We start from the raw sequence: 42,483 nt of genomic DNA on the forward strand, positions 1-42,483 counted from the left end.
AGCTGTCAAGCTCATCAGGATCATCGAAAATGATGTTCGTCCGGAGGTTTGTGTAGTTGCGATGGAATATATACATGTATTTCTCCACACCATTGCAGGAAATGTCTTCAAGCATGCTGTCAAGCATTAGCGGAGTTATTTTGTCGTAGTAAAGAAAGTCCCTCATGATGTAGTACCATATTTTGTAGTAAGATCTATCTTCCAGCTCGAATCCGACGGCATCGATCAATTCATCAAAAGTCTCTTTGAGAATGAGTTCCTTAGCAACCTTCTCATCCTCAAAAAACTTCTCCTCAAGCCTCTCCTTAAGCAGAACAGAAAGGTGACCGTAAACCTCCGTTTCGTATGGGTCAAGCCTGGGTTCAACGACTTGGTACCTATACTCCTGCTCCTCCTCATTGTAGATGATAAAAGCCTTGCAGTAAGGCTCAAGCAACCAGTACTCTTCAATAACACTCCATCCAACTGGAGGAGAGTATTCTACGAGTTCTCCATGCTCTTCAACACTGTACTCCTTTCTCTTGGGCAGTCCTATTTTCTTTTTCTTCTCTCGCTTGGCTTTGATTACCTCTTCCTTCTGCTTTACTTCCTCTATTGCTTCTAAGGCCTCTTTTTCGTAATCTTCAAGTTTTTCGGTCTCTTGTTCCAGCTCCTGCTCTTGGTCATCCTGTTCCTTGCCTCTGAGTCTCAGTCGTTTAGGTTTCAACATTATCATAATGTTGACATAGGAAATAATTAAAATTTTCTCCATTTTTTGCGAAGATTCTGGTCAGCCTTCCAGCAACTTCTGAGCAGCATTCTCTGCCTTTTCGATTACTTTATCCTCCTCGACGTTTACGAGAATTCCATCCTCCATCACAAGCACACCATCCACCAATACATGAATCGCCTGGTTTTCAACAAAAAGCATGGCAGCGGGATTGTGCATAGGGGAGTTTCTGCAGGTTTTGCCGAAAACTGCAATGTCAGCGAGGTAGCCTTCGGCAATTCTCCCGCCGTTGAGTTTGTAAGCCTTGTATCCGTTCTCAGTTGCCATTTTCAGCCACTGCACGGGATTCAGACTTTTACCTCTCAAATTCTGGAGCAAGGCTCCGATTCTCGCATCTGACAGCACGCTGAGCATGTTGTTGCTCGCAGCGCCATCGGTGCCAATGCTCACGTTAATGCCAATCTCAATAAGCTCCGCTACCTTCGCAATTCCGGATGAAAGCTTCAGGTTGCTTGTCGGGCAGTGCGCAACGCTGGCTCCCCTCTCAGCCAGAATCTTCATCTCTTTGTCGGATAGCCAAACTGCGTGTGCCAAAACAGTGTTCGAGTCGAGAAAGCTCAGGGAATCCAAAAACTCCACCGGCCGTTTTCCGAATTTTTTCTTTGTCTCCTTAACCTCCCAGAGTGTTTCGGAAAGGTGTATGTGCTTCAAAAGATCCTTCTCCCTTGAAATCTCGGCAACTTTTCTTAAAAATTCCGGAGAGCAGGTGTATGGTGCATGAGGAGTTAGCATGGTGGTAATTCTTCCCTCAAAGCTGCCGTTCCACTTTTCGGCAAAGTCGACACCAATTTCAAGCTCTTTTTTTGCCCTCTCCTCATCTCCTCTGTCCGCCATTCCGTAGCCGAGAACAGCTCTCATCCCTGTCTCTCCCACAGCCTCAGCTACTGCATGCATGTGGATGTACATGTCCGAAAAAGCTGTTACGCCGGATTTCAGCATCTCAACGCATGCAAGCATCGTCCCCCAGTAAACAGCCTCATCGTCAAGCCTTGCCTCAAGCTCCCAGATTTTCTCAAGCCACTCTCTGAGCGGGAGACCCTCAGCATAACCTCTCATCAAAGTCATTGCCGCATGCGTGTGAGCATTGAAGCAGCCGGGCATTACGATGCAGCCATAAGCATCAATCTCTATCTCCCCCCCCTCAACTTCCTTGGCCACGTGCGTTATCTTGTTCCCATCAACACCGATGCTGCACTCGATAAATTTGCCCTCAATAAAACAAAGACCGTCTCTGATGACAATATCGTGCATGTAATGCTTTCAAACCCTAAGATTAATACCTTTCGCTGAAAAGTAAACGAGAAGTTAATATGCCAGCCTTAAGGAAAATCCAGACATGGCTGCAATAGTTGTCCTTGAAACCTGCAACGGGTGTGGGAAATGTGTGGATGTATGCCCTTTCGCTGTTTTCGTGATAATCGATTCCTATGCTGTTCCTGAAAGAAGTGATGACTGCGTTGAGTGCTGTGCGTGCGTTGAAGCATGTCCGGAGAATGCTGTAGTAATGGATGCCTGTTGAGTTTTGATTTTTGAACTTCGGCAAATTTATTACGCAAAATTTTTAATTCTTCATAATAACTTATAATGTGAACTGGAAAAAGCTCCTTGAAGAACTGCCTGCTGGGGTCGCAATCCTTGATGAGAACTTTAATGTGGTAATGCTCAATAAAAGAATAGCTGAAAAAACCGGCCTAAGTGCTGGAAGTGTAGCCAATCCGCTTCAAACCGTGCATCCTGAAGATGTGCCAAAAGCTATTGATGCCTTCAGAAAAATCGCAACGGGAAGAGAAGATGAGGTGGAATACCCTCTTTTGTTAAGAGTTATCAGGAAAGGCGGTTACCAGTGGAACGAGATAAGGTGGAGGGTTGTTGAGGATGAAGGAAGGAAGTATTACCTTATCGTATTCACAGACGTCACGGAAAGGGTTGAAATGCAGAAAAGGATTGAGAGTCTTCTTGAATATGTCAGGTTGCTCAATAGCATTCTCAGGCATGATATACTCAACATTCTGACAACGATTAGTTCCTATGCAGAACTGCTGGATGAGGAATTCAACAGAAAATTTCTGGATAAAATAAAGGAAGCGGTGTCTAAAGGAGTATCTTTGATAAAGAAGGTAAGGGCGCTTGAATTATCAACAGGGGATAATCTGAAGCCTTACGATTTGAGGAGTGTTATCGAGGAATCGGCAAAAGGATATGACGTTGAGGTTAATGTGGAGGGAAATGCCGTTGTTTATGCGAACGATAGTATATACAGCGTCTTCGAGAACCTCATTGGCAACTCTGTCAAGCACGGAGGGGCAAGCAAAATAGATGTGAAGATTGAAACCTCTGACAGAGTGTATGTAATCTACAAGGACAACGGAGCAGGAATTCCAGAAAACGTGAAAAACAAAGTGTTCGAAAGGGGTTTTTCGACATCAGGAAGCACAGGTATGGGGCTTTTCATCGTTAAAAAGCTTGTGGAGAGCTACGGTGGGGATATAAGGATTGAAAAATCTGGTAAGGAGGCGGAATTTATACTCTCGTTTCCAGTCGTGAATCGGACTTAGCCATCTCTCAATCCCATTTAGGTTCTCTCTTCTCAAAGAATGCCTTAATCCCCTCCTTAGCATCATCTGTGGAGCTGTAAAGCGAAATTGCTTCTGTGGCATAGGCAAGGGCCTGAAAGTCTTCCATGAATATCTGCTTGTAGAAAAACCTCTTTCCAGATTCGAGAGTGTTGAGACTGTAGAATGCAATACTCTGTGCGAGCTTCATGGTTTCTTCCTCAAGCTTCTCATCTTCAACCACTTTGTTTACGAGCCCGAACTGCAAAGCTTCATCAGCGGTTATAAACTCTCCCGTAAAGCCCATTTCAAAGGCCTTCTTTCTCCCCACCGCCCTGCTGACGAAAGTTATGGGGGTGAAGCAGAAAAGTCCGATTTTAACACCTGGGGTGGCAAAGAGGGCAGATTTTGCTGCAACTGACAAGTCACAGGCTGCAACGAGCTGACAACCAGCTGCGGTGGCAATGCCGTGGACCATGGCTATGTAGGGCTGAGGGGCATCTCTGATGGCAAGCATCACTTTGAAACATTGGTTGAAGAGCTTCTCAACCTCAATAGGATGTCTGTCGATAATCTCCTTCAAATCGTGTCCGGAGGAGAATGCTTTGCCCTCTCCCTTTACTACTACAACTCGAACCCTTCTTTCTCTGGATATTTTTCCAATAAGGTCTTCGAGTTCCTGCAAAAGCTCCAGAGAAAGGGCGTTCCTCGTTTCAGGGCGATTTAGGGTTATAATGCCAACTTTCTCCTTTCCCTCGTATTTCAGATTTTTCATGAGGAATGAATGTTATAATTAATTAAAAAGTTTACTCGCCAAATTTCAGCAACTTTAACATATCACCCTCAGCTACAACAACCTGCTCCTGCGTTTCGAGGTTCTTTATGGCAACATTCCCCTCTTTAACTTCCTCTGGAGCTATGATGACTGCATATTTTGCCCCAATCTCGTTTGCGAAGCTCATCTGCTTTTTCAGACTCCTTTCCATAACATCGACAACCGCAGTGATGCCAGCATCTCGAAGCTTGCTGGCGATTCTGAAAGCATGGCTTTCAAGTCCTTTGAATGAGATGACTGCGACAACATCCCTCTTCTTCTCTCCAACTCTGCAAACCTCGCAAACCCTGTCGAAGCCTATTGCAAACCCAGTTGACGGAGTCACAGGCCCACCGAAGAGTGAGGAAAGTTCATAGCTCCCTCCACCGCAGACCTGCTTCTGCGCTCCGAGACCTTCAGCGTAACATTCGAAGACAACACCCGTGTAGTAGTCCAGCCCCCTCGCTATGCCCAAGTTGAGCGTGAAGTCAACGTCAACATCTCTCAGCAATGAGGAAAGCTTTTCAAGATAGCTGAAATCGTAATCAACTATTTCCTTTGCCTCATCAATTACTGATTCGTCGCCTTTTAACTCAACCAAGCTGAAAATTTTATCTCTCAAATCATCCTCAACCCTTATCTCTTCGAGGTACCTTTCAAGCCCCTCCCTATCCTCCTTATCTATCAGCCTCATGATTTTCGATGCCCTCTCCTCACCAACCGGTTTCAGAAGGTGTCTCATTATTCCTACATGCCCTATTTCAAGGCTGAACTTCACACCGACCTCTTTCAGAATTTTGTCTGCTAAAATTATCACTTCGGCATCTGCAAGGTAGGATTTGGAACCGATAAGCTCAACACCAAACTGCCAGAACTCTCTGTATCTGCCCTTCTGCGGTCTCTCGTAACGGAAGCAGTTGGCGAAGTAGTAAAAGCGAAGCGGTCTTGGCATCACACTGCACTCGTTTACGAACATTCTCATTACAGGAGCAGTGAGTTCAGGTCTTAAAGCGAGGTCTCTCCCAGACTTGTCCTTGAAAACGTACATCTCCTCCACAATCCCCTCTCCGGACTTCCTTGTGAAGAGTTCGAGGTGTTCGAAGGTCGGTGTCATCACTTCTCTGTACCCAAAGCTTTCCGCAATTTTTCTCATTTTTCTCTCAATCTCTCTCCTTCTTTCCATCTCTTCTGGCAGAAAATCCCTTGTTCCTCTCGGTCGTTCAATTTTCACGTTCCAGCTTTGGTGAGGGTGTTTAAAAAACTTTTACGTTTTTCATAACTTTGCTGAAAAATTGATTTTTCTCTCGGCTGTAACTTTTTCAGGAGAAATTTTAGCGTCCCGACAAACGGAAGAGATTTATTTGTCTGGGTTGCACAACTATGCATGAACCTTCGTGACGCTCTTGCCCTGATTAATCCCGTTCAGATTGAAGAGGAGTTGAGACACTATGAGGTGGTGGAGTTTCTCAAATCCCGCAATCTCCTTGATTCTCCAGTTTTACTGAACGTCGAGGGGAAAAAAGTAGCCAAGAACTTCGTATCGTCGAGGCAAATGCTCGGAAAATATTTAGGCGTGGATGCGTACAGTATAGCCAAAGAGCTGTCGAAGATTGAAGACAGGGAAGCTGAGATACGCGTTGAGCCCTTCTCCGCCCTCAACATGAAGAAAGTTGATGTCAACCTCCATGAGCTTCCCGTCATAAAGTACTTCCCGCGTGATGGTGGTAGGTACATCACCGCCGGAGTTGTAATTGCTAAGAGAAATGAGGTTTTCAACGCGAGCATCCACCGCATGCTTCTTCTTGATGAAAGAAGGGTTGCTGCACGTCTTGTTCCACCGAGACACACCTACCTGATGTGGAGGGATGCGGTGGAGAGTGGAGAGGAGCTTGAAATAGCTGTTGCCATAGGCACTCACCCGCTATTCCTCTTTGCCTCCGCCACGAGAGTTGGTGAGGGGGAGGAGTTCAGCTACGCTGCAAGCCTGATGGGTGGTCTAACTCTCTATGAAAAGAAAGGTCTGCTCGTCCCCGATTCCGAGATAGTTTTGTTCGGAAGAATCACGGCTGAGACTGCTAAGGAGGGGCCGTTTGTGGATATCACGGGCACGTATGACATTGTTAGAGATGAGCCGGTCATTGTTTTCGACGAGATGTACGTTAAGGACGACTTCATATATTACTCCATAACTCCCGGCGGAAAGGAGCACCAGATGCTCATGGGAGTGCCGTATGAGCCGGTAATCTACAAGTTTGTCTCGAACGTCTGCAAGGTTAAGAATGTCGTCATGACTCCGGGAAGCTGTCACTACTTCCACTGCATTGTTCAGATTGAAAAGCGTTCGGAGGGGGATGCCAAGAACGCCATTATGGCTGCACTTTCAGCAAATCCGAGCATGAAAGGGGTTGTGGTTGTTGATGACGACATCGACATTCTGAATTACGAAGACGTGGAGTTTGCTATAGCGACAAGATTTCAGCCGGACAGGGACTTGGTGGTGGTTAAGGGGGCGAGAGGAAGCAGTCTTGACCCATCAGCGGACGGAACTACTTCGAAGTGGGGAATCGATGCCACAAGGCCGTTGGGAAAGGAGGGCTTCGAGAGAGTTATTTAGCAAAGAGTTAAAAGTGTTTAAGAATAGGAGTGAAAGGTGGCGGGAATGGAAGTGGAGAGAGACCTTGAGATGCTGGAAGATGGTAAGTTCCGCTACTTTCAGAGAGCAGAAGGTGAGTTGAGGGAGCTTTATTACGATTACAAGTGGTGCAACGGTTGCGGAATTTGCGTTTACGCCTGCCCGGTAGGAGCAATCGAGCTTGGGCCTGTGCACGACATCGCAATAGGGCTCGATATGCCCCCTGTTATTATAGACCACCTGAAATGCGCTTACTGCGGAATATGTTACTCATTCTGCCCATTCAACTCCTTCGATTTTTACATAAACGGAGAGAAGGTGGACAAGTCAACTCTCACACTCTCACCAGTGATGTATACCTACAAGTACGAAACCTGCAGGGAGTGCACTCTCTGCTACAAAGTCTGTCCGACGAACGCCATAAAAAGAGAGGTTAAGATTACACGCCAGCAAATTGAGGAGAAGAATGAGGGGATAGAGGGAAAGGTTGAGATTGACAGGGACAAGTGCAATTTATGCGGCATTTGTGCAGAATTCTGCGAAGTCTTCAAGATGGTCGAGAAGGAGCCCCATCCGGAAGATGTTATGCCCTATTCTGACATTCTTATTGACGAGACTGCCTGCGACTACTGCAAGCTCTGTGAGGAGGTTTGCCCTGAAGAAGCAATAAAAGTAGAGGGTAAGCGCATTTCCTTCCAGCTTCCGGAAAAGATTGCAGAGATAACCATAGATCAGGAACTCTGCTCACACTGCGCTTACTGTGAAGAAGTCTGTCCCTACGATGCTGCAAAAACAATCAAGCCGATGGAGGGAAAACTTGAACTTTTTGAGGCGAGAATGGCTCGCTGCGACCCGGTAGGCTGTGCAGCGTGCATAATCATCTGCAAACACAACAGAGTGTGGTATATCTCGAAGGACAAGGGGAGGGTGCACTTCAACGAGAAGTTCTGCATTTACTGCGGTGCATGCGAGAACGCCTGCCCCTACGATTTGATAAAGGTCACAAGAACAAGCTACTACACGAAGGAAGTCGCAACGGATGCACCGTGGAGAGAAGCATGGGAGGAAGCGGTTGAGAGGATTGTTGAAAAGAAAAGGGTTGAGGAGCCATTCAAGTTCTTCATAGGGGAGGAGGAGCTTGAGGTTGAGGAGGAGGAGCTTGAAGTTCGGCCAGTTGATGAGGAAAAGCTTAGGGCTTTGCAGGAGAAAGTCGAGATTTTGGAGAATGTCTTAAAAAAGGCGAGGTATAGAAGGGCCCTGGAGAGTGGGGACGCAGAGGTGTTTGTGAGAGGTGTTAAGCGTGCACTTGGAGAGGATAAAGGGGAAGAGAAGCAGAAAGCTTGAGAGGAGAAAGATTGTACTTGGGGTTACTGGCAGTATTGCAGCAATTGAGACTGTCAAGCTTGCGAGAGAGCTCGTGAGGAGGGGGGCTGATGTTACTGCGGTAATGAGCGAAGCAGCCAGAAAGATAATACACCCATACTCTCTTGAGTTTGCAACTGGCAAGAGGGTGGTTACGGAAATAACGGGAAGCATTGAGCACGTCAACCTTCTTGGCGAGTACGGGGATGCAGACCTCTTTCTTATCGCCCCCTGCACAGCTAACACAATTTCAAAAATAGCTCAAGGTATCGATGACACTCCTGTAACAACATTCGCAACCACAGCGTTGGGTTCAGGAAAACCTATAATCATCGTTCCGGCAATGCACGAGGCCATGATGAGGAACAAGGCAGTTCTGGAAAACATACAGAGATTGGTGAGCATGGGAGTTGAGTTTGTTCAGCCGAGAATTGAAGAAGGGAAGGCGAAGTTCCCCCATATTGAGACAATCTGCCTCCACGTAGAGAGGGAACTGTATCCGAAGGAGATGAGGGGTAAAAGAGTTATTGTAACCTCAGGCCCCACTTATGAGCAGATTGACCCGATAAGGTTTATCAGCAACAAAAGTTCAGGCAGAATGGGGCTCGAAATTGCCCTCGAATTCTGGAGGAGAGGAGCTGAGGTTGTTCACATAACCTCAAAACCTTCCGGCATGAATCTGCCGAACTACAAGGAGATAAAAGTGTGGTCGGTGGAAGATATGATGAAAGCCGTCCTCTACGAAGTCGAGAAGGGATGCGACCTCTTCGTCTCTTCCGCCGCAGCTGCCGACTTCATAGTCGATGCGGAAGCTAAGAAGATAAAGACAGCCCCAGAACTGGTATTAAAGCTGAAAGAATCCCCAAAAATCATAAAGGAAGTAAGGAAGATTTACAGTGGGCCTATTATCGGTTTTAAGGCTGAAACCGGACTCAGCGATGAGGACCTTTTGAGGGTAGCAGAGGAGAAGATGTCGGTTGACAGGCTGAACATGGTTGTTGCGAACGACGTGCTTGAGAGAGGGATGGGAACGGAGGACACAAGAGTGCTTATTTTGACACCAAAAAGGCAGGAGTGGGTTGAAGGGTTAAAACAGCACGTTGCGGAGAGAATTGTTGAGGCTTATATCGAAGATTGCCTATGATTTTTGCTCCTGCAAGCATAACCTGCATTTTCTCTCCTAATGTGGAGAGTGATCCGAGGAGGTCGGGTAGTGTTGGTGTGGGATTTACGATTTCAAAGGGTTTGACGGCTGAGAAAAGCAGCAGAACCACAATCAATGGCGAGGAGTGGGGTTTTCCCACTCTCGAACACGTAATTGAAAAGGCTGGCTTGAAGGGTGTGAAAATTGAATCGGAGCTGCCATTTGGATGTGGATTCGGCATGAGTGGAGCTGCAGCATTGGCTACGGCAAATCTTGGAGATATGAGTTACATTGATGCTGCAGACCTCGCCCACATTGCAGAGGTGAAAAACTTCACGGGTCTTGGTGATGTCGTGACACAGACATTTGGCGGTTTGGTGGTGAGGAAGAACGCCGCATGCCCTTCTATGGCAAGACTGGAGAGGTTTTTCTGGGATGTTGAGTTTGATTTTGTTGTAATGGGAGAGGTTTCCACAAAGGACATAATTGGAGACGATGTTCAGCGAAAAAGAATTGCCGAGGCAGGAAGGACCTGGACAAAGGAGTTTCTGAAAAAACCGACGCTTGACAATCTCTTTCATTGCTCCAACGGATTTGCTAAGGAAACGGGTCTGCTGGAGCTTGTTGGAGATGCCATTGAGGCAGTTGAGAGTGCTGAGGGGAGGGCTGGAATGGTTATGCTTGGCAGGACGATCTTTGCGGTAGATGGGTATGATGCCCTGAAGGAGTTTGGTGAGCCCTTCAAAGCGAGATTGGACTGCTGTGGTGTGAGGAGAGTATGAGGTTAGCTGCGATACAGTGCAGGATTGGTGATTTGGGAAGTGCGGAAAAGGGAGCGAGAGAGGCGGCTGAGAGAGGGGCGGAGATATTGCTGTTCCCCGAATACTTCTCATACTCTAAGCTGGCTCCAGAGGTGCTGGACGAAACTCTCGCCTTTTTGAAGAGAGTGAGTTCAGAGTATGGTGTTGTTGTTTCGGGAAATGCTGTCGTTGATGATAATGGATATAAAAACAGATCCTTCCTTTTCGATAGTGGAGAGCTTATTGGAGTTCAGGACAAGATTCATCCAACGAGAGTTGAGAGAAGCCTTGGAATTCAGTGTGGGAGTAAGCTTGAGGTTTTTGAGGTGAGGGGAGCATTGGTAAGCACTTTGGTCTGTGCGGACATTCTGTATCCCGAAATATGTCGAGTTGCCGCTCTCAAAGGAGCGGAAATCGTTCTGAATCCGGTAGTATCGTTCAAAAAGTCCGAACTGCCGGGTCAGGAGTACAGACACTGCCTTTACTTCACCAGATCGTTCGACAACGCCTACGCAATTGTCAAGGCGGGAGGAGTCGGGAGGACTTTTACAGGCAGTGAAGCGGTTGGAAGAAGTCTCATCGCAAGCTTCGATGGGATTCTGGCAAAGTTTAGCGACGAAAATGCGGATGAGGTTGTTGTCGCTGACGTTGATTTGGAGAAAATAAGGGAGTATAAAACTATAAACTACTCTCTTGTTGACAGAAATGTCAGAGCATACGAAGAGTTGCTTAACAAAAATTTTAAATCATAACAGTCTTTCAAAATTCATGGAAAACAGTCTTGCTAACATCAATCAAGTCGAAATCCCTTCAAAATTCTGGCGACTTCTTCGCCCTGTGGCGTGGCTCTGCTTCCTTCTTCCCTATGCTGTCGGATTTGGGTTCGGTATAACTCCAAACACGAGTCTTCTGCATGCAGTTCTCGGCATTCTCTCTTTCATCTTCTGGATGAGCTTCAGCTTCACGATCAACGCCCTCTTCGACAGAGATGTCGACAGACTGCACGACGGGAGAGTGAAAGATCTAAATCTTTCCCTTCAGCCCCTCGTTACGGGGGAGATATCAGTAAGGGAGGCGTGGCTTTACTGCTTTATCTTCTTCGTCCTCTCATTGGCAACCGCTGCAGCGATAAATGAAAAGTTCTTCATTGCGATGCTTTCGGCAAATGTTGTCGGTTATGTCTATTCTGCCCCACCACGATTCAAGGCAAAGCCGGTTATGGATGTGGTGTGCAACGCCCTCGCTGCTACGCTGGCATTTTACGCTGGTTTGAGCATTGGCGGGGCAGAAGTACCGACGGCGATTTATCTGGCAGCCTTTTTCCTTGCGGCAACCTTCTACATTCCCACTGCCGTCTCAGACTACGAGTTTGACAAAAAAGCGGGTCTGAAAAATACGCCGGTTTACTTCGGCCCTGAAAGGGCTTTGAAGTCGCTGTATCCTCTTTCAGCTATCACCATTGCTCTTTGGGCTTATGTATTTGCCATCTCGGAGAGAGTTGAGGTGAAGCTGATATCTCCCCTTATAATCCTCTATACCATAGCTTACACTATCGTAATAAATTCGAAATGGGATGGCAGAAAGCTTAACGTCACTCCAAACATCATCCTGACACCGTTTGGCATAATCTCGGCCCTTTTCATTGCGTATGGTTTTGGAGTAATTTCGGTGTTGGGCTAAAAGGTAGAAACAGCAAAAGAATTTTAATTAAATTATCCAAGTAATTATCATGGCGCTCAATCCGATGGACATTTACAAACTTTTGCCAAAAACCAACTGCAAGAAATGCGGTGAGGCAACCTGCATGAGCTTTGCCTTCAAACTCCTCAACAGGGAAAAAAAGCTTGAAGACTGTAAACCGCTTTACGAGGACAAAAAATACGAGAGGCAGAGGAAGAAGCTTGAAGAAATGCTGAAGCCTCTTGAGGAGGCAACCGAAACGGGTCTGATTGTTGATGAAAGCTTATGCACCGGTTGCGGTAACTGTGTCGTTGTCTGCCCGGTTCATGTGGAGAAAGACCCCAAAGGGGCGGCAGTGGGCAACGGCCCTACCATTGATGATCCAATTCTGAGAGTTGAAGATGGCGTTGTTAAGGTTATAAACATGCAGGCTTGCAGGAGATACGGTAAAAATCGCGTACTGTGTGTGGTTTGCAGGGAGAACTGTCCGAGTGACGCGATAAGATTTCTGGAGGGATGATTATGATCTGCCCAGGTTGTTCGTGTCTTTGTGATGATGTATACATCAAAGAAGGAAAGGTTTTCAACGCGTGCAGAAGGGGGAAGGAGATTTTTGCAAAATACAACGAAAACAGAGCGGTAGCGAGGGTTGACGGCAGGGAAGTTGACGTTGACACAGCGATCGAGAAGGCAGTTGAAATTCTTAAGGAAGCGAAGAATCCCGCTATCTACGGCCTCGACACGACGGTTGTTGAAGCTCAGAAGATCGCAATAGATGTTGCGGAGAAGCTGAATGGATACATTGATGACAACTCTTCCTTCTGCCTTGGCGAGTTAGTTGAGGCTGTTTTGAAAGGAGAGATGCCGACAACAACTCTTGACGAGGTGAGGGACAACGCGTACGTGCTGGTTTACTGGGGGACAAATCCCTACCACAGCCTTTCAAGGCACCTGTCGAAGTATACGTATTATCCGAGGGGGAAAAAGAGGCCGAGAGGTTATGATGAGGATCGCTTTCTGGTCGTTGTCGATGTGAGAAGGAGTGAAACCGCAGTTCTGGCGAAGAAGAATGCAAGGTTTATCAGGGTCGATGACGATGCGGAGTTGGTGGATTCCTTCGTAAAGGTCGTTGAAGGCAAGGCGGCAAAGTACGCAAAGGATGCGGGAGTGATAATAAATGAGATGAAAAGGGCAGATTTCAATGTGATTTTTGGCGGTCTTGGCCTCAAGTATGGACTGAAGGACTTAAACCAGTTCAAGGAAATGGTCAAAAAGCTGAATGAAGTCGCTCCCGTTTACTTCATCCCCGCTGGATTCCACGGCAACATGAGGGGCTTCAACGAGACTCTTTTCGAGAGAGTGGGGCATGTGAACAAGTATAGCTTCAGGGACGGCAAGAGTGACGAGGAGTTCGCTTTCACAGAGCTTTTGAAGAACGAAAAGATTGACGCCGCTCTGATTGTAGGAACGGATCCAGTTTACTCTCTCCCCTTCGAGGTGTCGTCAAAGCTCGGAAAAATCAACACCATAGTTGTCGATCCGAGAATGAGCTTCACCGCAAGGATTGCTGACGTGGTGATTCCTTCGGCCATATCTGGCGTGGAGGCTGGAGGGACGATGGTAAGAAGTGATGGAGTGAGGGTAAAGCTTGAGCCTCTGGAGGAGAAGGAAGTCAACGACGTTTACATCCTTAACAAGATAAAGGAGGGATTGTGATGATGCGCTTTTCCAAGTTTTTGAAGGTAGAAGCTGACATCGTTGTGGCGAGGCACGCTCTGGTTATGGACGAGACAAAAAGCAAAGCGGAGCCAGTCATCTTTCTCCATCCAGAATTTGCCAAGAGGAGCGGAGTTAATGACGGCGATGTGGTCGAGGTTGAAGCCAACGGCAGAATTGTTAAGCTTAAGGTAAAACTATCTGATAAAGCACCTGAAAGTGGTGGAGTAATCCCGAACGGCATCTACGCGAGCTACTTGACAAACTTCGATGGCTTTAAGAGGTTCAAGGCGAACATCGAGGTGTCGGAGGGAGAGCTGACAAGTGTTGAGGAGTTGCTGGGAAAAATAAAGAGTTAAGAAACTTTTATTTCTTTAACTACCAGTGCGGCAATCTTGTAGTCTGGAGTGAGAACAGCCATTTTTACTGTGTACTCACCAGGACTGCTGAAGGACATTGTCGTGGTCTGACCCATCCTCATCCTGCCGTTGCTGAATAACCATATTATCTGTTTGTACTCTATACCCTCCACATAAGCTTTGAAGGTCACCCTCTCACCGACCTTTGGATTTTCCGGTGTAAAGGTGAAGTCAGCTACAATCTTTTTCTTAGTGTACTCGTAAACCCCAATATTTCCTGCCAGGTCTTCCATTGTTATCGTTATTTCTGAGTCAGATATGCTGCATGTCCAGACTTCACCTTCTTTCTGCATTTCTATGCCATTGGCCTTTGCCCACTTCAGCTCCTCTGACGGTTTTACTGTCAGCGTATTTCCATCCAATTCAACGCTGACAACTTCTGGCGGTTTGGTGTCGAGCGTGAAGCTGAGCTTTTCGCTCTCAGTACCAAAGGCCCTGACCCACCATACGTGCTCTCCATCTGAAAGCTCAAGGTTAACAGCAATCTCGCCTGAGCCAGTTCCCTTGTAAACTTCTTTCCCATCAACGTATATCGAGTAACCTGCCTCATACGGCAGAATGAATCTCATCTCAGCAGTGTTTGTTAAACCACTCGGAGCAATAAGCTGTATGTTGACTTCAGGGACAACTATTTGCATTGTCTCGTAATTTCCAGCCCTGTCAGTTGCTTGGAGTGTTACAGTACTTCCAGACTTTACAAGAACGACCCAGTTCAAACCGTCTCCCTGTATGCTACAGTCTCCTCCTTCTGCAGTGATTTCCACTTCCTCAGAGGTCTTCAGCGTAACTTTGTAACCTTCGGAACTCCACTCTGCATCTATTAGGGTTATTTCCGGCTTTGTTACGTCAACTGTGAAACTTAACGCAGCTTCAGCAGCATTCCCGTCATAATCAGATGCCCGGACCTTTATTTCGTGCAACCCCTCTGAGAGCTTAACAGTATTTTCCACCTCTGAGCCATCAAGGTAGTAGACAACCTCAGAAACACCCGTTTCGTTGTCGAAGACTTCAGCATTTATCTCAAGTTCGGTGTAGTTTATGTACTCACCGATTTCAGGAAGATGTATCTTCGGTGGAGTTATGTCCTTCAGCGTTATGTTGTAATATCCGTCCTTTTCAGCAGTAAAAGTGTACTCTTCATAACCTTCAGCCAAGACAGTTACCGTCGCATTCTTTTCCACTTCAACAACGTAGTATCCGGAATCATCTGCTGAAACGACCATGTCAGGAGTTACTATCTCTGCCTTAACCGCCATCCCTACGGAGTTTTTAACATATCCCTGAACTGTAACTGTCGCCTCGTAAACTCTCAGAGTGGTGGATGTGGAGTTTGTCAGTCCTTTATCATCGCATGCTGTTATTGTTATCGTGTATTCTCCCGGTTTCTCGTACACGTGGAGCAATCCAGGCCCAACTCTGGACTCACCATCACCGAAGTCCCACCTGACCCACGAAATCTTGCCATCAGGGTCGTAGGAGAGTGATTTGAAGAGAACTTCTTCCCCTGCAACAGGCTTTTCAGGGGTGATTTCAAAGAGAACCACTGGCGGTTGATTTTTCTTAACTTCAATGTTCATGGCCGCGGTTAGGGCCCTGTAGGCATCTACAAGTCCACTGCCGGACTTGACGTCCTTTCCAGCCTCTTCTATGTCGGTGGCAGATTCCTCTATTGCTCTTTTGACATCATTCGGGCTCATATCCGGGTTGAATTGCAGAAGAATTGCTGCAATTCCCGAAACGTGTGGTGTGGCCATCGATGTTCCAGAAAGTGATGCGTAACTGCCATCTCTCCACGTTGAAACTACAGAAACACCGGGTGCGACTACATCAGGCTTTATGTACTCTTTCTCGTAACCAACTGGCCCCATGCTGCTGAAGTAGGCGACTTTTCCGTTTTTGTCAGCTGCTCCAACAGTTATTGCCCTTTCTGCCGAACCTGGCGAGGCGATACTCCTCTCTCCAAGCTCTCCAGAGTTGCCTGCTGCAACGACCGTAACAATACCTCTGCTTACAATTTCATTTACAGCTTCGCTGAGCAGGTCGTGGCCGTTGGATGGGTAGACGACATATGCTGTGACATCAACCTCCACCTTCTTTGTCGAGGAGCTTGAGAGCCTGATTGTCCAGTTCCCCTTCTCAAGAACATTTGAAGGTGAATACTGGCAGTCATAATATGAGGTGGTGACAACGCAGTAGGGTTCAACCGCACTTCCGGATGGGCTTATCAATTCGAAATCAAAGCCTTCTGGAATTTCTTTGGATAAGGTGTGAAGAACTATGAACCACCCGCTTGCATTCCAGCCACTGTTTCCGTTCTCCACATCGTCATAGAAGTCGTATTCGGGAATGGCTATGTTGTCAAGCCAGATGTAGTTATCACCCTGCGACTCAAATATAAGCTTTCCACCAGCATCTGAGGATAACTCGAATGTTTTCCAGGTGTTGTAGCTTGATGACGAAATTCTCAGAAGCTCTCTGACTTCTCCATTGTTTTCGAGCTTTACGGCAAACTCTCCGTTTACGTATCCTATTAAATCAAATTTCAAAGTAAAAGGCCCCTCCACAACTCTCTCCAGCACTCTGGCACCGCCGTATGGTGGTGCAGCCCATACGTAGTTCACTGTATCCGGATTTATCCTCATCTTGATGTAGCTCGGAACGAAGTTGTCCATCTCATCGTAGATTTCTCCAAGAGATGAGTAAACCGGCAGCTGGATTTCGGCAACTTCATTACTGCTGATAATTCTGCTGAAGCTCCCTCCTATGCCGGGAAGTGCACCAAGACTCATGCTCACAACATCAGCACCATTCTCGTAAGCCCACTGAATACCCATAAGGACAGTAGATAGCTTACCGCTTCCCCTGCTATCGAGTACCTTTACAGCTAGTATTTCTGCTTCCGGTGCAACACCTGTCCTCGACCCTGCAATTATTCCAGCAACATGTGTTCCGTGACCATGGTCGTCGTAGGGTTCTGTTTTACCGTTTACAAAGTCTGCAAATCCTGTTATTCTGTTTCCAAAGTCGGGGTGCGGTGCGATGCCTGTGTCTATTACTGCCACTTTTACACCTTTTCCTGTGTAGCCCATCTCCCAGACTCCTGAAACGTTAACGAAATTCAGGTTCCACAGGTCTTCAGTACCATCTGATGTGGCTGTTGACGAGAACAAATCCGGCATTGAAAGCATCTGGATTTCATCTACAGCCTTTACATCCACGTCGTAGTAAATACCAAGCACTGCTGGATTCTCTGAAAGTTTCTTGATTTCTTCGTAGCTCAAATCCGCAGAAATTGCATTGAACAGCTCTATTTTCTTTGCATTTTTTATTGAATTGGCGATTTCATCTAAGTGGCCTTCCGAAACCTTTATTATAACCGGCATCGCTGCTGCACTCTGCATACTGAAGGCAATTATTAAGCTCATTATTATTGTAATTGTTCTCATCATATATCAAATTCACCTTTTGCAAAATAAATTTTTTGTTGCAAAATAGAAAATTTCAGAAAATTTAGAATTCTAAATTTAAGAATTTAAATTAGAATATTAATTCGATTTTTTAAAATATATGTCTTTTCAAAAATAAATTATTAGGAGTAATTCATTTTTCTCTGCAATAGTAAAGCACACCTCCGTGCACGAAGAAAAACACTTTTTTGTCCCTGTCATAGAAAATGTGTTCGAGGTTCTCATTTGCAGCCTTGAATATGTCTTCAACAGTCTCAACCTCGACTTTTTCAAGGTTCGTTTCGGGTATTTTTGCAAATGATGCGCTTTTAATCAGTCTATCTCTTTTTGCAGCCTCAATCTCTTTTTCAAGGAATTTTACGTCTTTATAGACGATCCTAAGCAAAATTGAAGCAATAAGAAATGCTGCGGACAAAATCACAAATGCAGCAGGAATCAAGGTGGCGTAAAAAGGCTTGGGAACGTTTATAATTCTTTTTTCAGGTATTGTAAATTCCTTGGTCTCGTTTAATGTGGAGAATGAATAATAGGTGCTCTGTACATCTACAGGTATTGTGAAGGTAAGTGTTTCGTCAACCTCCCTTCCTTTAATGATTCCACTATATTTGACTTTTTCAATCACCTCAGCGCCCGTTTTACCAAGGAAGACGCCAAAGGAGTTTTGCGCATCATTTATCCTGCTTTTAAGATCGGACACGTTTATCTCGAAAATAGTCCTTATCTCTCCCTTTGAGCTGTTGGTGGCAGTAAAATACACTTTCTTCCATACAGGCACGTCATTTACTTCGTAGAAGTAAACCACACTCGTTTCGACGGTAATATCCACATCACTTTTCGGTGACGTCGTAAAGTAAAATTCTCCTCTGTATTCAGGAGTCAGAGAGTAAGAATAGACGGGAAGAGTCACAAAACTTCCATTTGGCCAGATGGGGTTATCTTTTTTAACTTCAGCACCACCCCTGAAATACGCTAGGGCGGAATAGTGGTTAATTAAAACCTCAGTTTCCCTAGTTTCGGGTTTTAAGCCGTTGTAAAGCATATAGGAAGATATTATCAGGGTTAACAGTGAAGCGACTATAACGACCTTGTAATTTTTTCTCATGTTCAACTTAGCTTCCATGTATATTTCTCACCTCCATTCATATATATTTCTTTTGTGTTTTATAATACAACGGTTTTAAGAAAAATGTGACGATCGAGGCCATAACGAATTGGATGAAGGGGAGTATCCCATATTTGTAGGCTGGATATAATATTAAAAGGGGTAAAAAGGCATTTATGACTGTAAAATCTTTGATTTCTACTTTTTCATTGGGTTTTAATACTGTGTAGTATGGTGGGGTCTCGTGGAAAACGTAAACGTCAAAGAATCCATTATTGGTAACAACACCGTTTTCTTCGGTTAGCGATGGAGTTGATAGCAGTGAAACCACAATCAACGAGCCAGCAAAAATGATTGTGGCTTTCCAGATAGAAAAATGCTTTCTGTATTTTCTTAATTTTATCTCCTTTAATCTCGCCTCTCTTCTCAACTCTTTATCGTTTTTTGTAAGAGTTTTGAATTCAGAGACCATAAGAACTGATGCAGGAAGCAGGATGAAAAGGAAATACATAAGAAAATTTCTGCTCTTGAATTCATGGAAGAGGTATCCTATGTAGGGAATTCCGAATTTAAAAGTACCGTAAATATCTTTCTTGCTGACGTTAAACGGATCCGGGTCTTCTACAGCATCACCTTTAGTTTTAATTCTTTCATCTTCCACTTCGATGATCCTGTGAGTAATTAGCACTTCCTTTTTACCCGAAGGATCGGAAAAAGCTATTACATCGCCAACCTTAACTTCCGAATTCTTTTTCACGATGATGAGGTCGCCGGGGTACATCAGAGGCTCCATACTGCTGCTCAAAACAACGAGTATTCTGACATCATCCGTGAGAATCTCGTACCCGGAAAAAAGGATGAAAAAAACCACCAAAGCAGTAAAAATCCGGTTCATATTATTCCTCCAGAGTAATCGTTACGGGAATTTCCAGAACTTTATATGGATAGGAAGGGTAGCTTATTTTGAGAATTCCGTTATAAGTGCCGTTCGCATGAGGCTGGATAACCATCCCGACTATCCAGTCATTTAAGTCTTTTTTGAGGTTGAATTCTACAAAATTCTCCCCATCCCAGTCTAATTCCGGAACTCCGGGGGCATCAACAATTCTGAAAATAACGTCATATTCATACCTAATACCTTCTTCTCCTTCGAAAACGATTCTCACATCGCTTTCCTTTAAAACGAAGCTCTCTACTGGGTAAATCTCCGAAGCCCAGTGTCCGCTTGTAAAGTAGCCTCTTTGCACTTCTGAGTCGTAAAAGTAGCTGAGCGTTCCCGACACTAAGATTAGCATCCCTGCGAGCAGTGAAAAAATCAGAGTTCTTTTCATTTTAAGTCACCGCCTACAATACTCTTTAATTCAATAATTAATAAAGCTAATCTTGGGAGTAGAATGAGAAGCATATAGCCCCAGAAAGTTCTGACAAAGTTTGCTACAAGGCCAACTTTTGGTATTTTACCCAAATAAACTCCCACAACCTCTTCTGCCTTCACATTTTCATCCACACGCTGAAGGTTGTCTCCCTTGGTTACGAAACCATTCTCCGTTTTGCCCACCACACGGTGGGTTATTAAATACGTTTTTCCGTTTATGGTTTTTTTGTAGGTTATAATATCTCCCAGCTCGACATTCTCTTTGGGATGTATTACAATCAGGTCTCCCGTCTCAAGCTCTGGAAGCATTGAGGTGCCGTATGTATTCAGAACTCTAAATCCGCTCAGGTAAAGAACAGCAGCCGTGAGTGTCAACGAGATAGCAGCAATCATAATTTTCATCTTCTCACCACGCCATGGGCAGCTATGCAATCCCCACTGTTAACGATGTATTCGTCAAAAGCAGCGTTAACGGATTCGTGCTTGTAGGGGAATCTTCCTGGCGATGGTTTTGGGGGTGGGCAATCTCCAACATAAAGGTGAGTATCGAGAAGTTCCCATCCCTGCATGTTGTATGTAACCCTAATTTTTCCATTTCCAGCGTCCTCAACTTTAAGAAATCCCGCAAAGTTGTGTTTCCCAGCATAGATTGGAATCTGAACTGTGCCTCCGTTATATTGGAAATAACTACCCCATCCCTGCTTGAATTCAATGAAATTTTCACCTATTGCCCAGCAGGTTTCTTCTTTACCTCCATCCAGCTGCTCAAGGGACAGTTCGAGGTCAAATTTTGCAATATCCCCCTGATACTCGTTTCCTGCGGTGCTGTTGATGTGGAAAGTAAAGTGGATGTCGCATATCTCTCCTGGATTAATGGGCGAGGTGTAGAATTTTACGTCTTCAAGGTCTCTCAGAGTTTTGTTATCGTTTTCAACAATCATCTGAGAAAAGCTGTCGCACTCAATCCAAATACCGGTAAAGGTCTGATAGGAGACTTTGTTCACCTGGTTGAGCGGATCGAATCTTGCCTCCTCTTCCGTAAACTCACCACCGAAATCCCTTACATTGTATATTTTCAGGTCAACTATTGCGGGATTGTTTCCGGCATTCTTTATCCTGATTATTTTTTCCTTGTATTCGCAGGGTTTTGCTTCGATGTCAATTAGCCTTCCCGGATTATCTGTCCAGCCGTTTTGCCAGAGTTTCAAATCAATATAACCCGTTGTGTAAGTGGATGGAGAAAATTCAATGTCTGAAAAGTAGGCCAGAGTTCCTCCGGCAAATAAAATTAAAGAAATGGAAAAAAATATGACGTAACTTTTCATCACTCACTCGCCACCTGCTCCAGCTTTACCGTTATGTCAACAAATGTGATATCGCCCTGATATTTGTTTCCAGCAGAGGTGTCGAAATCGATGTACATTGCCAGTTCAAGATAACTATCAGTTCCATTTTGCCATCCATCGTTATCTATTTCTGGGGGAGGTACGTTGTCGAATCCTGTCATTGCCAGATCTTCTAAATCCATGTATCCGTTGCCATTGGCATCTACAAGGTTGTAAGGCGCTGCCAAGCCGACAGCTGTGGGTTGATAGTTGTCTATAATTTTGTCTACTCGGGTAGGGGGCAAATCATCATCTATATACCACTTGAAGTGCAGGTGGTGAATTTTGATGAATTTTCCCATTCTATTCGCTCCAAGATGCCCGGTAGCATATGGAACACCGACAATCGGGCTCTGGCTTTTTTCTGAGTCGCTCTCCGGCCCAGCTAAGAAGCCGTCGGTAATGTTTCCGTTGTCATCTTCGTAGTATTCAAAGCTGAAGTTTATCTCCAGATGGTCTCCCCTGTTCTCTCCCCAGTTCCAGATTTTAAGCTTTCCATCCTCTCCTGGTTCACCGGGTTTCCAGTCGTAAATGTCGAGAATAACATGTCTTGGAAAACTGTTAGTCAGGCCAATATCCAGTGATCCAGCCTCGAAGTAGTTGTTTTTAGCTTCCTCAACATCTGCGAAGTAGGCGTAGGTGCTGAGGGTCGCCATTGCAACTGCTGCAATAAAAACAAATGCTGCTGCTGTCTTCATTTTTCACACCTCAGTAAGGGACACCATTGTCATTTACCTGGAAGGCCTTGAACACAATGTCAAACTGCATCTGGTCTCCCTGATACTCGTTTCCAGCATCGCTCTTCATGTGGAAGCTGAACGCCACGTTCACACATTGATTGGGCTCAAGCGTTGTTAGTTCATGCCAAATTCCTTCAACATCCCTCACGGTCAGTACTCCTTCCCAAATGAGGACATTCCATCCCTCTCCCTCGTTGTATGCGAGATCGAACCACGTCACGTTTGAGAGGTCGTTTACAAGCCCAGATGGGTCAGCTTCAAGCTCAGGTTCTGTTTCAACGTTGTTCGATTCTGTGATGTTTTCTATTTTCGTATAAACAACAGCCGGATTAGTTCCGTTATTACACACGAGCTTGTAAACGCAGAAGTTCAAGCTCGGTTTTGCATCGTCTGTAACAACTACCGATGTGGTCCAGGGGTTCTCTCCGTCAACTGAGATGTCAATTGTTCCAGCCGTTATTGTGTTATTATCACTAACCTCAACGTCGTAGAAGTAAGTCAGGGTGCCCGTGGCAATCACTGCCATCATGAAGCCAATGGAAAGAATGCTCAGTATCGCTTTTCTCATTTCCACCACCAAAAAATAGGGAGTGTGTATTTGTATTACCCTGCGAACGGGTTGCTGTTATCGTTAAGCTGCGTAACAGCGAACTTCAGGTCTGCCCCCCAGCTGTCTGACTGGGCCATGTTGTCAGTAGCAGTTGAATCCCAGCTCCAATATATTCCAAAGCAGTAAGTTTCGCAGGGTTCCATGTATCCATCCGGCAAGTGTTCGCTCAGGTTGAAGCTCTGGTCTGAAATCTCGTTGAGGTATCCTTCCCACAAGATTTGTTCGCTTTCAATCCCATTTCCGTTGCCATCGCAAATTGGGCACTCACATTCATCTTCATAAACGTCCAGCTTATTGTCACAGTCATCATCTCTCCAGATCATTACGTATATGTAGTCATCAAGTTCTCCCTCTCCAACTCCGTCGGTGCTGTCTCCAGCTTCACTTTCAGGTTCTGTTATTCCGTTGTCATCATCTTCTTTGACATCGACCATGAACCACAGGTATCCAGGGTTGTCGTAGAGATGCAGGCTAACTGTCATCTCTCCAGAATCGCCAGGTTTAACGTCATCAAGCTGCCAGAAGTAGTCACTCTCTCCTAAATCCTTCTCACTAAAGTTGTGGTAATAGACATTTCCATCCCACTTCCAGTATGTGCTATTCAAATCCACTTTCAGGTCGAGGCTGCCAGCCGTGAAGGTTCCTGGAGCCATCTCGGTGTCGCTGAAGTACGCAATGGTTCCCGCACCCAGTCCAATTCCAATAAGCCCCACAACAAGGAGGCTATACCAAACATTTTTCACTTCCAATCACCTCGAAAAGTAGTTGTCAGCCATTTTTAATATGCTTATTGAAATATAATTACAAATTAAAAATATGTATTGCTTGTTCCGATTGAAAATTGGGAAAAAAGGTACATAAGTTTCTTATGTATTATTAGTACACGTCAAGTTCAACCAGCTTCCTACCGCTTTCACTCAGTCTGAGCCTCAGATTATCGCTTTCAATGAAATCCATCTCTTTCAGGAACTCAAGCACTTTTTTCAGAATTTTTCGCTCCACCCTTAGAATTTTGGCCAACTCTCTTTCAGTCATTTCTTTCTCACTCAAGATTAGAAGGATTTCATCCATTAGTTCTGGAAAGTTCATAAAATTACTCTTCTTTTAGCTTTAATATGCATTTTGAAGTATAATTATGAATTTACATTAAGAATAATTTATCAGAAACTTTATTTCATATTTTAGTTTCTATTTGAATCAAAAATCAAAAAATGGGATTTTCCGCACTTTTTAGTGCCTCGAGATCTTCCTCTATTTCTCTGAATTTCTTTATGAACTCTCTTCCTTTACCGGTGGTTCTGTATTTTGTTCTTTTTCCGTCGAGAACGGATTCGATAAAACCTTCTCTTAAGAGGCAATTAACGTAATCCTGGGCGACTTTAGAGTTCAAATTTGCTTTGTAAACGATTTTCGTGATGTTTACTCCGTTTCCGGAGCAAATTTGAAGAATTTCTGCAACGATTTCAACTTTAGACCTTTTCATTCTGAACACCCGAAGTATTCAATGTGCCGTAAATTTTGTTTTTAATGATATTTATAGATTACGCTAAATTATAACAACAATAATGATGAGAAAAACAACAATAAAAAACAACAATAATTATGAGTAAAAAATCAAAAACTAAATAAAAAGTTATTCAACCACACCTCGTAAACCCGCAGAACCTGCAGGTTGCACAGCCCTCCCCATACTCTAGGACGTTACCGCATTCAGGGCAAACACCGCCAATCTGCTTCGTCCTCGACTCCTCTTCTTCTTTTTCTCCGGTGAATGCTGTCAGCGGTTTGATTCCTTCAACCTCGAACTTTATCTTCTTGTACTCTCCCTTGAGGTGCTTTTCGAGAACCTTCGCCACACCATCCGCACATGACGTGATGACCTCTCCGTTGTCGAAGCCCGGCGAGGGACAGCGGATGTTCTTGAGCTGCCTTATCAGCACTTCTGGATCAATCCAGCTCCTCAGTGCGACGGACAGAAGTCTGCCCATAGCTTCTGTCTGGGAAGCGGCACAGCCTCCGCTCTTTCCGAGCTGGACGAAAACCTCTGCAATTCCATATTCATCTTCATTGATGGTAACGTAAAGGGATCCACAACCAGTCCTCGTTTCAATCGTTCTGCCCGTTGTTATTCTGGGCCTTGGCCTTGGCTCGATGTACTTTGCCGGTGGTCTCGGCTTCGCTTCTCTCTCTTTCTTCTCCTCTTCAGCCTTCTTTATCCTCAAAACCTGCTCTTCTCTGCTTCCGTCTCTGTAAACAGTAATCCCCTTGCATCCAAGCTCGTAAGCCAGCAAAAATGCCTTCTCCACGTCTTTTCTTGACGCAGAGTTCGGCATATTAATGGTTTTGCTAACTGCGTTGTCTGTGTACTTCTGGAAGGCTGCCTGCATTTTGACGTGCCACTCTGGCGGGATGTCGAGAGCGCATTTGAAAACTCTCCTTATATCTTCGGGAATCTCCTCTATATCCTGAATGCTTCCTCTCTCAGCAACCTTCTCAATAAGCTCGTCGCTGTAAAGCCCTATCTTCCTTAAAACATCCTCAAATATCTCGTTTATCTCGAAAAACTCCTCTCCATCGAGAATGTTCGTTCTTTTGTATGCGAGAGCAAAAATTGGTTCAATCCCGCTCGAACATCCCGCTATGATGCTTATCGTCCCAGTAGGGGCAATAGTTGTGGTTGTTGCGTTTCTCATCTTCATCCCTTTCTTTTCCCACACGCTCCCCTTCCAGTTCGGAAAAACTCCTCTCTCCTCAGCAAGTTGCTGTGAAGCCTTGTGGCTCTCCTCCTGTATGAACTTCATCACTTTCTCAGCAAGCTGAATTGCCTCTTCGCTGTCGTAGGGTATGTTGAGCAGGAAAAGAGTGTCTGCCCAGCCCATCACGCCCAGCCCAATTTTCCGATTTGCTTTCGTCATTTCCTCAATTTCGGGGATGGGATAGCTGTTAACGTCAATAACATCATCAAGAAATCTTACAGCAGTCCAGACAACCTCTCTAAGACCCTCCCAGTCGATTTCACCATCTTTAACGAATTTTGCAAGGTTTATGCTGCCGAGGTTGCAGGATTCGTATGGCAGTAAAGGTTGTTCACCGCATGGGTTTGTAGCTTCAATCATCCCCACGTGAGGAGTGGGGTTGTAGCGGTTGATTGTGTCGATGAAAATCATCCCCGGCTCTCCGTTTCTCCACGCACCCTCAACGATGAGGTTAAATATCTTCTTGGCAGGAACTTTCCTCACAACTTCCCCCGTTCTGGGATTGATAAGTTCATAATCCTCATCCTTCTTCAAAGCCTCCATAAAGGCATCTGTAGCTGCGACGCTGATGTTGAAGTTCCTCAGCACACCCTCCTCCCACTTTGCCGTTATGAACTCCTCGATATCAGGGTGATGGACATTCAGAACTCCCATGTTTGCCCCTCTTCTCCTTCCTCCCTGCTTTATTTGCTCCGTGGCAGCGTCGAATATCTTCATGAAGCTCACTGGCCCACTTGCCACACCCATCGTTGATTTTACTATGTCTCCTTTCGGTCTCAGCCTAGAGAAGCTGAACCCCGTCCCACCGCCGCTCTTCTGAACCTTTGCCGTGTCCCATAAAGCCTTAAAGATGCCGTCAATGGAGTCCTCAACGGGAATTACAAAACAGGCAGAAAGTTGATTCAGCTCAGTTCCGGCATTCATCAACGTTGGTGAGTTGGGCATGAACTTCTGCTCCCACAAAAGTTTGAAGAACTCCTCAGCCCACTTTTCAACATCGTTTCCGTAATTCTCTTCAGCTTTGGCAATTGCCCTTGCAACTCTCCAGCACATTTCTTCAGGCGTCTCAATTACGTTACCCTCATCATCTTTGAGAAGATACCTCTTTCTGAGCACAGTTTCGGCAGTACGATTGAGCTTCATCAGTAATGGTAGATATGAAAGATAAAACAGTTTTGCCTGCTTTTCCAAAGCATCAACTGAAGGAATATTTCTGCATTGAAAAATTTTCTTACAAAATATCAAGAAAATTTGACACTAACTTTAATACATTTCAATAAGATGAATATCATGGAAACTCTGATTTTAACCCAGGAAGAGGTTGAATCTCTGATATCTATGGATGAGGCGATGAATGCTGTCGAGGAAGCGTTCAGACTTTATACACTCGGAAGGGCTGATATGCCTCCAAAGGTGTATCTTGAGTTCGAGAACGGCGATTTGAGGGCAATGCCAGCACATTTAATGGGATATGCGGGGATAAAGTGGGTGAACTCACACCCGTACAACCCTGAGAGGGGTTTGCCGACGGTTATGGCGCTCATGATTCTAAACAGCCCCGAAACGGGATTCCCTCTTGCAGTAATGGACGCAACCTACACGACCTCTTTAAGGACCGGCGCGGCAGGTGGAATAGCTGCAAAGTACCTGGCGAGGAAGGACAGCAGGGTTTTTGGGTTCGTTGGCTGCGGAACTCAGGCGTACTTTCAGCTTGAAGCTCTGAGGAGAGTTTTTAACATCGAGGAAGTTAAGGCGTATGATGTAAGAAAAGAAGCTGCCAGAAGGTTCGTAAACCATTGCAAAGAGAAGGGAATTGCCGCCTCTGCAAAGTTAATCGAAGAAGTGTGTAAGTGCGACGTCCTCGTCACAACCACTCCATCGAGAAAACCTGTTGTTAGGGCTGAGTGGGTTGAGAAGGGGACGCATATAAACGCAATTGGAGCGGATGCCGCAGGAAAGCAGGAACTCGACCTTGAAATCCTGAAGAGGGCAAAAATTGTTGTTGACGATTTGGAGCAGGCAAAACATGGTGGTGAGATTAACGTTGCAATATCTGAGGGCGTTATAGGGATTGAGGACATTCACGCAACCATTGGAGAGGTTATAGCCGGTCTGAAGGCTGGAAGGGAGAGTGAGGAGGAGATAACGATTTTCGATTCAACAGGATTGGCAATTCAGGATGTGGCTGTGGCGAAAGTCGTTTACGAGAATGCGATTAAGAGTAACCGGGGAAGGAGAATAGAGTTCTTTAGAATATGAAAGTTGCCGCACTCATTTCAGGTGGAAAAGACTCCATTCTCGCACTGCACAAGGTGGCAGAGAAGCATGAACTTGTATCTCTGGTCGGTGTATTTCCCAGGAATGCCGATTCTTACATGTTTCATTCCGTAAACCTCCACATGCTTGATGTTGTAGCAGAGTCAATTGGTTTGCCCTTGAAAAAGCTCTACGTTTCTGGTGAGGAAGAAAAGGAGGTGGATGAGCTTGCTGAGCAGGTTGGAGAAATTGATGCAGAGGCTCTTTGCATTGGGGGAATAGAGTCAAATTATCAGAAGAAGAGGTTTGAAAGGGTTTGCAGAGAGGCTGGGATGGAGCTAATTGCACCACTGTGGAAGATGGACCCTGAACGGCTAATGCGCGAGGTTGCTGAGAAATTTGAAGCGGTAATTGTCAGTGTTTCAGCAATGGGGCTTGACGAGAGTTTTCTCGGCAGGAGGATTGATGAAAACTGCATTGAAGACCTTAAAAAGCTAAATAAGAAATACGGAGTGCATTTAGCTGGAGAGGGGGGAGAATTTGAGACTCTCGTCCTTGACACTCCTCTTTACAGGTTCAGGATAAAAATCGACGGCATGAAAAAGTTCTGGGATGGTGTGAGGGGGTACTGTTTAATTGAAAGTTATTCGAAAATTTCGAAATCATGAACGAGAAAATTTTAGAACCCTTTCGGCGTTAGTTTTCGAAGGGTTTGAAAGCTTCACGGTTTTGAACAAATTTGAAAATTCGAAAACCTTTAATCATTAAAATATTTTTCGAAACCTTTATATAAGGTCGTGAAAAAAAATACATCATAGGTTAGGAGGTGGAATAGATGCCTTTGATTAAGACACCGCCACCACACGGCGGAAAACTTGTAGAGAGTGTTGTTAAAAAGAGAGACATTGCTGAAAAAATGATTGCTGGATGCCCAACTTATGAACTGAAGCCCACAACGCTGCCGGATGGAACGCCAATTCGCCACGTTTACAGAGAAATAATGTCCGTCTGTTACGGCTTTTTCAGCCCCGTTGAGGGCTCAATGGTGCAGAATGAGCTGGAGAGAGTTCTTAATGAGAGAAGATTGCTGAGCGAGTGGATTTTCCCGTATCCGATTCTTTTTGACATCAGTGAAGAGGACTACAAAGCTCTTGACGTCAAAGAGGGGGACAGACTGCTTCTCATGCTGAAAGGTCAGCCCTTTGCGACACTCGACATTGAAGAGGTTTACAAGATTGATCCTGAGGATGTGGCAACCCGCACATTTGGAACGCCTGAAAAGAACCCCGAGGTTGTTAGAGAACCCTTCAACGACAAGCACCCTGGATATGTGATTTACAAGATGCACAAACCCGTAATTCTTGCTGGAAAGTACACGATCGTGAATGAGCCGAAATTCAAGGAGCCCTTTGACAGGTTCTGGTTCCCACCGTCAAAGTGCAGAGAAGTCATAAAGAACGAGAAGAAGTGGAGAACAGTCATTGCCCACCAGACGAGAAATGTTCCCCACGTGGGACATGAGATGCTGATGAAATGTGCTGCATACACTGGCGATATTGAGCCATGCCACGGAATTCTTGTCAACGCAATAATTGGAGCCAAGAGGAGAGGAGACTATCCGGATGAGGCAATACTTGAAGGTCATGAGGCTGTCAACAAGTACGGTTACATCAAGCCTGAGAGGCACATGGTTACCTTCACGCTCTGGGACATGAGATATGGCAACCCAATCGAGTCGCTGCTACATGGAGTTATCAGGCAGAATATGGGATGTACGCACCACATGTTTGGAAGAGACCACGCAGCTGTTGGTGAGTACTACGACATGTACGCAACACAGATTCTCTGGAGCGAGGGCATTCCGAGCTTCGGCTTCGAAGCCCCACCGAATGAGGTGGACTATGGCCTGAAAATCATCCCGCAGAATATGGCTGAGTTCTGGTACTGTCCGGTCTGCCAGGAGATTGCCTACAGCGAGAACTGCGGACACACCGATGCAAAGCAGAAGTTCAGTGGAAGCTTCCTGAGAGGAATGGTGGCTGAGGGTATAATGCCGCCGAGAGTCGTCATGAGACCTGAAGTCTACAAGCAGATTGTAAAGTGGTGGAAAGTGTACAACTACCCGTTCGTTAACAGAAGGTACTTGGACATGAAAAACAAGGAGCTTGAGATTGATCTCCCGGCGATGGAGGTACCTAAGGCGTGAGGTGATGGAGATGCCGCACTACATAGCCGTATATTTGGATGATGCGAGATACGAGAAGATCAAGGGCACACCACTTGAGGAGAAAATCACTTACCTCTTTGGCGGACAGCTGAAGTCCTTGGTCGTGGAGGTTCCAGAGGATAAGTCTGAGAAGATTCTCAAAGCTTTTGAGAAAGCGAGAATTGACTCAAGAGGTTACATTGAGGATGTCCCGGTAGCGTTCAGAAGAGCATTGTTTGAAGAAATTGCTAAGGCGAAGTCTCTGGATGTCATTGATAAGGTCCTTGAAAGGCTGGATGAGCTGGTGGAGGCTGCAAAGAAGGAGGATGAGTATATCCCTCCACCAGACATAGAGTAAAATTAAATTTTTTAAAATGGTATGGAAAAAGTTGGAGGTGAGTTGAATGCCATCGTTTGTGAACCCGGAAAAGTGTGATGGATGTAAGGCTTTGGAGAGAACGGCGTGTGAGTACATCTGCCCCAACGACTTGATGACGTTGGATAAAGAGACAATGAAGGCCTACAACAGAGAGCCAGACATGTGCTGGGAGTGCTACAGCTGTGTTAAGATGTGCCCGCAGGGTGCCGTTGATGTCAGGGGTTACGTGGACTACTCCCCGCTTGGCGGTGCATGTGTGCCAATGAGAGGTACGGATTCGATTATGTGGACAGTCAAGTACAGAAACGGGAAGGTGCTGAGATTCAAGTTCGCAATAAGAACGACCCCATGGGGTTCAATTCAGCCATTTGAGGGATTCCCCGAACCAACTGAGGATGCCCTGAAGAGCGAACTTCTGGCTGGCGAGCCAGATATTATCGGGCTGAGCGAATTCCCGCAGGTAAAGAAGAAGGCTTAAAGGTGAGGTGGTAAAAATGGTATATGTTCCGAAGAAGGTTGAAACGTATAAGGCTGCCGATGTGCCGACAGAGGTAGTCGAGACGGACGTCCTGATTATTGGAGGCGGTTTCTCTGGCTGTGGCGCAGCTTACGAGGCTGCCTACTGGGCAAAGCTTGGTGGACTTAAGGTTACACTCGTCGAGAAGGCCGCTATCGAGAGAAGCGGTGCTGTTGCTCAGGGTCTCTCGGCCATAAACACATACATTGATCTGACCGGCAGGTCTGAGAGGCAGAATACCCTTGAAGACTATGTGAGATACGTAACCCTCGACATGATGGGCCTTGCAAGAGAAGACCTCGTTGCAGACTACGCAAGGCATGTTGATGGTGCTGTCCACCTCTTTGAGAAGTGGGGGCTGCCAATCTGGAAGACCCCCGAGGGCAAGTATGTTAGAGAAGGGCAGTGGCAGATAATGATCCACGGTGAGAGCTACAAGCCAATCATTGCCGAAGCTGCGAAGATGGCTGTTGGCGAAGAGAACGTATATGAGAGAGTTATGGTCTTCGAGCTACTCAAGGACAAGAATGATCCCAATGCGGTTGCTGGAGCTGTTGGCTTTAGCGTAAGAGAACCCAAGTTCTACGTGTTCAAGGCCAAGGCCGTCATTCTTGCTACCGGTGGTGCAACACTGCTGTTCAGACCAAGAAGCACTGGAGAGGCTGCTGGAAGAACGTGGTATGCCATCTTCGACACTGGCAGCGGTTACTACATGGGAATGAAGGCTGGAGCGATGCTCACCCAGTTCGAGCACCGCTTCATCCCGTTCAGGTTCAAGGACGGTTACGGGCCAGTAGGAGCATGGTTCCTGTTCTTCAAGTGCAAGGCGAAGAACGCTTTTGGAGAACTCTACATCGAAACCAGAGCTGATGAGCTGAAGAAGTATGAGCCATATGGAACTGCCACTCCAACACCAACGCCACTGAGAAACCACCAGGTCATGCTTGAGATAATGGACTGCAAGTGCCCGATCTACATGGACACCCCAACTGCACTTGCCGAGCTTGCAGGTGGTGACAAGAAGAAACTGAAGCACGTCTACGAGGAGGCCTTCGAGGACTTCCTCGACATGACAGTAAGCCAGGCACTGCTCTGGGCGTGCCAGAACATCGACCCACAGGAGGTTCCAAGTGAGGCAATGCCAGCAGAGCCGTACATCATGGGTTCACACAGCGGTGAGGCTGGATTCTGGGTCTGCGGTCCAGAAGACCTGATGCCAGAAGAGTACGCCAAGCTCTTCCCACTGAAGTACAACAGAATGACGACGGTCAAGGGACTGTTTGCAATCGGTGACTGTGCCGGAGCCAACCCGCACAAGTTCTCCAGCGGTTCGTTCACTGAGGGCAGAATCGCTGCCAAGGCTGCAGTGAGGTACATCCTCGAACAGAAGCCCAACCCAGAGGTTGATGATGCTGTTGTTGAGGAGCTGAAGAAGAAGGCCTACGCTCCGATGGAGAGGTACGAGCAGTACAAGAACCTCTCAACCGCTGATGATGTTAACCCAGAGTACATCCTGCCGTGGCAGGGTCTTGTGAGGCTGCAGAAGATCATGGATGAGTATGCTGCAGGTATTGCGACAATCTACAAGACCAACGAGAAGATGCTTGAGAGGGCACTCGAGCTGCTTGCCTTCCTTAAGGAGGACCTTGAGAAGCTTGCAGCAAGAGATCTGCACGAGCTGATGAGAGCATGGGAGCTTGTACATAGAGTCTGGACCGCTGAAGCTCACGTTAGACACATGCTGTTCAGAAAGGAGACCAGATGGCCTGGCTACTACTACAGAACCGACTATCCAGACCTCAACGATGACGAGTGGAAGTGCTTCGTCTGCAGCAAGTACGACGCAGAGAAGAACGAGTGGACCTTCGAGAAGGTTCCGTACGTCCAGGTAATTGACTGGACCTACTAAAATTTTTTATTATTTTTATATTTGGCTTACAGTTAGTCGTAAAACGGTAGAACTTGTTTTCGATACATTTTAAAAAAATAATGTAGCTATTAGATTATGAAAGATAAACTTGTTGACCTCGACGCTGCAGTAGATTTAGTGGGAAGCGGCGACACTCTAACCTTCAGCGGGGTATCGATGGTCAGAAAACCCATGGCATTTATAGCCAAGCTGATTCAGTCTGGAAAGAAGGATTTCACCATTGTTGACAGGGAACCCGGAATGGATTTTGATATCCTCATAGCTGCAGGATGCGTTAAGTGTGCAAGAGCTGCGATGGTCGGATTTGAACTTTTTGGCTTAGCTCCAAACGTTAGAAGGGCTGTCCAAGAGGGCGAAATCCAGTTCATCGAAGAAACATGTGGGGCAGTTGTGAATGGCTTGAGGGCTGGTGCAATGGGTCTTCCATTTCTGCCCGTCAAAGGCATAATTGGAACAGATCTCGTTGAGCTGCACGAAAAACTTGGAAACTGGAAAATTATCAACGACCCATTTGGAGGCGGGGAAATTGTGGCTGTTAAAGCCATAGTTCCAGATGTAGCGGTTATCCACGTTCAGAAGGCTGATAGATGTGGCAATGCCAGTTTGGAGGGAAGCAGATTTGAAGATGTTTACAAGGCGAAGGCTGCGAAGAAACTCATAATCACGGCTGAGGAGATAGTTCCAACGGATTACTTCAAAGAGAATCCAGAGAAGAACACGATCCCTTACTGCTACACCACAGCAGTTGTTCATGTTCCGAAAGGTGCGTATCCAACAGCATGTCCCAACTACTACCCACCAGACTACGAAGAGGTGCTGAGATACCTCAAAATGTGCAGAGAGGGAAAGGTAAAAGAGTATATTGACGAATTCATAAGGAGGTGGTAGAAATGCACCCCGCAGACGTTATGATAAAGGTCATGGCATCGCAGATAAAAGATGGGGAGGTGTTCCTTCACGGTCTCGCATCACCAATGCCAGCTCTCGCAATGTTTCTCGCCAAACTGACTCATGCCCCCAATATGGTGTACCTTGCTGTTGCAGAGGGTATAGATCCAGACCCTGAAAAGTTCAAACTCTACCCTTCTTCAGCAGACCCAAGACATGCTGCTGGATGTATCGGCATTGGCGAGCTCGCAGAAGCGTTTGATCTTGCTGCAAAGGGAAAAGTGGACGGAATGTTCCTCGGTGGGGCGCAGATAGACAAACATGCCAACATAAACCTGACGTGTATTGGCAGTTACGATAAGCCAAAGGTGAAATTGCCAGGAGGGGCTGCGGCAGCGTATCTCTCACCAATCGTCAAGAAATTGATACTGTGGACAACTAACCACTCAAAAAGGACTTTTGTCGAAAAACTTGACTTCAAGACAGGGATTGGTTATGAGAAGGGCAAAGACAAGAAAGTCGTAGTCGTCTCGAACATGGCTGTTTTCGAGGCCGAGGAGAGTGGTTTGAGACTTATAAGCGTGCATCCCGGCTTCAGCATTGATGATGTGCTTTCCGAGATGTCATTTGAACCGATAATTGACGGTTACGCAACAACACAACCTCCAAGTGATGAGGAGATGAAGATAATTCAGAAACTTGACCCAGAAAATGTAAGGTATCTTGAGTTCAAAAAATAGGTTAAAATTTTTATTCTCCATCCCTCATCTTTAAACCGGTGGTGATAAATGTACTGGAATCCAGCAATTGAAAGACTGTCAGCGAAGGAGCTTGAAGAAATTCAGGAGAGAAGACTCAGAGCGCTGGTAAACACAGTTTACGACTATTCGCCCTTCTACAGAAAGAGGTTCAAGGAGGCAGGTCTACATCCCTCGGATATCAGAAGCATTAACGATTTGCCAAAAATCCCCTTCACGAAAAAGCAGGATTTAAGGGACACCTATCCGTTTGGTATGTTCTGCGTCCCCCTCTCCCAGGTTGTGAGATTCCACGCGTCGAGCGGGACAACAGGCAAACCTACAGTAGTTGGCTACACTGCAAACGACATAAGAAACTGGGTGGAGAGCCTCTGCAGGGCTTTGGTGAGCTGTGGTGTTAGCAATGACGACATCATGCAGATCGCTTACGGTTACGGCCTTTTCACAGGAGGATTGGGTTTTCACTACGCTGCCGAAAGACTCGGTGCCACAGTTTTACCAATCTCAGCAGGTAACACGGCAAGGCAGATCGAGCTTATGAAAGATTTGGGCAGCACCGTTATAGCCTGCACACCTTCATACATGATCTACCTTGCCGAATACGCGTCGCAGATGGGAGTGGATATAGCTGAAGACACGAACCTCAGAGCTGGGATTTTTGGAGCTGAGCCATGGAGTGAGGAGACGAGGAAAAGGATTGAGGAAAAGACTGGAATAACGGCCTACGACGTTTACGGCACCTCTGAGCTCAGCGGGCCACTGTTCACTGAGTGCACTGAAAGGAGTGGAATCCATGTCTGGGCCGACATGTTCTTAATAGAGATAATCGACCCCAAGACTGGAGAGCAGGTTGGAGAGGGAGAGAAGGGAGAGCTTGTGGTCACGACCCTCACAAAAGAGGCCTTACCGCTAATAAGGTGGAGAACTGGAGACATTACCTACATGGAGAATGACAAGTGTGGCTGTGGAAGGTCACATCCGAGAATAATGCGCATTCTTGGAAGAGCTGACGACATGCTGATCATAAGAGGAGTTAACGTCTTCCCAAGCCAGATCGAGCATGTGCTGATGCAGATTCCTGAAGTGGGAGAGCACTACATGATAATTGTGGATCGCAGGGAAGATGGTCTGGACGAGCTTACGGTGCAGGTTGAGCTTAGCGAGAAAGCGGAGATAGACACGACTGGTGACATCCTGAGACTGGAGAGAAAGATTGCTGAGAAGTTGAAGAGTGTGCTCAATGTGTGGGCAAAGGTTGAGGTCGTCAATCCAGGAACGTTGCAGAGGTTCGAGGGAAAGGCTAAAAGAGTAATAGATAAAAGAAAGATATAAGGTGGTAACATGATAAAGCAGATTTCTGTGTTTGTTGAAAACAAGCCCGGGAGGCTTGCTGCGGTAACAGAAGTTCTTACGAAGCACGACATAAACATAAGGGCGTTCACAATCGCAGATGCCGGGGACTTTGGAATAATCAGAATGGTTGTTGACAAAACTGATGAGGCGTACAAAGCTTTGAAGGAAGCCGGGTTTACCGTAAGACTGACAGATGTGCTGGCTGTTGAGGTTGAGGACAAGCCGGGAGCATTGCACAGAATTGCGAGAGCACTTGGGGATGCAGGTGTAAACATCGACTATGTTTATGCATTCACGAGCGAAAAGCACAAGGCTCTGATAATCTTCCGGGTTAATAATAAGGAGAAGGCAAAGGAAGTTCTCGAAAACCTTGGAGTCCTCTTCAAGGGTGAAATAAGCTGAGATGAACTCAGCATCTATTCCTTTTTTAAAGATTGCAGCTTTTCTTTTGCTCGTTATCCTGGCGGGGACGGCAGGTTATCACTTCGTTGAGGGCTGGGACTGGTTCGATAGCCTTTACATGACCGTTATAACAATAACTACAACCGGATATGGCGAAGTCAGGCCGATGGGGACGGGAGGGAGAGCAATCTCGATGCTTCTCATGTTTGTTGGTGTAGGGACGTTTCTGTATGCGGTAAACATCTTTATGGGGCTGATAATAGAGGGCAGGATTGATAGAAGGTGGGAGAAAATGGTTGAAAAGATGGAAAACCACTTCATACTGTGTGGTTACGGGATTATGGGGAAGGAGATAATTAAGGAGCTTCCCAAGGATAAGGTGGTTGTTGTTGACGCAGACATGAGCAAGGTCTCAGCAGCCAGAGAAGACGGGTATGTTGCCGTTCACGGTGATGCAACCGATGAGCTGACCCTCGAAAAAGCGGGAATAGGAAAAGCCAAGGCGATAATTTGCTGCATGAGTGATGCTAACAACGCTTTTGCCATTTTAACAGCCAAGGAGTTAAATCCGAACGTAAAGACTGTTGCAATCCTCAGAAGTCCGGATGCGGAGAAGAAGGTGAGAAGGGTGGGTGTGGACATCCTTCTTTCACCCTACAGGGATGCGGCAAGGAAGATTGTTTCACTGCTATCAGAAAAAGCTGCCGCGGAGTTTGTTGAGACAGTTATAAGCGGGGCAAAGTCCCTAAACCTTGAAAAGGTTGTTGCTGATGATCACATGGACGGAAAAACTCTGAGAGAGCTTGATTTAAGGAGAAAGACGGGTTGTATAGTTGTTGCTGTCGTGAGGAGAGGAGAAGTGATACTGCCTGAAGCAGACACGAAGCTTGAAAAAGGAGATATACTGTACGTCCTGTGTTCTGGTGAAGCGCCGCTTGAGCTTTAAGCTACGCCTGTTTTCTCCAGAACAAGCTCAAATTCCTCCTTTGTTGGTTTAACAGCTTCAAGAATTGTAAACCTCTTCTTTCTCAGCTTCATTGCCAGCAAAAGTGCCTCCACCACCTGCTCTCTCGTCAGGCCTATTTCCTTTGCAGTTGTCGGAGCATGAACTTTCTCAAGGGAAGTCTTCACCTGCTCCCAGTCTCCCCTGCCATAGTGCTTTTCGTGCAGGTACTCCATGATTATCGTTCCGAGGGCAACCTGCTCTCCGTGAGTGCCATTGCCGTAACCGAGGTAGTCGAGGGCATGGCTGAACTTGTGCTCCGCTCCACTTGCCGGTCTGCTTGAGCCGACGAAGGCTATGGCGACACCGCTCATTATCAGTCCTCTCAGCAGCATCTGGAGATGGGGGGGGAGTGTTAGGTCAAGCTCATCTGCCTTGGTCACCATTAGCTCAGCTGGCATGACAGCCAGGGATGCAGCAACCTCGTTGTAGTCCTCTCCCACGAGATCTCTCGCAAGCTGCCAGTCCTTCACAGATGAGACATTGGAAACCAAGTCTCCATAGCCAGACCTTAGCAACCTTATAGGACAGTTCTTTATTATGTTGAGGTCAGCCACAACAGCTGAAGGGGGATTTGTGGATATCGATAGGGGCTTACCGTTCTCCTTAAAGCTTGCAACAGGAGAAGCGATGCCGTCATGGGAGGCTGTTGTGGGTATGCTGATCAGAGTTGCGTTGAGTTCTGACGCAACGACCTTTGAAACGTCAAGCACCTTCCCGCCTCCAACACCCACAACGGCATCGTAATCTGCAAAACCACCCCTTAAGACTATCCTCCTGGCCTCCTCCATCCTTGCTGATTCGACGAGCATCAGGTCGTATTCGAACTCAGACAGCATTTCTTTTAGACCAACAACTACGAGGTTCTTCACAATCTCATCAGTCAGTAGAAGGAAGTAATTTGCATCTAAGCTTCTAAGAACCTTGGGGAGCTTTTGAATCACATCCTCTCCAATATACACGTGATACGGAAGATCAACCGTCTTGAACCTCATTCTACCACCTCATCAAAACCAGTGTACGAAGTTCGTGGTGTTTGTATATAAATGTAATCTGTTACTTCTCAAGCACCTGCATGAGCTCTTCAGGAAAAGCTGTAGAGAAGCAGGAGAGGTTATCATCGAAGCCCGTGCAGAAAACGGGAACTTGGAAGACTACAACCGGAGGTTTTTCTCTCGTTGCATCCACGTAAACGGGAATGTAGTTCTCCCTTATGAATTCCATTGCAGATTCGTTTTCCCTGAAGAACTCCTTAAACTTCTTGCATACCGGACATTCGGGCGTGCCTATGAACACGAACATCTTTTTGTCCTGCTCTTCTGAAAGCTTTTTCCCCTCCTCGTAGCTGTACCATCCTTCAAGCGAATCGCTCTGGCTGAACGTAGAAATGGCAATGAGCGCAATTGCTACTACGGCTATCAGGACATACGCCGCCTTCACAAAAACACGGATTCAATAAAGATTTATGAATATTTTGCGACATTTCTTCATGGAGGAAAAACTTGTTAAGATGTTGATTGAGTCAAAGCACCTCGTCGCTCTAACAGGTGCTGGAGTGTCGGCTGAGAGCGGGATACCAACCTTTCGGGGAAAAGATGGCTTGTGGAACAAATACAGCCCTGAAGAACTTGCTAACCCGCAGGCATTTGCCAAAGACCCTGAGAAGGTCTGGAGGTGGTATGCATGGAGGATGGAGAAAGTCTTCGGTGTTGAGCCGAACAAAGCTCACTACGCTTTTGCAGAACTTGAGAGAATGGGAATCCTGAAATGCCTAATCACTCAAAACGTTGATGACCTGCACGAGAGGGCTGGAAGCAGAAACGTCATCCATCTGCATGGCAGTTTGAGGGTTGTGAAGTGCACATCCTGTGAGAACTCCTTTGAGGTTCAGGAACCTCCGAAAGTCCCTCCCCTGCCAACTTGCGATAAATGTGGCTCTCTTCTGCGACCCGGAGTTGTGTGGTTCGGTGAGATGCTCCCCCCTGATGTGCTTGAGAGGGCGATGAGGGAAGTAGAGAAAGCTGACGTGATAATTGTCGCCGGAACCTCAGCGGTGGTTCAGCCGGCAGCGTCACTACCGCTGATAGTCAAGAGAAATGGTGGTGTCATCATCGAAATAAACCCCGACGAGACACCGCTAACTGCTATCGCCGATTACAGCCTGAGGATTAAGGCTGGAGAGATGATGGAAAGCTTGGTAGAGCCGGTCAAGAAAGCTCTTTCTTGAGAAACTCTCTCAGGAAAACCGTTGCGTAGCAACCTCTTGGCAAGTAAAAGCTGAACGCATCCCCATCAAAATTTACGTTTGTATGCTCGATTAACATATCCGCCGGTCTGTATGACCCGCTGGATGAAAACTCCTTGTATTTTGTCTTAAAGCTGCTCAAATCGAGGTTATCTTCACTGAGGAAGTCGAGGGCTATTCTGCTCCACCCCTTTAACTCTGTGCCATAACCCACCAGCGGCAACGCCAGGGATGCGACCCTCTCCCTTATCAGGTATCTCACCCTCGCCTCATTCACGTCAATCTCGCTGCAGTCTGAGAAGGTCGGGCGTGTTTTGAAGGTCAGGTAGCAGGCGAAGTCTCCTTTCTCCACAGTTTTGAGCTCTCCGAACTGCCTAATCCTCTCAGAAAGAAGCCTGTTGAAGGTGTAGGATTGATATGCATGAATAAACATCATTTTCAGGTTTTTTGGAAGTGAAAGTAAAGCCTCCTCCTCGCTCTTCCCTTCCCTCAGCTTCTGGAGAAGATTCCTCTCATACCTCAAGTATTTCGGCAGTTCTCTCAGGCCGAGCTTTGCATCTCTCGTATTCCACAGTATTTCCCTTATTTTCCTGACCTCCTCATTCTCGCCCTCAAAGGGCTTTGCAACGTAAACCCAGAACGCCTCCTTGTAGTTGTTCTGAAGAATAAGCTTTCCAACCTCGTGCGTAATGAATCTAATCGATCCAAACCGCTGGAGACCAAAAAAGTTCGGAGTGCCTTTCTCAATCAGCTCGCTTTTCGTTTCCCGGAATATCTCGCTGTCTCTGCAGTTTTGGACTTTTATTCTGAAAATGTTTCCGAACAAATCTCCGAGTTGAATAGCCCTCCTCGCGTATCCAACCACTTCAATTTTCGCATCTTTCAAATTGACCTTCTCAATTTCTTCTCTCTTAACTCCGTAGATTGAGAAGTACTGAACCGTAAGAGCTCTTTTGTCCTTCGTCCCGGCAAAGCTTATCCTCCTCTGACTTATGCCGAGAGCGTTGGAAAGCACCCTGACGAAGTTGAGAGTGTCCCAGTTCTTCTTTTCAACTCTGATTATCAGAAAATCCCCATCATCGCTTAAATTAAGCTCAGCTACCTCTTCAACGTAAAAATCACTCGCATCAGCCTTTATTTCTCCCCCCATTCCGGGAGTTGAGGTTATGTAGCACTCAATTCCTACTTTCTCTTCCACGTAACCAAGTGACTTAACGGCTTTATATTTTGTTCTATTCAAAAAAATTGGGAAAATTAGGGATCTGTGTCGATTTCAATAGAGTTCTGCAACTCGTTGTACTTTCTTACTGTTGCTATGTTTCTCATCATATATGCGAGGTCTCCCTGAAGCTTGAGCTTCCCCTGCATGATCATCGTAGTCGGGTCAATTTTCTTGAAGATCATCTCCTTGAAAGCCGCATAAGGCCCACTGAGCTTGAACCTTGCATCCTCCTTCTCTCCCGGCGCCACTGGCTCTGCATGCCTCATTTCCCCATGCCAGAAGTCCAGCCAGATGTACATTGCTGCCCCTTTAACCTCATCGAGCTTAATCTCTGCAACCTTCTTGGTTAACTCATCGTAGTTCAGCGAGTCAATGTCCACATCCTCGTCGACCGACAAACCGAGTTTCTGCAGAAAAACCTCTGAGGGTGTGCCCTTGAACTTCTCTCTTCTCTCTTTCGGTATCGCGTAAACCAAGGAAAGGAACCCTCTTAGTATTTTCGGGTTCTGAAAGTCCTTCAAAGCAGTCTCATCGATTTCGGAAATTACCAGATAATCCCCTTCCCAGTTTGCCGCAACCCTCTTATACTCCTCATCGCTGTTGACAACTCTCAAAAGCTCATCGAGCCACTCCTTCGACGGATACACCACTGCCATGTTTAAAAATTGCCAAACCTAATTTTAAATCTTTCTGGTTTTCCAAGGATTTTTGATGATGATAACGATTGTTATTTTAAACAAAAATTTTATATAAAAATATACTAACATTCTACATGCGGTTCGCTTTGGCAGTATTGATGTTAGTCCTGAGTGTTGCACCATCTCTGGCACTGGGCAGCTATGAGGTTGTGGAGGAAAGGTATGCGGACCCCTTTTCTGTGGACATTAGCAGTATGCCATCTTTCAGTGAATTACCCGTTGACGATCCGGATGATGGGATCGATTGGGTGAAGGTTCCGCTCCCAGAACCATGCGTTAATGGGATGGGGGAGAAAACTTTCATAATGGTGAGAAAAGGCTCTTCAAACAACCTGCTCATCTTCTTTGAGGGAGGAGGGGCGTGTGCTGACTACAAAACCTGCAAACCAATGCTATGCACAGACTTCGACAATTGTAAGCCCCTTCTTGGGATAGGTAGTGTTGTGGCCTTGGAGTCAAAGTTCTGCTTCCTTTCGGCGTACTACAGAGGCGGAATCTTTGACGTCAGGAGGCCAGAAAACCCCTTCAGAGACTGGACAATAGTCTTTGTTCCTTACAACACAGGAGATTTGCACATGGGAAACAGTGTGGTGAAGTATTTCTACCACGGTAAGACCAAGACGATTTACCACGTCGGCTACGTTAACGCAGTCGTTGCAATGAAGTGGATAAAAGAGAGTGGGGAGTTTGACAGGGTTGTTGTTACCGGTTCGAGTGCTGGTGGTTACGCCACGCTTTTGCACGGATACACGGCATGGAAGATTTTCGGAAAGTCAGTAACCGTGATCAACGATGCTGGACCCGGGATTGAGCCGGATAAAGACAGCAAGTTTCAGCTTGACAAAATACTGGAGCGGTGGGGCGCTATGCAGAACATCCCTCAAGATGCTCAGTCCTACTTTGAGGGTAGGGATCCAACCTACGTCATTGAGTACCTGTTGGATAAGTGTGAGGACTGTCATTACGGCTTATTTGAAGACCAGAAGGATTTGATAATAGGAAGCATATTTGACGCGTATTATCCATGGCAGTTCAAGGCGAGACTTTTGAAGGTCACTGGTGAGATTAGAGAGGACAATGAGAGATTCTGCAGGTTCATGTCTAACGATTACCAGCACACAGCCATCACTGGTGGTCTTCTTTACCCTCTACAGAAAGACCGCTTTTACTACGAGAAAATTGACGGATACAGGCTTTACGAGTGGGTTAATGAGGTTATGAATGGAAACTGTGTTGATCTTGTAGAGTGATTATGGTTTTGAGCAAAACTATTTATACCAAAAATAACAGACCAGCTGCATGG

Annotated in this window: 43 protein-coding genes and 1 pseudogene; 24 read left to right on the plus strand and 20 right to left on the minus strand. The window is 46.1% G+C overall.

Annotation, left to right across the window (positions count from 1 at the left end):
• A pseudogene (locus H0Z19_RS06220) lies at positions 1-715 on the minus strand (secretion system protein E); the annotation flags it as partial.
• 54 nt (positions 716-769) lie between these two features.
• Complete coding sequence (locus H0Z19_RS06225; RefSeq protein ID WP_290724895.1) at positions 770-2,020, minus strand: amidohydrolase; 1,251 nt, start codon at positions 2,018-2,020, stop codon at positions 770-772.
• Between the two features lie 85 nt (positions 2,021-2,105).
• On the opposite strand from H0Z19_RS06225, the gene H0Z19_RS06230 reads away from it, so the two are divergent.
• Positions 2,106-2,288: a 4Fe-4S binding protein gene (locus H0Z19_RS06230; protein ID WP_290724897.1), complete on the plus strand. Its 183-nt coding sequence runs from the start codon at positions 2,106-2,108 to the stop codon at positions 2,286-2,288.
• Positions 2,289-2,355: 67 nt separating this feature from the next.
• Positions 2,356-3,324 carry a PAS domain-containing sensor histidine kinase gene (locus H0Z19_RS06235; RefSeq protein ID WP_290724898.1) on the plus strand — a complete coding sequence of 323 codons (969 nt, stop codon included), beginning with the start codon at positions 2,356-2,358 and terminating at the stop codon, positions 3,322-3,324.
• 7 nt (positions 3,325-3,331) lie between these two features.
• Here the strand turns inward: H0Z19_RS06235 and H0Z19_RS06240 are convergent, their stop codons facing one another.
• Positions 3,332-4,096 carry an enoyl-CoA hydratase-related protein gene (locus H0Z19_RS06240; RefSeq protein ID WP_290724900.1) on the minus strand — a complete coding sequence of 255 codons (765 nt, stop codon included), beginning with the start codon at positions 4,094-4,096 and terminating at the stop codon, positions 3,332-3,334.
• 31 nt (positions 4,097-4,127) lie between these two features.
• A complete protein-coding gene (gene hisS / locus H0Z19_RS06245; protein ID WP_290724902.1) occupies positions 4,128-5,366 on the minus strand; it encodes a histidine--tRNA ligase in 1,239 nt (412 codons plus the stop codon).
• Positions 5,367-5,519: 153 nt separating this feature from the next.
• Between hisS and H0Z19_RS06250 the strand changes: the two genes are divergently transcribed.
• Genes H0Z19_RS06250 through H0Z19_RS06290 form a run of 9 tightly spaced genes read left to right on the plus strand, consistent with a single transcriptional unit; the run spans position 5,520 to position 13,828 of the window.
• Complete coding sequence (locus H0Z19_RS06250) at positions 5,520-6,749, plus strand: UbiD family decarboxylase (protein WP_290724903.1); 1,230 nt, start codon at positions 5,520-5,522, stop codon at positions 6,747-6,749.
• Between the two features lie 45 nt (positions 6,750-6,794).
• On the plus strand, positions 6,795-8,111 hold the full coding sequence (locus H0Z19_RS06255) for a 4Fe-4S binding protein (protein ID WP_290724906.1): 1,317 nt from the start codon (positions 6,795-6,797) through the stop codon (positions 8,109-8,111).
• Entirely contained in the window at positions 8,059-9,273 is a 1,215-nt protein-coding gene (coaBC, locus tag H0Z19_RS06260; RefSeq protein ID WP_365892472.1) for a bifunctional phosphopantothenoylcysteine decarboxylase/phosphopantothenate--cysteine ligase CoaBC, read from the plus strand. Before H0Z19_RS06255 ends, coaBC begins: the two co-directional genes overlap by 53 nt.
• Positions 9,270-10,055: a pantoate kinase gene (locus H0Z19_RS06265; RefSeq protein ID WP_290724909.1), complete on the plus strand. Its 786-nt coding sequence runs from the start codon at positions 9,270-9,272 to the stop codon at positions 10,053-10,055. The genes coaBC and H0Z19_RS06265 overlap by 4 nt, the downstream gene beginning before the upstream one ends.
• The gene (locus H0Z19_RS06270) at positions 10,052-10,825 is read left to right on the plus strand and encodes a carbon-nitrogen hydrolase family protein (RefSeq protein ID WP_290724911.1); all 774 of its coding nucleotides are present in this window, start codon (positions 10,052-10,054) and stop codon (positions 10,823-10,825) included. Before H0Z19_RS06265 ends, H0Z19_RS06270 begins: the two co-directional genes overlap by 4 nt.
• A gap of 16 nt (positions 10,826-10,841) precedes the next feature.
• The gene (locus tag H0Z19_RS06275; RefSeq protein WP_290724913.1) at positions 10,842-11,753 is read left to right on the plus strand and encodes a UbiA prenyltransferase family protein; all 912 of its coding nucleotides are present in this window, start codon (positions 10,842-10,844) and stop codon (positions 11,751-11,753) included.
• 49 nt (positions 11,754-11,802) lie between these two features.
• The gene (locus H0Z19_RS06280) at positions 11,803-12,273 is read left to right on the plus strand and encodes a (Fe-S)-binding protein (RefSeq protein WP_290724916.1); all 471 of its coding nucleotides are present in this window, start codon (positions 11,803-11,805) and stop codon (positions 12,271-12,273) included.
• Positions 12,274-12,275: 2 nt separating this feature from the next.
• Positions 12,276-13,469 (plus strand): formylmethanofuran dehydrogenase subunit B, encoded by a 1,194-nt coding sequence (locus H0Z19_RS06285; RefSeq protein WP_290724917.1) that lies wholly within the window; start codon positions 12,276-12,278, stop codon positions 13,467-13,469.
• Complete coding sequence (locus tag H0Z19_RS06290; protein ID WP_290724919.1) at positions 13,469-13,828, plus strand: molybdopterin dinucleotide binding domain-containing protein; 360 nt, start codon at positions 13,469-13,471, stop codon at positions 13,826-13,828. The genes H0Z19_RS06285 and H0Z19_RS06290 overlap by 1 nt, the downstream gene beginning before the upstream one ends.
• Here the strand turns inward: H0Z19_RS06290 and H0Z19_RS06295 are convergent.
• The 12 genes from H0Z19_RS06295 to H0Z19_RS06350 form a co-directional block, all read right to left on the minus strand.
• Entirely contained in the window at positions 13,825-17,337 is a 3,513-nt protein-coding gene (locus tag H0Z19_RS06295; RefSeq protein ID WP_290724920.1) for a S8 family serine peptidase, read from the minus strand. The genes H0Z19_RS06290 and H0Z19_RS06295 overlap by 4 nt on opposite strands.
• Positions 17,338-17,488: 151 nt before the next feature.
• The gene (locus H0Z19_RS06300) at positions 17,489-18,475 is read right to left on the minus strand and encodes a DUF5305 family protein (protein WP_290724922.1); all 987 of its coding nucleotides are present in this window, start codon (positions 18,473-18,475) and stop codon (positions 17,489-17,491) included.
• 19 nt (positions 18,476-18,494) lie between these two features.
• Positions 18,495-19,352, minus strand: a complete 858-nt coding sequence (locus H0Z19_RS06305; protein WP_290724924.1) for a signal peptidase I — start codon at positions 19,350-19,352, stop codon at positions 18,495-18,497.
• Between the two features lies 1 nt (position 19,353).
• Positions 19,354-19,788 (minus strand): SipW-dependent-type signal peptide-containing protein, encoded by a 435-nt coding sequence (locus tag H0Z19_RS06310; RefSeq protein WP_290724925.1) that lies wholly within the window; start codon positions 19,786-19,788, stop codon positions 19,354-19,356.
• Entirely contained in the window at positions 19,785-20,234 is a 450-nt protein-coding gene (locus H0Z19_RS06315; RefSeq protein WP_290724927.1) for a signal peptidase I, read from the minus strand. Before H0Z19_RS06315 ends, H0Z19_RS06310 begins: the two co-directional genes overlap by 4 nt.
• Positions 20,231-21,157 (minus strand): TasA family protein, encoded by a 927-nt coding sequence (locus H0Z19_RS06320; protein WP_290724929.1) that lies wholly within the window; start codon positions 21,155-21,157, stop codon positions 20,231-20,233. The genes H0Z19_RS06315 and H0Z19_RS06320 overlap by 4 nt, the downstream gene beginning before the upstream one ends.
• Positions 21,157-21,915: a TasA family protein gene (locus H0Z19_RS06325; protein WP_290724931.1), complete on the minus strand. Its 759-nt coding sequence runs from the start codon at positions 21,913-21,915 to the stop codon at positions 21,157-21,159. Before H0Z19_RS06325 ends, H0Z19_RS06320 begins: the two co-directional genes overlap by 1 nt.
• A 10-nt stretch (positions 21,916-21,925) precedes the next feature.
• Entirely contained in the window at positions 21,926-22,525 is a 600-nt protein-coding gene (locus H0Z19_RS06330; RefSeq protein ID WP_290724933.1) for a SipW-dependent-type signal peptide-containing protein, read from the minus strand.
• Between the two features lie 35 nt (positions 22,526-22,560).
• Positions 22,561-23,310: a TasA family protein gene (locus tag H0Z19_RS06335; protein ID WP_290724935.1), complete on the minus strand. Its 750-nt coding sequence runs from the start codon at positions 23,308-23,310 to the stop codon at positions 22,561-22,563.
• A 133-nt stretch (positions 23,311-23,443) separates the two neighbouring features.
• Positions 23,444-23,656, minus strand: coding sequence for an ArsR family transcriptional regulator (locus tag H0Z19_RS06340; RefSeq protein ID WP_290724937.1), 213 nt, complete (start codon positions 23,654-23,656; stop codon positions 23,444-23,446).
• A 115-nt stretch (positions 23,657-23,771) separates the two neighbouring features.
• Positions 23,772-24,050: a winged helix-turn-helix domain-containing protein gene (locus H0Z19_RS06345; protein ID WP_290724939.1), complete on the minus strand. Its 279-nt coding sequence runs from the start codon at positions 24,048-24,050 to the stop codon at positions 23,772-23,774.
• A gap of 154 nt (positions 24,051-24,204) precedes the next feature.
• Positions 24,205-26,466, minus strand: coding sequence for a vitamin B12-dependent ribonucleotide reductase (locus tag H0Z19_RS06350; protein ID WP_290724941.1), 2,262 nt, complete (start codon positions 26,464-26,466; stop codon positions 24,205-24,207).
• A gap of 147 nt (positions 26,467-26,613) precedes the next feature.
• Between H0Z19_RS06350 and ala the strand changes: the two genes are divergently transcribed.
• The 11 genes from ala to H0Z19_RS06405 all read left to right on the plus strand — a co-directional run bounded on the left by ala (position 26,614) and on the right by H0Z19_RS06405 (position 36,958).
• Positions 26,614-27,582, plus strand: a complete 969-nt coding sequence (ala, locus tag H0Z19_RS06355) for an alanine dehydrogenase (protein ID WP_290724943.1) — start codon at positions 26,614-26,616, stop codon at positions 27,580-27,582.
• Entirely contained in the window at positions 27,579-28,247 is a 669-nt protein-coding gene (locus tag H0Z19_RS06360; RefSeq protein ID WP_290724944.1) for a TIGR00289 family protein, read from the plus strand. The genes ala and H0Z19_RS06360 overlap by 4 nt, the downstream gene beginning before the upstream one ends.
• A 167-nt stretch (positions 28,248-28,414) precedes the next feature.
• A complete protein-coding gene (gene sat / locus H0Z19_RS06365; RefSeq protein WP_290724947.1) occupies positions 28,415-29,785 on the plus strand; it encodes a sulfate adenylyltransferase in 1,371 nt (456 codons plus the stop codon).
• Positions 29,786-29,795: 10 nt separating this feature from the next.
• The gene (locus tag H0Z19_RS06370) at positions 29,796-30,143 is read left to right on the plus strand and encodes a hypothetical protein (RefSeq protein WP_290724949.1); all 348 of its coding nucleotides are present in this window, start codon (positions 29,796-29,798) and stop codon (positions 30,141-30,143) included.
• A gap of 46 nt (positions 30,144-30,189) precedes the next feature.
• Positions 30,190-30,642 (plus strand): adenylyl-sulfate reductase subunit beta, encoded by a 453-nt coding sequence (aprB, locus tag H0Z19_RS06375; protein WP_290724951.1) that lies wholly within the window; start codon positions 30,190-30,192, stop codon positions 30,640-30,642.
• Between the two features lie 16 nt (positions 30,643-30,658).
• Entirely contained in the window at positions 30,659-32,590 is a 1,932-nt protein-coding gene (aprA, locus tag H0Z19_RS06380; RefSeq protein ID WP_290724953.1) for an adenylyl-sulfate reductase subunit alpha, read from the plus strand.
• Positions 32,591-32,686: 96 nt separating this feature from the next.
• Positions 32,687-33,499 (plus strand): CoA-transferase, encoded by an 813-nt coding sequence (locus H0Z19_RS06385; protein WP_290724955.1) that lies wholly within the window; start codon positions 32,687-32,689, stop codon positions 33,497-33,499.
• 2 nt (positions 33,500-33,501) lie between these two features.
• The gene (locus H0Z19_RS06390; protein ID WP_290724957.1) at positions 33,502-34,239 is read left to right on the plus strand and encodes a CoA-transferase; all 738 of its coding nucleotides are present in this window, start codon (positions 33,502-33,504) and stop codon (positions 34,237-34,239) included.
• 48 nt (positions 34,240-34,287) lie between these two features.
• Positions 34,288-35,589, plus strand: coding sequence for a phenylacetate--CoA ligase family protein (locus H0Z19_RS06395; RefSeq protein WP_290724959.1), 1,302 nt, complete (start codon positions 34,288-34,290; stop codon positions 35,587-35,589).
• A gap of 9 nt (positions 35,590-35,598) precedes the next feature.
• Entirely contained in the window at positions 35,599-36,012 is a 414-nt protein-coding gene (locus H0Z19_RS06400; RefSeq protein ID WP_290724961.1) for an ACT domain-containing protein, read from the plus strand.
• A gap of 1 nt (position 36,013) precedes the next feature.
• On the plus strand, positions 36,014-36,958 hold the full coding sequence (locus H0Z19_RS06405) for a potassium channel protein (RefSeq protein ID WP_290724963.1): 945 nt from the start codon (positions 36,014-36,016) through the stop codon (positions 36,956-36,958).
• Here H0Z19_RS06405 and egsA read toward each other — a convergent pair.
• Together egsA and H0Z19_RS06415 are read right to left on the minus strand one after the other, a co-directional pair.
• Positions 36,955-38,010 (minus strand): sn-glycerol-1-phosphate dehydrogenase, encoded by a 1,056-nt coding sequence (gene egsA, locus H0Z19_RS06410; RefSeq protein WP_290724965.1) that lies wholly within the window; start codon positions 38,008-38,010, stop codon positions 36,955-36,957. The genes H0Z19_RS06405 and egsA overlap by 4 nt on opposite strands.
• A gap of 61 nt (positions 38,011-38,071) precedes the next feature.
• Entirely contained in the window at positions 38,072-38,455 is a 384-nt protein-coding gene (locus H0Z19_RS06415) for a thioredoxin family protein (protein ID WP_290724967.1), read from the minus strand.
• A gap of 49 nt (positions 38,456-38,504) precedes the next feature.
• Between H0Z19_RS06415 and cobB the strand changes: the two genes are divergently transcribed.
• Entirely contained in the window at positions 38,505-39,242 is a 738-nt protein-coding gene (cobB, locus tag H0Z19_RS06420; protein WP_290724969.1) for an NAD-dependent protein deacetylase, read from the plus strand.
• On the opposite strand, the gene truD is transcribed toward cobB, so the two are convergent.
• Both truD and H0Z19_RS06430 read right to left on the minus strand, forming a co-directional pair.
• Positions 39,223-40,458 (minus strand): tRNA pseudouridine(13) synthase TruD, encoded by a 1,236-nt coding sequence (gene truD / locus H0Z19_RS06425; protein ID WP_290724971.1) that lies wholly within the window; start codon positions 40,456-40,458, stop codon positions 39,223-39,225. The two genes, cobB and truD, sit on opposite strands and share 20 nt — an antisense overlap.
• 56 nt (positions 40,459-40,514) lie before the next feature.
• The gene (locus H0Z19_RS06430) at positions 40,515-41,138 is read right to left on the minus strand and encodes an SCP2 sterol-binding domain-containing protein (RefSeq protein WP_290724973.1); all 624 of its coding nucleotides are present in this window, start codon (positions 41,136-41,138) and stop codon (positions 40,515-40,517) included.
• A gap of 116 nt (positions 41,139-41,254) precedes the next feature.
• On the opposite strand from H0Z19_RS06430, the gene H0Z19_RS06435 reads away from it, so the two are divergent.
• Entirely contained in the window at positions 41,255-42,430 is a 1,176-nt protein-coding gene (locus H0Z19_RS06435) for a pectin acetylesterase-family hydrolase (protein ID WP_290724975.1), read from the plus strand.
• Positions 42,431-42,483: the final 53 nt, after the last annotated feature.

Origin of the sequence: Archaeoglobus sp., assembly GCF_017656475.1 — an archaeon.
Taxonomy (GTDB): Archaea; Halobacteriota; Archaeoglobi; order Archaeoglobales; family Archaeoglobaceae; genus Archaeoglobus.

Excerpts from the sequence above, each read along its gene's own strand:
- cobB (WP_290724969.1), top strand. The coding sequence starts at position 38,505 with ATGGAGGAAAAACTTGTTAAGATGTTGATTGAGTCAAAGCACCTCGTC.
- H0Z19_RS06290 (WP_290724919.1), top strand. The coding sequence starts at position 13,469 with ATGATGCGCTTTTCCAAGTTTTTGAAGGTAGAAGCTGACATCGTTGTG.
- H0Z19_RS06325 (WP_290724931.1), bottom strand. The coding sequence starts at position 21,915 with ATGAAGACAGCAGCAGCATTTGTTTTTATTGCAGCAGTTGCAATGGCG.
- H0Z19_RS06435 (WP_290724975.1), top strand. The coding sequence starts at position 41,255 with ATGCGGTTCGCTTTGGCAGTATTGATGTTAGTCCTGAGTGTTGCACCA.
- H0Z19_RS06330 (WP_290724933.1), bottom strand. The coding sequence starts at position 22,525 with ATGAGAAAAGCGATACTGAGCATTCTTTCCATTGGCTTCATGATGGCA.
- H0Z19_RS06395 (WP_290724959.1), top strand. The coding sequence starts at position 34,288 with ATGTACTGGAATCCAGCAATTGAAAGACTGTCAGCGAAGGAGCTTGAA.
- H0Z19_RS06310 (WP_290724925.1), bottom strand. The coding sequence starts at position 19,788 with ATGAAAAGAACTCTGATTTTTTCACTGCTCGCAGGGATGCTAATCTTA.
- H0Z19_RS06345 (WP_290724939.1), bottom strand. The coding sequence starts at position 24,050 with ATGAAAAGGTCTAAAGTTGAAATCGTTGCAGAAATTCTTCAAATTTGC.
- sat (WP_290724947.1), top strand. The coding sequence starts at position 28,415 with ATGCCTTTGATTAAGACACCGCCACCACACGGCGGAAAACTTGTAGAG.
- H0Z19_RS06240 (WP_290724900.1), bottom strand. The coding sequence starts at position 4,096 with ATGAAAAATCTGAAATACGAGGGAAAGGAGAAAGTTGGCATTATAACC.
- H0Z19_RS06295 (WP_290724920.1), bottom strand. The coding sequence starts at position 17,337 with ATGATGAGAACAATTACAATAATAATGAGCTTAATAATTGCCTTCAGT.
- H0Z19_RS06320 (WP_290724929.1), bottom strand. The coding sequence starts at position 21,157 with ATGAAAAGTTACGTCATATTTTTTTCCATTTCTTTAATTTTATTTGCC.
- aprB (WP_290724951.1), top strand. The coding sequence starts at position 30,190 with ATGCCATCGTTTGTGAACCCGGAAAAGTGTGATGGATGTAAGGCTTTG.
- H0Z19_RS06270 (WP_290724911.1), top strand. The coding sequence starts at position 10,052 with ATGAGGTTAGCTGCGATACAGTGCAGGATTGGTGATTTGGGAAGTGCG.
- H0Z19_RS06400 (WP_290724961.1), top strand. The coding sequence starts at position 35,599 with ATGATAAAGCAGATTTCTGTGTTTGTTGAAAACAAGCCCGGGAGGCTT.
- H0Z19_RS06300 (WP_290724922.1), bottom strand. The coding sequence starts at position 18,475 with ATGGAAGCTAAGTTGAACATGAGAAAAAATTACAAGGTCGTTATAGTC.
- H0Z19_RS06350 (WP_290724941.1), bottom strand. The coding sequence starts at position 26,466 with ATGAAGCTCAATCGTACTGCCGAAACTGTGCTCAGAAAGAGGTATCTT.
- egsA (WP_290724965.1), bottom strand. The coding sequence starts at position 38,010 with ATGAGGTTCAAGACGGTTGATCTTCCGTATCACGTGTATATTGGAGAG.
- H0Z19_RS06285 (WP_290724917.1), top strand. The coding sequence starts at position 12,276 with ATGATCTGCCCAGGTTGTTCGTGTCTTTGTGATGATGTATACATCAAA.
- H0Z19_RS06250 (WP_290724903.1), top strand. The coding sequence starts at position 5,520 with ATGAACCTTCGTGACGCTCTTGCCCTGATTAATCCCGTTCAGATTGAA.
- H0Z19_RS06340 (WP_290724937.1), bottom strand. The coding sequence starts at position 23,656 with ATGAACTTTCCAGAACTAATGGATGAAATCCTTCTAATCTTGAGTGAG.
- H0Z19_RS06385 (WP_290724955.1), top strand. The coding sequence starts at position 32,687 with ATGAAAGATAAACTTGTTGACCTCGACGCTGCAGTAGATTTAGTGGGA.
- H0Z19_RS06265 (WP_290724909.1), top strand. The coding sequence starts at position 9,270 with ATGATTTTTGCTCCTGCAAGCATAACCTGCATTTTCTCTCCTAATGTG.
- H0Z19_RS06390 (WP_290724957.1), top strand. The coding sequence starts at position 33,502 with ATGCACCCCGCAGACGTTATGATAAAGGTCATGGCATCGCAGATAAAA.
- ala (WP_290724943.1), top strand. The coding sequence starts at position 26,614 with ATGGAAACTCTGATTTTAACCCAGGAAGAGGTTGAATCTCTGATATCT.
- H0Z19_RS06370 (WP_290724949.1), top strand. The coding sequence starts at position 29,796 with ATGCCGCACTACATAGCCGTATATTTGGATGATGCGAGATACGAGAAG.
- H0Z19_RS06430 (WP_290724973.1), bottom strand. The coding sequence starts at position 41,138 with ATGGCAGTGGTGTATCCGTCGAAGGAGTGGCTCGATGAGCTTTTGAGA.
- H0Z19_RS06305 (WP_290724924.1), bottom strand. The coding sequence starts at position 19,352 with ATGAACCGGATTTTTACTGCTTTGGTGGTTTTTTTCATCCTTTTTTCC.
- H0Z19_RS06280 (WP_290724916.1), top strand. The coding sequence starts at position 11,803 with ATGGCGCTCAATCCGATGGACATTTACAAACTTTTGCCAAAAACCAAC.
- H0Z19_RS06405 (WP_290724963.1), top strand. The coding sequence starts at position 36,014 with ATGAACTCAGCATCTATTCCTTTTTTAAAGATTGCAGCTTTTCTTTTG.
- H0Z19_RS06360 (WP_290724944.1), top strand. The coding sequence starts at position 27,579 with ATGAAAGTTGCCGCACTCATTTCAGGTGGAAAAGACTCCATTCTCGCA.
- H0Z19_RS06315 (WP_290724927.1), bottom strand. The coding sequence starts at position 20,234 with ATGAAAATTATGATTGCTGCTATCTCGTTGACACTCACGGCTGCTGTT.
- H0Z19_RS06230 (WP_290724897.1), top strand. The coding sequence starts at position 2,106 with ATGGCTGCAATAGTTGTCCTTGAAACCTGCAACGGGTGTGGGAAATGT.
- H0Z19_RS06275 (WP_290724913.1), top strand. The coding sequence starts at position 10,842 with ATGGAAAACAGTCTTGCTAACATCAATCAAGTCGAAATCCCTTCAAAA.
- H0Z19_RS06225 (WP_290724895.1), bottom strand. The coding sequence starts at position 2,020 with ATGCACGATATTGTCATCAGAGACGGTCTTTGTTTTATTGAGGGCAAA.
- H0Z19_RS06255 (WP_290724906.1), top strand. The coding sequence starts at position 6,795 with ATGGAAGTGGAGAGAGACCTTGAGATGCTGGAAGATGGTAAGTTCCGC.
- aprA (WP_290724953.1), top strand. The coding sequence starts at position 30,659 with ATGGTATATGTTCCGAAGAAGGTTGAAACGTATAAGGCTGCCGATGTG.